Below are 48,633 nucleotides of genomic sequence, written 5' to 3' on the forward strand. Positions count from 1 at the left end.
CGGGTGGCGCAGGGTGCCGCCGATAAATCCAACGTGGCCGCCGTGTTCCGTTAGCTGATATTCAACGTTATCCGGCAACTCTTCCTGGGCGGGAATGGAGTGGTGATCCATAAAGGGATCGTCTTTCGCATGGATAATCAGCGTGGGCTTGGTGATTTTGCTCAAAGTAGGCATTGCGCTGCACTGACGATAATAGTCGATAGCATCGGCAAAACCGTGGATCTTCGAGGTAATGGAATCGTCGAACTCGCGGATCCGGCGCATACTTTTTAACTGGCGCAGATCCACCGGCAGTGAGCCGGGATAAGCCTTGAGCTTGCGTGCCGCGTTGCCTTTCAACAGGTTCAGCAGGTAGCGCTGATAAACCCGCGAGAAGCCTTTATCCATATGATAGCTACAGGCTTCGAGCATAAACGGTGCCGAGACAATCACCGCCGCGTCGATAGGCACATCATCGCCTTCTTTTGCCAGCAGGCAGGCCAGCATGTTGCCGCCGAGCGAATAACCGACCGCTGCCGTTGGCGCGTCACCAAATTCGCGCTTGAGCCACTGCAAAAACCAGGTGCCATCTTCCGTTTCACCGGAGTGATAAATGCGGTTCAGACGGTTTGGTTCGCCGCTACAGCCGCGAAAATGCATCACCACGCCCAGCCAGCCCCGCTGTTTTGCGGCATTAATCAGGCCGTGCGCATAGGGACTGTGCAAACTGCCTTCCAGACCATGAAACACCACCAGGCGCGGTTTATGGCGCGCAGCTTGCGGATCTTCACTCCAGGCGAGATCAACAAAATCACCGTCCGGCAGCTCAAGGCGCTGCCAGCATGGCGTGAATTGCAGCTTGCGACGGATAAGACGCGGCAGCATCGTTTGTAAATGACGATTGCTCACGCCGCGCATCGGCACGAAATCCGCGCTGCTTGAAGTGTCGATACTGAGATCGTGATGGGTTGTTTCAGTCATAACTCGGCGATGTTTACAAAAATCTGGCGCCTACTATACCGCCACTTTGCCATCGTGTTTATGAAAATGAGGTATCGGTAGCCCTTTTTATCCCTTTCGGATCTGATCCTAATCACAAATTGTTACTTCAATTATTACCCTCAAGCTAATGATTAACGCCTACGCTTAATTGATGACTTTCTCACCAGGGTGCACACTCTTTCCAGTGTTAAGCAATCAAAATGATTCGCTGAATCAGGAGGTTAATAATGTTATCTGGGCAAACACCAGCACGAGTCTGGAACACCCGCCGCACAGAAAAACAGCGGCGTCTGGCTTCCGTTCCGGTGCAGGGTAAGGTACTGCCGACCGCAGATCTGACCGCGATGCTGGAACTACTGATCGCGCCGGGTGACCGCGTGGTATTAGAAGGGAATAACCAGAAGCAGGCAGATTTCTTATCTCGCATGCTGGCTGAAGTTAACCCGCAAAAAGTGCACGACCTGCACATGATTATGCCAAGCGTAGGGCGCAGCGAGCATCTGGATATCTTCGAAAAAGGTATCGCTCGTAAACTGGATTTCTCTTTCTCCGGTACCCAAAGCCTGCGTATCTCGCAGCTACTGGAAGATGGCCAGCTGGAAATCGGCGCCATCCACACCTACATCGAACTTTACTCCCGTTTATACGTTGACCTGTCGCCGAACGTGGCGCTGATTGCCGGTTTTAAAGCTGACCGCAAAGGTAACCTTTACACCGGGGCGAGTACCGAAGATACCCCGGCGCTGGTTGAAGCTGCCGCGTTCCATGACGGTATCGTCATCGCGCAGGTTAACGAACTGGTCGACGATGAATGCGATCTGCCGCGCGTCGATATTCCTGGCTCGTGGATTGACTATGTGGTTGTCGCTGACAAGCCGTTCTTTATTGAACCGCTGTTCACCCGCGACCCGCGTCTGATTAAACAAGAACACATTCTGATGGCGATGATGGCGATTAAAGGCATCTACGCGGAACATCAGGTTCAATCGTTGAACCACGGTATCGGTTTTAATACCGCGGCAATCGAACTGCTGCTGCCAACCTACGGCGAACAGCTCGGTCTGAAGGGCAAAATCTGTAAACACTGGACGCTGAACCCGCATCCAACGCTTATCCCGGCAATTGAAAGCGGTTGGGTTGAAAGCGTGCACTGCTTCGGCGGCGAACTGGGTATGGAAGAGTACATCCGCGCTCGCCCTGACATCTTCTTTACCGGTGCCGATGGCTCAATGCGTTCTAACCGCGCCTTCTGCCAGCTGGCAGGTCAGTACGCGGTCGATATGTTTATCGGTTCCACTTTGCAGGTTGATGGCTATGCCAACTCCTCTACCGTGACCCGTGGACGCCTGTCCGGTTTCGGCGGCGCGCCAAACATGGGCCATGACCCGCACGGTCGTCGTCATGCAACGCCTGCCTGGCTGAACATGATTACCGAACCTGATCCAATGCAACGCGGTAAAAAACTGGTCGTGCAGATGGTTGAAACCTTCCAGGCCGGTGTTAAACCAACCTTCGTCGAAAAACTTGATGCCATTGAAGTTGCCAAAACGTCCGGGATGCCGCTGGCACCGGTCATGATCTACGGCGATGACGTGACCCACGTGCTGACCGAAGAAGGTATCGCTTACCTCTATCGCGCCAAAGATCTTGAAGAACGTCGTGCGATGGTGGCGGCGGTCGCGGGGATCACCGATATCGGCCTGGGCGTTGATGCGAAACGCGTTGCCGAGCTGCGTCAAAGCGGCAAGGTGGTTTATCCAGAAGATATGGGCATCCGTCGTACCGACGCCACCCGTTCTCTGCTGGCCGCGGGTAGCGTGTCTGACCTGGTTGAATGGTCCGGCGGTCTTTACAACCCACCTGCGAAATTCCGGAGCTGGTAATGAAACTTCTGCCCCAGATTCAGGTTGAAGGCGGTGCCGAATGGCTGGCGCGAACCGCCACGCAGTGTCTGATTGACGAAGCACGATTAAGCCCGAAACCCGGTCTGGTGGACAGTCGGGGGAACGGCGCGCACCACGATTTATCGTTGGCGCTGATGGAGCGCTCCGCGCGCAGCCTGACCCCCACGTTTCAGGCGCTGGCGCAGCAAAGCTGGCAGCGTCCAGCGGATATTGCGCTTAGACAAACCATAGGGCGACTCGGTCGCACAGGCGAGCAGCAGATGATGGCCGCCACCAACGGCGTGAATACCCACCGCGGCGCGATTTGGGCGCTGGGGCTGTTGGTGAGCGCCGTGGCGATGCACGGTGGTCGCGGTAATGCGCAGCAGGTAGCGGCTACAGCCGCGGAACTGGCGAAGCTGCCGGACGCCGCCGCACCCAAAGTGTTCAGCAAAGGGCTGCGTGCAACGCACCGTTATCGCGTACCGGGTGCTCGCGAAGAAGCTCAGCAGGCGTTTCCGCATGTGATGCAGCGTGCGCTGCCGCAACTGCGTTTAAGCCGGTTTAACGGCAGCAGCGAAACCCACGCGAGGCTCGATGCGCTGATGGCCATCATGACCTCGCTGACCGATACCTGCGTGCTGTCTCGCGCGGGGCTGGAGGGGCTTGATGCTATGCAGGACGGCGCCCGTGCGGTGCTGAATGCTGGCGGCAGCGCTCATCCGGCAGGTCAGGCGGCTTTAGCGAAGCTCGATAGCCAGATGCTGGCGCTCAACGCCTCACCGGGCGGTGCCGCTGACCTACTCGCCGCTACGCTGTTTCTCGATCGCATCGATTCGCCTTATTCAAAGCATTAAGAGGATGTTATGGAAAAAATCACATTAACCGTGCCAGCAAGCCGCACCTTAAGCGGCAAAGCGCTGGCAGGCGTTGTGGGCTCCGGGGATATGGAGGTGTTATTCACCGCCGACCAGAGCCAGACGTTAACCATTGATATCACCACTTCTGTCGATAACAGCCGTAGCCGCTGGGAAGCGCTGTTAAACCGTCTGCAAACGGTCAGCAGCCTGCCTGCGGGAAAACTGACGATCCACGATTTCGGCGCGACCCCAGGCGTGGCGCGTATTCGTATCGAACAGGTATTTGAAGAGGTGAGCCATGCGTGATGACAGCAGTTTTATCGAATTAAAAGCACGCCAACGTGCGCACGCGCTGCTTGATGAAGGCAGCTACCGCGAACTGCTCGACCCGTTTGACGGCGTGATGTCGCCGTGGCTGGGTGCTCAGGGCATTGTTCCGCAGTCTGATGACGGCATGGTCGTCGCGAAAGGCACCATCAACGGCAAACCGGCCGTGGTAGTGGCGATTGAAGGCGCATTCCAGGGCGGCAGCATGGGCGAAGTGTCCGGTGCCAAAATGGCAGCTGCGCTGGAGCTTGCGGCAGAAGATAACCGCAACGGCATCCCAACTCAGGCCGTTCTCAGCCTGGAAACCGGCGGCGTACGTTTGCAAGAGGCCAATCTCGGTCTGGCGGCGATTGCCGACATTCATGCGGCGATCGTTGACCTGCGTCGTTACACCCCGGTGGTCGGTATTGTTGCCGGTACCGTGGGCTGCTTCGGCGGGATGTCTATTGCCGCCGCGCTGTGTAGCTACCTGATTGTGACCCGTGAAGCGCGTCTGGGTCTGAACGGCCCGCAGGTTATCGAGCAGGAAGCGGGGATTGAAGAATACGACTCCCGTGACCGTCCGTTTATCTGGAGCATGACCGGTGGTGAAATTCGTTACCAAAGCGGTCTGGTGGACGCACTGGTCGGCGACGGTGTGAATGCCGTGAAAGCGGCGATGAACGAAGCGCTGGCGAAAGGCGTACCGGCAAAACACCGTACCGACAACTACGACTGGTATCTCGACCGTCTGACCCATTTCGACACCCGTAAACAGGCCGATACCGAACAGATTCATGCGCTTTTTGCCCGGGAGGTGAAATGATGAGTAACGCAATTAGCCGTGGCGAATTATGGCTGGAAACCCTCGCGCCAAACGCCAAACGCATTGCCGGGCTGTGCCCGTCCGTACAGGCCGCCGATGGTGAACTGAACGGTGAAACGGTGCGCTTTATCGCCGTTGTTCCCGATGCGAATAACCATTACCCGCGTGCCGCCGGCGGCGAAGTCGGTCTGCTGGAAGGCTGGACGCTGGCGAAAGTGGTGAGCGAAACCGTCGCCGCCGATGCCAATAACGCGGTGAAACGTCCGATTGTGGCGGTGATTGATGTGCCAAGCCAGGCGTACGGTCGTCGTGAAGAAGGCTTCGGTATTCACCAGGCGCTGGCCGGTGCAGCAGCGGCGTATGCCAATGCGCGTCTAGCAGGTCACCCGGTGATTGGGCTGATTGTTGGTAAAGCGATGTCCGGTGCTTTCCTGGCGCACGGCTACCAGGCTAACCGTCTGATTGCCTTCAACGACAAAGGCGTGTTGATTCACGCGATGGGTAAAGAGTCCGCCGCACGAATCACGCTGCGTACCGTTGAAGCGCTGGAAAAACTGGCGGCGACCATCCCACCAATGGCGTATGACATCAGTAACTACGCCACGTTGGGGCTGCTGGAAAATCTGCTGGATATCAGCAATCCCGATGCACCGTCTGCCGACGATCTGACGCAGGTGAAAAACACTCTGCAACAGGCCATCAACGACGCTCGTCAGGACCCAACGCTGAAAAGTCGTCTGGGCGCTGACAACCGCCACAGCTCTGCTCTGGTACGCGAACGTATGCGAGCAAGCTGGTAAGTAAAAAGAGACCTGCCTGATGTATGACTCCATGGGCGCGCCCTTGCGTCCATGAGGGTCTTTACATCTGAAAAATAATAATCATCGCGCCAGTGCTAACTTTTTTCATTACAGGTGAAATATGACTTACGTAATTGTTCATGCTCTTGCTCCGATTTTCGTCATCATGCTGCTGGGATTCTGGGCCGGGAAGGCCAAAATGGTCGACAACAAAAATGTCTCCCTGCTCAATATCTTCGTGATGGATTTTGCTCTGCCGGCTGCGCTGTTTAGTGCAACCGTACAAACGCCGTGGGCCGGTATTGTTGCGCAGTCACCGCTGATTGTGGTGCTGACCCTGGCGATGTGGATCACCTATGCCGCCATCTACTTCATGGCGACCAAAGTCTTTAAAAAATCACCGCAGGATGCTGCCGTGCTGACGCTGACCGTCGCGCTGCCAAACTATGCGGCGCTGGGCTTGCCGATTCTGGGCAGCGTATTGGGTGAAACCTCATCTACTTCGCTCTCAGTTGCGGTTTCCATTGCCTGTGGTTCCGTACTGATGACGCCGTTCTGCTTACTGATTCTGGAACGCGAAAAAGCGCGCGCAGAGGGTGGTAATTCGGGCTCGACGCTGTCCATGCTGCCGGTGCTGATGTGGCGCTCTATCAAGAAACCTATCGTGATGGGCCCACTGCTGGGGGTTATTCTTTCTGCCATTGGCATCAAAATGCCGGAACTGGTGCTGGCGGCCATTAAACCGCTCGGCCTGTCCGCAACCGCTGCCGCGCTGTTCCTGACCGGGGTTATCCTGTCTGCTCGTAAACTGCAGATCAATACCGTGGTTATTACCTCAACTATCGCTAAGCTGCTGATTCAGCCAGCGATTGCCTGGGGCATCGTGCTTATCTTCGGTCTGCATGGTTCCGTGGCGATTACCGCTATTTTGATGATTGCTCTGTCCGCCGGTTTCTTCGGCGTGGTATTCGGTAACCGCTTTGGCGTGCAGTCGCCAGATGCAGAAGCGGTGCTGCTGTTGAGCTCCGTCCTGTGTATCCTGTCGCTGCCGCTGTTTATCTCGCTGACTTCAGGAATCTAAATCATGACCTCAACATTACGTCCACACGACCTTATCTGGCTGAATGCGCGTGACGCGCTGGAGGAGGCCTCGGAATCCTGGGTGGATGAGGTTTGGCATACCGGTCTGCCGGTGGTTGTGCGGCGTGATGTTGATGAGGCGGGGCGTGTCCCCGTCGGTGTTCGCGGCATGAAACGCAGCCAGCGGGCGGCAGGATGGAGTCATCCGAATGCCATTACCCGCGTCTGCTCGCCGGAGTCGCTGGTCGACTCGCAGGCGCTGCTGCGTTCACCGTTTATCTCTCAGCCACCGGTTCAGGTGGCTTTGTTATTGTCTCAACAGACGTGGCCGTGGGTGTGGGGTATTACCGGCAGCACCGGCTACGCGCTGGCGACCGGGATCCCGGTGATTCATGCCAGTAGCGATCTGGATCTGCTGATCCGCGCCCCGCAGGCACTCTCACGCGAGTCGCTGGCAAAATGGCAGCGACAGCTCACGGGCGCCCTTTGCCGCGCTGACACTCAGGTGGAAACGCCATATGGCGCGTTTGCCCTGAACGAATGGCTGCGCGACGGCAAGACGCTGTTAAAAACATCGCAGGGGCCGCGGTTGGTAAGCGACCCGTGGAGCAGGGAGGAGTAAATGAAGATCCTGTTTACCTTTCCGGGACAAGGAACGCAGCATCCGCAGATGCTGCAAAACCTGCCGGGAACGGAATTAGCCCAGGCACGTGAGGTGCTGGGCGCAGAAGCGGATACGCTGGATTCCCCTGACGCATTAAAACATACCCGCGCGGTACAGTTAGCGCTGTTGATTGCGGGCGTTGCCTGGGCGCGTGAGCTTGAGCGCCGCGGTGTGACGCCGGATATTGTCAGCGGACTCTCGATTGGGGCGTATCCGGCGGCGGTCGTGGCCGGGGCGCTCGACTTTACCGACGCGCTCAAGCTGGTGGCGCTGCGCGGTGATTTGATGGAGCAAGCCTATCCGCATGGCTACGGCCTGACGGCGATTATGGGGCTGACGTTGCCGCAGGTGGAATCGCTGGTGGCGGGGAGTGGAACGTATATCGCCAACCTGAATGCCGAAACGCAGATTGTCATTGCCGGTACCGATGAGGCGATGGCCGATGTCGCTAAACGGGCGCTGGAGAAAGGGGCGAGCAAGGCTCATCGTCTGGCGGTCAGCGTACCGTCGCACTGCGAGTTGCTGGCAGAACCTGCGCAAAAACTGGTGTCGGCATTTAGCCAGGTGACGCTTTCGCGTCCACGCTACGCCTATCTCAGCGGTAGCACCGGTCGCGTATTGTGGCAGCCGGAGCGTATAGCTGACGATTTGGCGATGAATATGGCGCGCACCGTGCGCTGGCAAGAAGCGGTAGTGTCCGCCAATGAGCGTGAAGCCCGTCTGGCGATTGAAATGCCGCCCGGCGGCGTACTGACCTGTTTGACGCGCCAGGCCGCGTGGGAAGGGGAATCTATTTCGCTTGAACGTAGCGGAATGGACGTTGCCGTGCATCTGGCGAAACGGCTGCGCGCATAGGGGTATCGCCCGATGGCGCTGCGTGTAGTGTAGCCCGGCCGAGCAAAGCGACGCCGGGGCCGCTCGGTGCCAATCCCGGCGTCGCTTTGCTCGGCCGGGCTAACTTTTACATACGGCAATTAACTATCGTTGTTCAAACTCCGCGCATACATCCGCCCTTCGGCGGCTAACGCCAGCAAACTCGGATCGCGCTCGCGGTTGCGGGCAAAGACAATCGCGATAAGCTGCCGCATCTGGTAAGGATCGGCGAGCTTTTGCAGATGCACCTTATTCTCATACATCTTTTTCATTCGCCCCGGCATCAGGGTAAAGCCTACGCCTGCCTGCACAAGGCTGAGCATTGAGAAAATGTCGTTCACGCGGGTGACAATTTCTGGCTCAAATCCGGCGATGTGAAAGGCTTCCTGAAAACCGGCATAGGTGGCAAATCCCTCCGCCAGCGAAACAAACTTTTCATTGCGGTAATTGCGCAGATCCGCCGTTTTACTGGGATCTAACGCTGCGGTGATCGGCGCAGCAAGGTAGATGTCATCATGGAACAGCGGCAGAACTTCGAGACTGTTTCGGTCGATCTCACTTTCTGAGATAGAGATCAGGATCGCATCCAGCGTGCCGTCTTCCAGCATCGCCAACAGGGCTTCGTTCGATCCCATCGTCAGATCCATTTCCAGATCCGGGCGACGTAGCTTCATGCCCATAATCAGGTGCGGCACCGTTTCCAGGGTTAACGAGTAGAGCGTGCCGACGCGTAAACGGCCCTGACCGATGCCCGCAGTTTTACGGGTTTCTTCAAGCCCGCGCGCCATCAACTGGGAGACTTCCTGACAGTACTCCAGCAGCGTCCATGCCGCCGGTTGCGCTATCAGGTTACGGCCTTTGTGCGTGAACAACGGACAACGAACGTTCTCTTCCAGCGTATGCAGCGCCCGGTGGACGCTGACGCCGCTGATATCCAGCGCCTCGGCGGTACGGGCAATGTTACCTTTCTCCATAAAGGTCATGAAGATGGTCAGCTTGCGGAAGGTAATATCGTCGGTGATTGATAAGTTCATCGTCCGCCTTTGTGGGTTAGTCGTTTTGCATCATCTGCTCAAGCTGTTCCTGGGCGTCAAGCCACGCCATTTCGCACTCTTCCAGCCCGGATTTAGCGCTGGCCTGCAGTTGCAGACACTCGGTCATTTCCGCTTTGCGGCTAGGGTCGTACAGGCTGCTATCGCCAAGTTTCTCTTCCGCTTTGGCAAGCTGGGCGTTGAGCTTCTCCATCTCTTTTTCCAGACGGGTAATCTCTTTACGCAGCGGCTGCGTCAGGGTACGCAGTTCGGCTTCGCGACGCTTTTGGTCTTTACGCGACTGGGCGCTGTTGGCGTTGTCTTTCGCCGGTTCATCGCTCTGGTTTTCCTGCTTTTGCACGTCGCTCAGCCACTGCTGATAATCTTCCAGGTCACCGTCGAACGGCTCAACCTTTTTATCATGAACCAGATAGAGATCGTCGGTGGTGGAGCGGATCAGGTGACGGTCGTGCGATACCACCACCAGTGCGCCTTCAAAATCGATTAACGCTTCGGTCAGCGCTTGACGCATATCGAGGTCAAGGTGGTTAGTCGGTTCATCGAGCAGCAGCAGGTTAGGGCGCTGCCAGACGATCAGCGCCAGAACCAAACGCGCTTTCTCACCGCCGGAGAAGCGAGCGGTTTGCTCCGTCACTTTATCGCCCTGGAAGCCAAAGCCGCCGAGATAGTCGCGCAGCTTCTGCTCCAGCTCCTGCGGCGCCATGCGCGCCAGGTGCTGAATTGGGGATTCATCCGCGCGCAGGAATTCCAGCTGATGCTGGGCGAAGTAGCCAAGCTTAATGCCTTTTGCGAGACCGATTTCGCCGTGCAGCGGCGCCAGTTCACCGGCGAGCATTTTAATCAGCGTCGATTTCCCCGCGCCGTTGCGGCCCAGCAGGCCAATGCGCGAACCGGGCACCAGGTTCAGCTTGATGGACTCGAGGATGACGTTATCGCCATAGCCTGCGCTCACCTTTTCCATCTTCAGCAGCGGGTTCGGCAGACTTTCCGGCGCGCGGAAGCTGAAGCGGAATGGGTTATCAACGTGCGCCGGGGCAATCAGCTCCATGCGCTCCAGCATTTTGATGCGGCTCTGCGCCTGTTTTGCTTTGGTAGCCTGGGCACGGAAACGGTCGATGTAGCTTTGCAGGTGCGAAACGCGTTCCTGCTGGCTTTCATACAGCGCCTGCTGTTGTGCCAGTCGCGTGGCGCGCTGACGCTCGAACGAGCTGTAGTTACCGGTGTACTCGAACATGGTTTGCTGTTCGATGTGGATAATTTTGTCCACCACCGGATCGAGGAAGTCGCGGTCGTGGGAAATCAGGATCAGCGTGCCCTGATAACTCTTAAGCCATCTTTCCAGCCAGATCACCGCGTCGAGATCGAGGTGGTTAGTCGGTTCATCAAGCAGCAGCAGGTCAGAACGGCAAATCAGCGCCTGCGCCAGGTTTAAACGCATACGCCAGCCGCCCGAGAAGTCGCTGACCGGACGCTCAAGCTGTTCGTTGCTAAAGCCCAGACCGTGCAGCAGGCTGGCAGCACGGGAACGGATAGTCCACGCATCAATCGCATCGAGTTTACCGTGTACGGTGGCAATGGCGTGCCCGTCGTTGCGCTCGTTGGCGTCGTGTAACTGGGCTTCCAGTTGACGGAACTCGCGATCGCCGTCAATCACATAATCCAGCGCCGGTTCCGCTAATGCTGGTGTTTCCTGGTTAACCCAGGCCAGTTGCCAGTTGCCGGGAAAGGTCACGTTGCCGCCATCGGCGCCAATCTCGTTTTTCAGTAGAGCCAGCAGCGTGGATTTTCCGCAGCCGTTTTTCCCCACCAGGCCAATTTTTTGCCCAGGGTTGATGGTGGCCGTTGCGTTATCCAGCAGGACACGCACGCCACGACGAATTTGTAACGAGGAGAAAACAATCATAAGGCGCCGTATGTTCTGACTATGTTAAATTGTCATTGTGATAATGTAATGTGTGGGCAGTGTGCTCCACCGAGGCGCAATGGTAGCCTAAAACGCCAACAATAGACAAAAGACAAAACCGGGAGGGGAATGATGTCCCAGACAGCGAAAGTGTTGCTGCTGTATGCCCATCCGGAATCTCAGGGCTCGGTGGCTAACCGGGTTCTGCTTAGACCGGCTTCGCAGCTAAGTAATGTAACGGTGCACGATCTTTATGCACACTACCCTGATTTTTTTATCGATATACCACGAGAACAAGCATTGCTGCGTGAGCATGATGTGATTGTGTTCCAGCATCCACTTTATACCTACAGCTGTCCGGCGCTGCTTAAAGAGTGGCTCGACCGGGTGCTTAGCCGTGGTTTTGCCAGCGGAGTGGGGGGCAATGAACTGGCGGGAAAGTACTGGCGTAGCGTTATTACCACCGGTGAGCCAGAAAGTGCCTATCGTCATGATGGCCTGAACCGTTATCCGATGAGCGATATTTTGCGCCCGTTTGAACTGACGGCTGCCATGTGCCACATGCACTGGATGAGCCCAATTATCGTTTACTGGGCGCGTCGTCAGCCGCCTGACGAGCTGGCAAACCATGCAAAAGCCTATGCCGACTGGCTGGCTGCGCCGATTACGGCAGGGGGACGATGATGGAAGGTTCCGATTTATTACTGGCCGGTCTGCTGTTTCTGTTTGCCGCCGTCGTGGCGGTGCCCTTGGCTGCAAGGCTGGGGATTGGTGCGGTTCTTGGCTATTTGCTGGCGGGAATTGCCATCGGCCCCTGGGGATTAGGCTTTATCAGCGATGTGGATGAAATCCTTCACTTCTCCGAGCTAGGCGTCGTGTTCCTGATGTTCGTGATTGGGCTTGAGCTGAATCCAGCGAAGCTGTGGCAATTGCGGCGACCCATTTTTGGTATCGGCGCCGCGCAGGTCATTTTTAGTGCGGCAATCCTCGGTGGATTGCTGATGTTGACCGACTTCTCCTGGCAAGCGGCGGTGATTGGCGGCATTGGCCTGGCGATGTCGTCGACGGCAATGGCGTTGCAGTTAATGCGTGAAAAAGGCATGAGCCGCAACGAATCGGGGCAATTGGGTTTTTCGGTACTGCTGTTTCAGGATTTGGCGGTCATTCCGGCGCTGGCGCTGGTGCCTTTATTAGCCGGCGCGGGCGACGATCACTTTGATTGGCAGACCGTGGGCCTCAAGGTGTTGGCTTTTGCCGGGATGCTGGTTGGCGGTCGCTATCTGCTGCGTCCGGTCTTTCGCTTTATCGCCAGTTCCGGTGTGCGTGAAGTATTTACCGCCGCGACGCTGTTATTGGTTCTTGGCTCAGCGCTGTTTATGGATGCGCTGGGGCTGTCGATGGCGCTCGGCACGTTTATCGCCGGTGTTCTGCTGGCAGAAAGCGAATATCGTCATGAGCTGGAAATCGCCATCGAACCTTTTAAGGGTTTGCTATTAGGGCTGTTCTTTATTTCAGTTGGCATGTCTTTGAACCTCGGCGTGCTCTATAGCCATCTTTTGGTGGTGATTGGCTGCGTAGCGGGGCTGGTGGCGGTGAAAACGCTGGTGCTTTATCTGCTGGCGCGCCTGCATGGTTTACGCAGTTCAGAGCGGTTGCAGTTCGCGGGCGTACTGAGCCAGGGCGGAGAGTTTGCTTTCGTTTTGTTCTCGGCGGCGGCCTCATTCAAAGTGTTTAAAGGCGACCAGATGTCGTTGCTGCTGGTCACCGTGACGCTTTCTATGATGACCACACCGTTATTGATGAAGCTTATCGATCTCATCCTCTCCCGTCGATTTAACGCGCCGGAAGAGGAAGATGAAGCGCCGTGGGTTGAGGATGATAAGCCACAGGTTATCGTTGTTGGATTCGGTCGTTTTGGTCAGGTGATTGGCCGTTTGTTGATGGCCAATAAGCTGCGTATTACCGTGCTCGAGCGCGATATCAGCGCGGTTAACCTGATGCGTAAATACGGTTACAAGGTTTATTACGGCGATGCGACGCAGGTTGAGCTGCTGCGTTCCGCCGGTGCCGAGCAGGCAAAGTCGATAGTCATCACCTGTAACGAGCCGGAAGATACGATGAAGCTTGTGGAGATCTGCCAGCAGCATTTCCCGCATCTGAATATTATGGCCCGTGCGCGCGGACGTGTGGAGGCGCACGAACTGCTGCAGGCGGGCGTGGTACAGTTTTCTCGAGAGACATTTTCCAGTGCCCTGGAACTCGGGCGTAAGGCGCTCATCTCTACCGGCATGCATCCTCACCAGGCGCAGCGTGCGCAGCTGCACTTTAAGCGCCTGGATATGCGAATGCTGCGCGAATTGATGCCGGTGCACAGCGATACCCAACAAATCTCACGCGTGCGTGAAGCCCGGCGGGAGCTGGAGGAGATCTTCCAAAGGGAGATGCAACAAGAGCGGCGACAGCTGGATGGCTGGGACGAATTTGAATAGAAGGTGATGCATGACGGTACGTAAACGGTTTATTGCGGGCGCGAAATGCCCGTCTTGTCAGGCGCAGGACTCGATGGCGATGTGGCGCGAGAATAATATTGATGTGGTTGAATGCGTTAAGTGCGGGCATCAGATGCGGGAAGCCGATAAAGAGGCGCGCGATCATGTACGCAAAGACGAACAAGTTATCGGTATTTTCCATCCAGAGTAGCGATCCGTGCTGTCTTTTTTTAAGCTTATGGGTACACGGGTGTAGAATTCCGCTACAATCTGCGCCACGAAATATTCCCAAGCTCAGGAGATATCATGAAAGTAGCAAAAGACCTGGTGGTCAGCCTGGCCTATCAGGTACGTACAGAAGACGGTGTATTGGTTGATGAGTCTCCGGTAAGTGCACCGCTTGACTACCTGCATGGTCACGGTTCCCTGATCTCCGGCCTGGAAAATGCGCTGGAAGGTCACGAAGCTGGCGACAAGTTTGACGTTGCTGTTCAGGCTAACGACGCATACGGTCAGTACGACGAAAATCTGGTGCAGCGCGTTCCTAAAGACGTGTTCATGGGCGTTGATGAACTGCAGGTTGGCATGCGCTTCCTGGCAGAAACCGACCAGGGTCCAGTACCGGTTGAAATCACCGAAGTTGAAGACGACCATGTAGTGGTTGACGGCAACCACATGCTGGCTGGCCAGAATCTGAAATTCAACGTTGAAGTTGTCGCTATCCGCGAAGCAACCGAAGAAGAACTGGCTCACGGCCACGTTCACGGTGCAAACGGTCACGACCACGATCACGATCATGAAGGTTGCTGCGGTGGTCACGGCCACGATCACGACCATGGTCATGAGCACGGCGGCGAAGGCTGCTGCGGCGGTGGTGGTAAAGGTCACGGCGGCTGCGGTTGCCACTAAGCCGTATGCTAGTCTGATGGCGCTACGCTTATCAGGCCAACGGTAGTCCGGTTATCATCGGGCACAAAAAAAGCGGGTTTCCCCGCTTTTTTTTCGTCTCAATAATGAGGTGGTGGCGTCTCTTCAGACTGGGACGCGATGTTGGATGGCTGGCTGGCCTTTAGCTTGTCGGTCAGTAGACGCAGGTGTTCGCGCAGTTTCGCCATCTCCAGTTCATGGGCGGTGACCGTTTGGTTGAGGTCATCAATGGTTACCTCCTGGAAGGCCAGTCGGCTTTCAAGCTCAGCCAAACGCACTTCGATAGTTGTTTCCTTCATGATGTCTCTCTCTACTGTTATCGCCAAAAGCGTTTCTGACGCGCGGATTCTACTCAACTTTTTTAGCCTGTGCAGCACTCCTGTGCAAAGCGTGGAAACTAATTTAAACAAAAAGAGTCTGAAAAGAGTCGATATAAGCCGCGTTCATATGTAGATTTCCTCTACAACGTTCTATAGTACGCTTCTCAATTAGTTAACATTGGGGCGAGAGGCCCCGGTCCTGGAGAGATGGATGAAATCACTGTTTAAAGTAACGCTTCTGGCAACCACAATGGCCGTTGCACTGAATGCGCCACTGACTTTTGCTGCTGACACTGCGGCGAAAGCAGCTCCGGCAGCAGAAAGCAAAGCTGCATTCAAAAATGACGACCAGAAATCTGCCTATGCATTGGGCGCATCGCTGGGTCGTTACATGGAAAATTCTCTGAAAGAACAGGAAAAACTGGGCATCAAACTGGATAAAGACCAGTTGATCGCAGGCGTTCAGGACGCTTTTGCAGATAAGAGCAAACTGTCCGATCAGGAAATTGAACAAACTCTGCAGGCGTTTGAAACTCGCGTGAAGACCTCCGCTCAGGCGAAGATGGAAAAAGACGCTGCGGATAACGAAGCGAAAGGCAAAGCCTTCCGTGAGAAATTCGCAAAAGAAAAAGGCGTGAAAACCGCAAAATCTGGCCTGCTGTATAAGGTTGAGAAAGAAGGTACCGGCGATGCGCCGAAAGATACCGATACCGTTGTGGTTAACTACAAAGGTACGCTGACCGACGGTAAAGAGTTCGATAACTCTTACACCCGCGGTGAACCTCTCTCCTTCCGTCTGGACGGCGTTATCCCAGGCTGGACTGAAGGTCTGAAAAACATCAAGAAGGGCGGTAAAATTCAGCTGGTCATCCCACCAGATCTGGCTTACGGCAAAACCGGCGTTCCGGGTATCCCGGCTAACTCTACGCTGGTCTTTGATGTTGAACTGCTAGACATCAAACCAGCCCCGAAAGCGGATGCGCAGCCTGAAGCTGCACCGGCTGCAAAAGCCGCTGACGCGAGCAAAAAATAAGAGTGTGACAGCCGCCGCCCAATGGGCGGCGGCTTTTTATTACCTGCCGGATATAATTAATGCTGGAAAGCGCCTTATGCGCTGTATTACTTTAGATGCCCTATTAGTGATGAGCCTGCCCTGACAACATAACGACAGGCTCCTGAAAAGGAGTGCTTTTTTTCATGTCCAGGTCGCTTTTAACCAACGAAACCAGTGAACTTGATTTGCTGGATCAACGTCCTTTCGATCAAACCGATTTCGATATCCTTAAATCCTACGAAGCGGTGGTGGACGGGTTGGCGATGCTCATTGGTCCCCACTGTGAAATCGTGTTGCACTCCCTGCAAGATCTCAAATGTTCGGCAATACGCATTGCGAACGGCGAACATACTGGCCGAAAAATCGGTTCCCCGATTACCGATCTGGCGCTAAGGATGCTGCACGATATGACCGGGGCAGATAGCAGCGTTTCCAAATGCTATTTTACTCGCGCCAAAAGTGGCGTACTGATGAAATCCGAGACTATCGCTATCCGCAACCGTGACCACCGTGTCATTGGCTTGCTCTGTATTAATATGAATCTCGATGTGCCGTTCTCGCAGATTATGAGTACGTTCATTCCGCCAGAAACGCCGGAAGTGGGCTCAGCGGTTAACTTTGCTTCCTCGGTTGAGGATCTGGTTACCCAAACGCTGGAGTTCACCATTGAAGAGGTCAATGCCGATCGCAACGTTTCCAATAACGCCAAAAATCGTCAGATCGTGCTTAACCTTTATGAGAAAGGCATCTTCGATATTAAGGATGCGATTAACCAGGTTGCCGACCGCCTGAATATCTCCAAACATACGGTCTATCTCTACATTCGCCAGTTCAAGAGCGGCGATTTTGTGGGGCAGGATAAGTAATGCGTTTTGCCCTGATGGTGACCGGGCCGGCCTACGGCACACAGCATGCCAGCAGCGCGTTGCAGTTCGCGCAAGCGGTGCTGGCGGAAGGTCACGAACTCGCCTGCGTCTTCTTCTATCGGGAAGGGATTTATAACGCTAATCAATTCACCGCGCCCGCGAGTGATGAGTTCGATCTTGTCCGTGCCTGGCAGGCGTTACACGACGCGCATGGCGTGGCGCTGCATATTTGTGTGGCGGCTGCGCTTCGACGTGGCGTGACCGATGAGAAAGAAGCGGAGCAACTGGGGTTGCCTGGGTTCAATCTCCAGCCGGGATTTTCGTTAAGCGGATTAGGCGCACTGGCGGAAGCCGCGCTGACCTGCGATCGGATGGTACAGTTTTGATGAAACGCGTGGCCTTTATTTTTTCCAGCGCGCCTCATGGCAGCACGGCCGGCCGTGAAGGCCTGGATGCGTTGCTGGCGACGTCAGCTTTAAGTGAAGATCTCGGCGTCTTTTTTGTCGGCGATGGGGTATTTCAACTGCTGAGCCAGCAAAAACCCGGTGCGATTCTGGCGCGTGATTATATCGCCACCTTCAAATTGCTGTCGCTCTACGACATTGAGAACCGTTGGGTGTGCGCCGCCTCAATGCGCGAACGCGGCCTGACGGCAAGCACCTCATTTGTGACCGATGTGGAACCGCTAGAGCCCGATGCGCTGCGCCAGCAGCTTAATGACTACGATGTGATTCTTCGTTTCTGAGGCCACTATGCTATTTACGCTCAGCACTTCTCCCTGGCACGCGGATATCGCGGGGCTGCTTCGTTTAATGGACGAAGGTGATGATTTACTGCTTATGGCGGATGGTGTCCTCGCGGCGGTAGAACACAGCCATTTTGTTGAAATCCTGCGCGCCGCCCCCATATCCATCTACGTGTTAAATGAAGATGCGCAAGCGCGCGGTCTGTGTGCTCAAATTTCGAGCGATGTCAGCGTTGTCAGCTATACTGACTTCGTCAGGTTAACGGTAAAACACACGGCTCAAATCAGCTGGTAACGTTTGGCCGTTGTATATTTCTTGACACCCTATCGGCATAGCCCTAAAATTTCGCGTCCTCATATTGCATGAGGCGATTTATTACGTGTTTACGAAGCGAAAGCTACAACCAGGAGCTATTTAATGGCAACAGTTAACCAGCTGGTACGCAAACCACGCGCACGCAAAGTTGCAAAGAGCAACGTGCCTGCACTGGAAGCATGCCCGCAGAAACGTGGCGTATGTACTCGTGTATATACTACCACTCCTAAGAAACCAAACTCCGCACTGCGTAAAGTATGCCGTGTGCGTTTGACTAACGGTTTTGAAGTGACTTCCTACATCGGTGGTGAAGGTCACAACCTGCAGGAACACTCCGTGATCCTGATCCGTGGCGGTCGTGTAAAAGACCTTCCGGGTGTTCGTTACCACACCGTTCGTGGTGCGCTTGACTGCTCCGGCGTTAAAGACCGTAAGCAATCTCGCTCCAAGTATGGCGTGAAACGTCCTAAGGCTTAATGGTTCTCCGTTAAGTAAGGCCAAACGTTTTATATTAATGTCAAACTAAACTCTTAGAGTTTTGGACAATCCTGAATTAACAACGGAGTATTCCCATGCCACGTCGTCGCGTCATTGGTCAGCGTAAAATTCTGCCGGATCCTAAGTTCGGATCAGAGCTGCTGGCTAAATTTGTAAATATCCTGATGGTAGATGGTAAGAAATCTACCGCAGAAACCATCGTATACAGTGCCCTGGAGACCCTGGCTCAGCGCTCTGGTAAAGATGGCCTGGAAGCTTTTGAAGTAGCCCTCGAAAACGTGCGTCCGACTGTCGAAGTTAAGTCTCGCCGCGTTGGTGGTTCTACTTATCAGGTTCCAGTTGAAGTCCGTCCGGTTCGTCGTAATGCTCTGGCAATGCGTTGGATCGTTGAAGCCGCTCGTAAACGCGGTGATAAATCCATGGCTCTGCGCCTGGCGAACGAACTTTCTGATGCTGCAGACAACAAAGGTACTGCAGTTAAGAAACGTGAAGACGTTCACCGCATGGCAGATGCCAACAAGGCGTTCGCACACTACCGTTGGTAATCCCTTCGGAGTATTAGTCACCAGGCGGGCGCTTCAGAGAAGCTGCCCGCTTTGGGTTACTTAACTGAACGCCTAAAAAGATAAACGAGGAATCAAATGGCTCGTACAACACCCATCGCACGCTACCGTAACATCGGTATCAGTGCGCACATCGACGCCGGTAAAACCACTACTACCGAACGTATTCTGTTCTACACCGGTGTAAACCACAAAATCGGTGAAGTTCACGACGGCGCGGCTACCATGGACTGGATGGAGCAGGAGCAGGAACGTGGTATTACCATCACTTCCGCTGCGACTACTGCATTCTGGTCTGGTATGGCTAAGCAGTATGAACCACACCGTGTAAACATCATCGACACCCCGGGGCACGTTGACTTCACTATCGAAGTAGAACGTTCCATGCGTGTGCTTGATGGTGCGGTAATGGTTTACTGCGCAGTTGGTGGTGTTCAGCCACAGTCTGAAACCGTATGGCGTCAGGCAAACAAATATAAAGTTCCACGTATCGCGTTCGTTAACAAAATGGACCGTATGGGTGCGAACTTCCTGAAAGTTGTTGGTCAGATCAAATCCCGTCTGGGCGCGAACCCTGTTCCGCTGCAGCTGGCAATTGGTGCTGAAGAAGGTTTCACCGGTGTTGTTGACCTGGTGAAAATGAAAGCCATCAACTGGAACGAAGCAGATGCAGGCGTAACCTTCACTTATGAAGATATTCCAGCAGACATGCAGGACCTGGCTGACGAATGGCACCAGAACCTGATCGAGTCCGCTGCTGAAGCTTCAGAAGAGCTGATGGAGAAATACCTGGGTGGTGACGAACTGACTGAAGAAGAGATCAAAACTGCTCTGCGTCAGCGTGTTCTGAACAACGAAATCATCCTGGTAACCTGTGGTTCTGCGTTCAAGAACAAAGGTGTTCAGGCGATGCTGGATGCGGTAATTGATTACCTGCCATCCCCAATCGACGTACCTGCGATCAACGGTATTCTGGACGACGGTAAAGACACTCCGGCTGAGCGTCACGCAAGTGATGAAGAGCCGTTTGCTGCTCTGGCGTTTAAAATCGCAACCGACCCATTTGTGGGTAACCTGACGTTCTTCCGTGTGTACTCAGGTGTTGTTAACTCCGGTGATACTGTATACAACCCAGTTAAATCGGCTCGTGAACGTTTTGGTCGTATCGTACAGATGCACGCTAACAAGCGTGAAGAGATCAAAGAAGTTCGCGCAGGTGACATTGCTGCGGCAATCGGCCTGAAAGACGTGACAACTGGTGACACCATTTGTGATCCAGACCACGTGATCATTCTTGAGCGTATGGAATTCCCTGAACCGGTAATCTCCATCGCAGTTGAACCGAAAACCAAAGCTGACCAGGAAAAAATGGGTCTGGCTCTGGGCCGTCTGGCTAAAGAAGACCCATCATTCCGCGTATGGACTGATGAAGAATCTAACCAGACCATTATCGCCGGTATGGGTGAACTGCACCTCGACATCATCGTTGACCGCATGAAGCGTGAATTCAACGTTGAAGCGAACGTCGGTAAACCTCAGGTTGCTTACCGTGAAGCGATTCGCGCGAAAGTTACCGATATCGAAGGTAAACACGCTAAGCAGTCTGGTGGTCGCGGTCAGTATGGTCATGTTGTTATCGACATGTACCCACTGGAGCCGGGTTCAAACCCGAAAGGCTACGAGTTCATCAACGACATCAAAGGTGGTGTAATTCCTGGCGAATACATCCCTGCCGTTGATAAAGGCATCCAGGAACAGCTGAAATCTGGCCCACTGGCTGGTTACCCGGTTGTTGATCTGGGCGTGCGTCTGCACTTCGGTTCTTACCACGACGTTGACTCCTCTGAGCTGGCGTTTAAACTGGCAGCTTCTATCGCCTTCAAAGATGGCTTTAAGAAAGCAAAACCAGTTCTGCTTGAGCCTATCATGAAGGTTGAAGTAGAAACTCCAGAAGAGAACACTGGTGACGTTATCGGTGACCTTAGCCGTCGTCGTGGTCAGCTGAAAGGTCAGGAATCTAACGCTACTGGTGTTCAGATTCATGCTGAAGTTCCGCTGTCTGAAATGTTTGGTTATGCAACTCAACTGCGTTCACTGACCAAAGGTCGTGCTTCTTACTCCATGGAGTTCCTGAAGTATGATGATGCGCCGAACAACGTTGCTCAGGCCGTAATTGAAGCCCGTGGTAAATAAGCCACAGGATTAAAACCCAAATCCCGTGCTCTCTCCAAAGGGGAGAGCACTATAGTAAGGAATATAGCCGTGTCTAAAGAAAAATTTGAACGTACAAAACCGCACGTCAACGTCGGCACCATCGGCCACGTTGACCACGGTAAAACTACTCTGACTGCTGCAATCACCACCGTTCTGGCTAAAACCTACGGCGGCGCTGCTCGTGCTTTCGACCAGATCGATAACGCACCAGAAGAAAAAGCTCGTGGTATCACCATCAACACTTCCCACGTTGAATATGACACCCCGACTCGCCACTACGCACACGTAGACTGCCCAGGCCACGCCGACTATGTTAAAAACATGATCACCGGTGCTGCGCAGATGGACGGCGCGATCCTGGTTGTTGCTGCAACTGATGGCCCTATGCCACAGACTCGTGAGCACATCCTGCTGGGTCGTCAGGTAGGCGTTCCTTACATCATCGTGTTCCTGAACAAATGTGACATGGTTGATGACGAAGAGCTGCTGGAACTGGTAGAAATGGAAGTTCGTGAACTTCTGTCTCAGTACGATTTCCCAGGCGACGACACTCCTATCGTTCGTGGTTCAGCGCTGAAAGCACTGGAAGGCGAAGCAGAGTGGGAAGCAAAAATCATCGAACTGGCTGGCTTCCTGGATTCTTACATCCCAGAACCAGAGCGTGCGATTGACAAGCCGTTCCTGCTGCCTATCGAAGACGTATTCTCTATCTCCGGTCGTGGTACTGTTGTTACCGGTCGTGTAGAGCGCGGTATCATCAAAGTTGGTGAAGAAGTTGAAATCGTTGGTATCAAAGATACTGCGAAATCTACCTGTACCGGCGTTGAAATGTTCCGTAAGCTGCTGGACGAAGGTCGTGCAGGCGAGAACTGCGGCGTTCTGCTGCGTGGTATCAAGCGTGAAGAAATCCAGCGTGGCCAGGTTCTGGCTAAGCCGGGTTCAATCAAGCCACACACCAAGTTCGAATCTGAAGTGTACATCCTGTCCAAAGACGAAGGCGGCCGTCATACTCCGTTCTTCAAAGGCTACCGTCCACAGTTCTACTTCCGTACTACTGACGTGACTGGTACCATCGAACTGCCAGAAGGCGTTGAGATGGTAATGCCGGGCGACAACATCAAAATGGTTGTTACCCTGATCCACCCAATCGCGATGGATGACGGTCTGCGTTTCGCAATCCGTGAAGGCGGCCGTACTGTAGGTGCGGGCGTTGTTGCTAAAGTAATGAGCTAATTATTTAATAATTAGTTTTGAGCTTAAAAAGGGTGCTTCGGCACCCTTTTTGCTTTTTTAAACATTATTATCTGTACATATTCCGCACTATTTGTTCTCTTAATTCACCCAATCCTTAGTAGTTGTCTATTGTAATCATAATTATTCTCAATTACACTTTGTTCAGAAATTGAACGGGAGTGGTTATGTACGTTTGTTTATGTAATGGCGTCAGCGATAAAAAAATTCGCCAGGCGGTACGCCAGTTTCATCCGCAGTCTTTCCAGCAATTACGAAAATGCATTCCTATTGGAAATCAATGTGGTAAGTGCGTTCGTGCGGCGCGAGAAGTCATGGAAGATGAATTAATGCAAATGCCAGAGTTCAAAGAGATCGCCTGACCGCAATTTCTTTTTTTGACATCCCGGTAGCCCGATCTACGCTTCAATAAGTGGAAGCGGAGGGTCTATATAATGAAAGGTGATGTTAAGATTATAAATTATCTCAATAAATTATTGGGAAATGAGCTTGTCGCAATAAACCAATACTTTCTCCACGCGAGAATGTTCAAAAACTGGGGCCTTATGCGCCTCAATGATATCGAGTATCACGAATCCATTGATGAAATGAAGCACGCCGATTTGTACATCGAGCGAATTCTTTTCCTTGAAGGGATCCCTAATCTACAAGACCTGGGTAAATTACACATCGGCGAAGATGTTGAAGAGATGCTGCAATCTGACCTCAGGTTGGAATTAGACGGGGCTAAAGATCTGCGGGAAGCCATCGCTTATGCCGACAGCGTTCACGACTACGTGAGCCGCGATATGCTGATAACGATCCTCACCGAGGAAGAGCATCATATTGACTGGCTGGAAACGGAACTCGAACTCATTGGCAAAATTGGTCTGCAGAACTACCTGCAATCCCAGATTAAAGTCGCAGACTAACAACCGAGAAGCCTGCCAATATAAAACCCGCTGCTCCCATAAATGGACCAAATGGCAGTGGGTTTTTTATCTCCGTCATCGATCGTCGAGACAACGCTTTACCCATCAGAAAAGCCCACGCTAGCACGCTTGCCATCAGCAGTAATAGCGGGAGCTGCTGCCAGCCATGCCATGCTCCAAGAGCCGCCAGGTACTTCACGTCTCCATATCCTAATCCTTCGTAGCCCCGAATCAGTCGATAACCCCAATAGAGAAACGCCAGAATGGAGTAACCAGCAATAGCGCCCCAGAGTGCATCACTGATGTGGGTCGGATTAAGGCACAGCTGATATAGCAGGCCAAGCCACAGCAATGGGCAGGTTAACCGGTCTGGCAATAACCCGGTTCGCGCGTCATGCCTGCATAAGGCTGCGCTTAGCGATGTATAAAGGATAAAGAAGGGGAGCGCACTCAATATCATTGTCATGTTACCTGTCAATTCACTGGATATCAGTTTGTCGACAGGCAGGGGAGGGGGCAAAGGCCGAGAATACCCTTTGCGAGGCGGCTTCCAGGAAATGACATCTCGTTGCACTAAATTTTGAGCCGCACGCGTGAAAGTGCACACTGTCGTGTGGGTAATTTATAAACACGGCTTGCTTCATGTGGCTATTTGTGTATAATGCGCGGGCTTGTCTAATATTGACAGCGGTTCGATATGAGCCACCGGTCCTGCGAAAGCGGTACCAGACAATGTTCCCAATCGGGGAACTCTGTAAGAACGGTTACACTCTCCCATCAATCGTAATGGGTTTGAGGAGTAACTATTTCGTCTATAAAATAATTGGAGCTCTGGTCTCATGCAGAACCAAAGAATCCGTATCCGTTTGAAAGCGTTTGATCATCGTCTGATCGATCAATCAACCGCGGAAATCGTCGAGACTGCTAAGCGCACTGGTGCGCAAGTCCGTGGTCCGATCCCGCTGCCGACCCGCAAAGAGCGTTTCACCGTTCTGATCTCTCCGCACGTCAACAAAGACGCGCGTGATCAGTACGAGATCCGTACTCACAAGCGTCTGGTTGACATCGTTGAGCCAACTGAAAAAACCGTTGATGCTCTGATGCGTCTGGACCTGGCTGCCGGTGTAGACGTGCAGATCAGCCTGGGTTAATCAGGTCATCGAGCGATTGAGAGGTTGATACAATGATTGGTTTAGTCGGTAAAAAAGTGGGTATGACCCGCATCTTCACTGAAGATGGCGTATCTATCCCAGTAACCGTAATCGAAGTCGAAGCAAACCGTGTTACTCAGATCAAAGATCTGGCTAACGATGGATACCGCGCTGTTCAGGTGACCACTGGGGCTAAAAAAGCTAACCGTGTAACCAAGCCGGAAGCTGGCCACTTTGCTAAAGCTGGCGTAGAAGCTGGTCGCGGCCTGTGGGAGTTCCGTCTGGCAGATGGTGAAGAATACACCGTTGGTCAGAACATTAGCGTTGAACTGTTTGCTGACGTTAAAAAAGTTGACGTAACCGGTACCTCTAAAGGTAAAGGTTTCGCTGGTACCGTTAAGCGCTGGAACTTCCGTACCCAGGACGCTACTCACGGTAACTCCTTGTCTCACCGCGTTCCGGGTTCTATCGGTCAGAACCAGACTCCGGGCAAAGTGTTCAAAGGCAAGAAAATGGCAGGTCAGCTGGGCAACGAACGTGTCACTGTTCAGAGCCTGGACGTAGTACGCGTTGACGCTGAGCGCAACCTGCTGCTGGTTAAAGGTGGTGTTCCGGGTGCAACCGGTTGCGACCTGATCGTTAAACCAGCTGTGAAGGCGTAAGGGGATAGCAATGGAATTAGTATTGAAAGACGCGCAGAGCGCGCTGACTGTTTCCGAAACTACCTTCGGTCGTGATTTCAACGAAGCGCTGGTTCACCAGGTTGTTGTTGCTTATGCAGCTGGTGCTCGTCAGGGTACTCGTGCTCAGAAGACTCGTGCTGAAGTAACTGGTTCTGGTAAAAAACCATGGCGTCAGAAAGGTACCGGCCGTGCGCGTTCAGGTTCTATTAAGAGCCCGATCTGGCGTTCAGGTGGCGTAACCTTCGCTGCTCGTCCACAGGACCACAGTCAAAAAGTTAACAAAAAGATGTACCGCGGCGCGCTGAAAAGCATCCTGTCCGAACTGGTACGTCAGGATCGTCTGATCGTTGTCGAATCATTCTCTGTAGAAGCGCCTAAAACTAAGCTGCTGGCACAGAAACTGAAAGACATGGCTCTGGAAGATGTGTTGATCATCACCGGTGAGCTGGACGAAAACCTGTTCCTGGCTGCGCGCAACCTGCACAAGGTTGACGTACGCGATGTTACTGGTATCGACCCGGTTAGCCTGATCGCCTTCGACAAAGTCGTAATGACTGCTGAAGCTGTTAAGCAAGTTGAGGAGATGCTGGCATGATTCGTGAAGAACGTCTGCTGAAGGTGCTGCGTGCACCGCACGTTTCTGAAAAAGCGTCTGCTGCGATGGAAAAAACAAACACCATCGTTCTCAAAGTTGCTAAAGACGCGACCAAAGCAGAAATCAAAGCTGCTGTGCAGAAACTGTTTGAAGTCGAAGTCGAAGTCGTTAACACCCTGTTAGTTAAAGGGAAAGTTAAACGTCACGGACAGCGTATCGGTCGTCGTAGCGACTGGAAAAAAGCTTACGTCACCCTGAAGGAAGGCCAGAATCTGGACTTCGTCGGCGGCGCTGAGTAAGTCGGAGGAGTAATACAATGGCAGTTGTTAAATGTAAACCGACATCTCCGGGTCGTCGCCACGTTGTTAAAGTGGTCAACCCAGAGCTGCACAAGGGCAAACCTTTTGCTCCGCTGGTTGAAAAAAACAGCAAATCCGGCGGTCGTAACAACAATGGCCGTATCACCACTCGTCACATTGGTGGTGGTCACAAGCAGGCTTACCGTATTGTTGACTTCAAACGCAACAAAGATGGTATCCCAGCAATTGTTGAGCGTCTTGAGTACGATCCGAACCGTTCCGCGAACATCGCGCTGGTTCTGTACAAAGATGGCGAACGTCGTTACATTCTGGCCCCTAAAGGCCTGAAAGCTGGCGACCAGATTCAGTCTGGCGTTGATGCTGCAATCAAAGCAGGTAACACCCTGCCGATGCGCAATATCCCGGTTGGTTCTACCGTTCATAACGTAGAAATGAAACCAGGTAAAGGCGGTCAGCTGGCACGTTCCGCTGGTACTTACGTTCAGATCGTTGCTCGTGATGGTGCTTATGTCACCCTGCGTCTGCGTTCTGGTGAAATGCGTAAAGTCGAAGCAGACTGCCGTGCAACCATGGGCGAAGTTGGCAATGCTGAGCATATGCTGCGCGTTCTGGGTAAAGCAGGTGCTGCACGCTGGCGTGGTGTTCGTCCTACCGTTCGCGGTACTGCGATGAACCCAGTCGATCACCCACATGGTGGTGGTGAAGGTCGTAACTTTGGTAAGCACCCTGTTTCACCATGGGGCGTTCAGACCAAAGGTAAGAAGACCCGCAGCAACAAGCGTACTGATAAATTCATCGTACGTCGCCGTAGCAAATAATTTTAGAGGATAAGCCATGCCACGTTCTCTCAAGAAAGGTCCTTTTATTGACCTGCACTTGCTGAAGAAGGTAGAGAAAGCGGTGGAAAGCGGAGACAAGAAGCCCCTGCGCACTTGGTCCCGTCGTTCAACGATCTTTCCTAACATGATCGGTTTGACCATCGCTGTCCATAATGGTCGTCAGCACGTTCCAGTATTTGTTTCCGACGAAATGGTTGGTCACAAACTGGGTGAATTCGCACCGACTCGTACTTATCGCGGCCACGCTGCTGATAAAAAAGCGAAGAAGAAATAAGGTAGGAGGAAGAGATGGAAACTTTAGCTCAACATCGCCATGCTCGTTCTTCTGCTCAGAAGGTTCGCCTTGTAGCTGACCTGATTCGCGGTAAGAAAGTGTCGCAGGCCCTGGATATTCTGACCTACACCGACAAAAAAGCGGCTGTACTGGTCAAGAAGGTACTGGAATCTGCCATTGCTAACGCTGAACACAACGATGGCGCTGACATTGATGATCTGAAAGTTGCGAAAATTTTCGTAGACGAAGGCCCTAGCATGAAGCGCATTATGCCGCGTGCTAAAGGTCGTGCAGATCGCATCCTGAAGCGCACCAGCCACATTACTGTGGTTGTGTCCGATCGCTGAGACTCTGGAGACTAGCAATGGGTCAGAAAGTACATCCTAATGGTATTCGCCTGGGTATTGTCAAACCATGGAACTCTACCTGGTTCGCGAACACCAAAGAATTCGCTGACAACCTGGACAGCGATTTTAAAGTACGTCAGTACCTGACTAAGGAACTGGCGAAGGCGTCTGTATCTCGTATCGTTATCGAGCGTCCAGCTAAGAGCATCCGTGTGACTATCCACACCGCTCGTCCTGGTATCGTTATCGGTAAGAAAGGCGAAGACGTAGAAAAACTGCGCAAAGTCGTAGCTGATATTGCTGGCGTTCCTGCCCAGATCAATATCGCCGAAGTGCGTAAGCCTGAACTGGACGCAAAATTGGTTGCTGACAGCATCACTTCACAGCTGGAACGTCGCGTTATGTTCCGTCGTGCTATGAAGCGTGCTGTACAGAACGCAATGCGTCTGGGCGCTAAAGGTATCAAAGTTGAAGTTAGCGGCCGTCTGGGCGGCGCGGAAATCGCACGTACTGAATGGTACCGCGAAGGTCGCGTACCGTTGCACACTCTGCGTGCTGACATCGACTACAACACCTCTGAAGCGCACACCACTTACGGTGTAATCGGCGTTAAGGTATGGATCTTCAAAGGCGAGATCCTGGGTGGTATGGCTGCTGTTGAACAACCGGAAAAACCGGCTGCTCAACCTAAAAAGCAGCAGCGTAAAGGCCGGAAATAAGGAGCGTCGCTGATGTTACAACCAAAGCGTACAAAATTCCGTAAAGTGCATAAAGGCCGCAACCGTGGTCTGGCGCAGGGTACGGATGTTAGCTTCGGCAGCTTCGGTCTGAAAGCTGTTGGCCGTGGTCGTCTGACTGCCCGTCAGATCGAAGCAGCACGTCGTGCAATGACCCGTGCAGTTAAGCGTCAAGGTAAGATTTGGATCCGTGTATTCCCGGACAAACCAATCACCGAGAAACCGCTGGCAGTGCGTATGGGTAAAGGTAAAGGTAACGTGGAGTATTGGGTTGCCTTGATTCAGCCGGGTAAAGTCCTGTACGAAATGGACGGTGTTCCGGAAGAGCTGGCCCGTGAAGCATTCGGCCTCGCTGCAGCGAAACTGCCGATCAAAACCACCTTTGTAACTAAGACGGTGATGTAATGAAAGCAAAAGAGCTGCGTGAAAAAAGCGTTGAAGAACTGAACGCTGAGCTGCTGAACTTACTGCGTGAGCAGTTCAACCTGCGTATGCAGGCGGCAAGCGGCCAACTGCAACAGACTCACCTGCTGAAGCAGGTTCGTCGCGATGTTGCACGCGTTAAGACTTTACTGACTCAGAAGGCGGGTGCGTAATGACCGATAAAATCCGTACTCTGCAAGGTCGCGTAGTTAGTGACAAAATGGAGAAATCCATTGTTGTTGCTATCGAACGTATGGTGAAACACCCGGTATACGGCAAATTCATCAAGCGTACGACCAAACTGCACGTACACGACGAGAACAATGAATGCGGTATCGGCGATAAAGTTGAGATCCGTGAATGTCGTCCACTGTCTAAGACTAAGTCCTGGACTCTGGTTCGCATTGTAGATAAAGCGATTCTGTAATACAGTAGTCGTTCTCGATACGAATAGACGGCTCAGTAATGGGCCGTCTATTTTTTCTACCCATATCGTTTAAGCGGTGTTATAATGCCGCGCCCTCGATATGGGGCTTTATAATGACCTGATTTCGGGTCTCAGTAGTAGTTGACATTAGCGGAGCACTAAAATGATCCAAGAACAGACTATGCTGAACGTCGCCGACAACTCCGGTGCACGTCGCGTAATGTGTATCAAGGTTCTGGGTGGCTCGCACCGTCGCTACGCAGGCGTAGGCGACATCATCAAGATCACCATCAAGGAAGCAATTCCACGTGGTAAGGTCAAAAAAGGTGATGTGCTGAAGGCGGTAGTGGTGCGCACCAAGAAGGGTGTTCGTCGCCCGGACGGTTCTGTCATTCGCTTCGATGGTAATGCATGCGTTATTTTAAACAATAACAGTGAGCAACCTATCGGTACGCGTATTTTTGGGCCGGTAACTCGTGAACTTCGTAACGAGAAGTTCATGAAAATTATCTCTCTGGCACCAGAAGTACTCTAAGGAGCGAATCATGGCAGCGAAGATCCGTCGTGATGACGAAGTTATCGTGTTAACCGGTAAAGATAAAGGTAAACGCGGTAAAGTAAAAAATGTCCTGTCTTCCGGCAAGGTCATTGTTGAAGGTATCAACCTGGTTAAGAAACACCAGAAGCCGGTTCCGGCTCTGAACCAACCAGGTGGCATCGTAGAGAAAGAAGCAGCTATTCAAATCTCTAACCTTGCACTCTTCAACGCGGCAACCGGCAAGGCTGACCGTGTAGGCTTTAGATTCGAAGACGGCAAAAAAGTCCGTTTCTTCAAATCTAATAGCGAAACTATCAAGTAATTTGGAGTAGTACGATGGCGAAACTGCATGATTACTACAAAGACGAAGTAGTCGCTAAGCTCATGACTGAGTTTAACTACAATTCTGTCATGCAAGTCCCTCGGGTCGAGAAGATCACCCTGAATATGGGTGTTGGTGAAGCGATCGCTGACAAGAAACTGCTGGATAACGCAGCAGCTGATCTGACAGCAATCTCCGGTCAAAAGCCGTTGATCACCAAAGCACGCAAATCTGTTGCAGGCTTCAAAATCCGTCAGGGCTATCCGATCGGCTGTAAAGTAACTCTGCGTGGCGAACGCATGTGGGAGTTCCTTGAGCGCCTGATCACTATTGCTGTTCCACGTATCCGTGACTTCCGTGGCTTGTCCGCTAAGTCTTTCGACGGTCGTGGTAACTACAGCATGGGTGTCCGTGAGCAGATCATCTTCCCAGAAATCGACTACGATAAAGTCGACCGCGTGCGTGGTTTGGATATTACCATTACCACTACTGCGAAATCTGATGAAGAAGGCCGTGCTCTGCTGGCTGCCTTTGACTTCCCGTTCCGCAAGTAAGGTAGGGTTACTGAATGGCTAAGCAATCAATGAAAGCACGCGAAGTTAAGCGCGTAGCTTTAGCTGATAAGTACTTCGCAAAACGCGCTGAACTGAAAGCTATCATCTCTGATGTGAACGCGACCGACGAAGATCGTTGGAACGCAGTTCTGAAGCTGCAGTCTCTGCCGCGTGATTCCAGCCCGTCCCGTCAGCGTAACCGCTGCCGTCAAACAGGCCGACCACATGGTTATGTGGGCAAGTTCGGGTTGAGCCGTATTAAGCTTCGTGAAGCCGCCATGCGCGGTGAAGTACCAGGCTTGAAAAAGGCTAGCTGGTAATTACCAATTGAATCACGGGAGTAAAGACAGATGAGCATGCAAGATCCGATCGCGGATATGCTGACCCGTATCCGTAACGGTCAGGCCGCGAATAAAGCTGCGGTCACCATGCCTTCCTCCAAGCTGAAAGTGGCAATTGCCAACGTGCTGAAGGAAGAAGGTTTTATTGAAGATTTTAAAGTTGAAGGCGACACCAAGCCGGAACTGGAACTTACTCTTAAGTATTTCCAGGGTAAAGCTGTTGTAGAAAGCATTCAGCGTGTCAGTCGCCCAGGTCTGCGCATTTATAAGCGTAAAGACGAGCTGCCAAAAGTTATGGCTGGCATGGGTATCGCAGTTGTTTCTACCTCTAAAGGTGTTATGACTGATCGTGCAGCGCGCCAAGCTGGTCTTGGTGGCGAAATTATCTGCTACGTAGCCTAATCGGAGGAAAAAATGTCTCGTGTTGCTAAAGCACCGGTCGTTGTTCCTGCCGGCGTTGATGTAAAAATCAACGGTCAGGTTATTACGATCAAAGGTAAAAACGGCGAGCTGACTCGTACTCTCAACGATGCTGTTGAAGTTAATCATGCAGACAATGCACTGACCTTCGGTCCACGTGATGGTTACGTAGACGGATGGGCTCAGGCTGGTACCGCGCGTGCCCTGCTGAACTCAATGGTTATCGGTGTTACCGAAGGCTTCACCAAGAAGCTACAGCTGGTTGGTGTAGGTTATCGTGCAGCGGTTAAAGGGAACTCTGTGAGCTTAGCTTTAGGCTTCTCACACCCAGTTGACCATCAGCTGCCTGCGGGTGTTACTGCAGAATGTCCGACTCAAACTGAAATCGTGCTGAAAGGCGCTGATAAGCAGGTGATCGGTCAGGTTGCAGCAGACCTGCGTGCCTACCGTCGTCCTGAGCCTTATAAAGGCAAGGGTGTTCGTTACGCCGACGAAGTCGTGCGTACCAAAGAGGCTAAGAAGAAGTAAGGTAACACTATGGATAAGAAATCTGCTCGTATCCGTCGTGCGACCCGCGCACGCCGCAAGCTCCAGGAGCTGGGTGCAACTCGCCTGGTGGTACATCGTACCCCGCGTCATATTTACGCACAGGTAATTGCACCGAACGGTTCTGAAGTTCTGGTAGCTGCTTCTACTGTAGAAAAAGCTATCACTGAACAATTGAAGTATACCGGTAACAAAGACGCCGCTGCAGCTGTGGGTAAAGCTGTCGCAGAACGCGCTCTGGAAAAAGGCATTAAAGTTGTGTCCTTTGACCGTTCCGGGTTCCAATATCATGGTCGCGTCCAGGCACTGGCAGATGCTGCTCGTGAAGCTGGCCTTCAGTTCTAAGGTAGAGGTGTAAGATGTCTCACATCGAAAAACAAGCTGGCGAACTGCAGGAAAAGCTGATCGCGGTAAACCGCGTATCTAAAACCGTAAAAGGTGGTCGTATTTTCTCCTTCACAGCTTTGACTGTAGTTGGTGATGGTAACGGTCGCGTTGGTTTTGGTTACGGTAAAGCGCGTGAAGTTCCAGCAGCGATCCAGAAAGCGATGGAAAAAGCTCGTCGCAATATGATTAACGTCGCGCTGAATACCGGCACCCTGCAGCACCCAGTTAAGGGTACTCACACAGGTTCTCGTGTATTCATGCAGCCGGCTTCCGAAGGTACCGGTATCATCGCCGGTGGTGCAATGCGCGCCGTTCTGGAAGTCGCTGGAGTTCGTAACGTTCTGGCTAAAGCGTATGGTTCTACTAACCCAATTAACGTGGTTCGTGCAACTATCGATGGTCTGGAAAATATGAAATCTCCGGAAATGGTCGCTGCCAAGCGTGGTAAATCCGTTGAAGAAATTCTGGGGAAATAAACCATGGCAAAGACTATTAAAATTACTCAAACCCGCAGTGCAATCGGTCGTCTGCCGAAACACAAGGCAACGCTGCTTGGCCTGGGTCTGCGTCGTATTGGTCACACCGTAGAACGCGAGGATACTCCTGCTGTTCGTGGTATGGTCAACGCGGTTTACTTCATGGTTAAAGTTGAGGAGTAAGAGATGCGTTTAAATACTCTGTCTCCGGCCGAAGGCTCTAAAAAGGCGGGTCGCCGCCTGGGTCGTGGTATCGGTTCTGGCCTCGGTAAAACCGGCGGTCGTGGTCACAAAGGTCAGAAGTCTCGTTCTGGCGGTGGCGTACGTCGTGGTTTCGAGGGCGGCCAGATGCCTCTGTACCGTCGTCTGCCGAAATTCGGCTTCACTTCTCGCAAAGCAGCGATTACAGCGGAAATCCGTCTGTCTGACCTGGCGAAAGTGGAAGGCGGTATTGTTGACCTGAGCACGCTGAAAGCAGCTAACATTATCGGTGTCCAGATCGAGTTCGCGAAAGTGATCCTGGCTGGTGAAGTTTCTACTCCGGTAACTGTTCGTGGCCTGCGCGTGTCGAAAGGCGCTCGTGCTGCTATCGAAGCTGCTGGCGGTAAAATCGAGGAATAAGTAGCAGATGGCTAAACAACCGGGATTAGATTTTCAAAGTGCCAAAGGTGGCTTAGGCGAGCTGAAACGCAGACTGTTGTTTGTAATCGGTGCGCTTATTGTGTTCCGTATTGGCTCTTTCATTCCGATCCCTGGTATTGATGCCGCTGTACTTGCCAAACTGCTTGAGCAACAGCGAGGCACCATCATTGAAATGTTCAACATGTTCTCTGGTGGTGCTCTCAGCCGTGCTTCAATCTTTGCCCTGGGTATCATGCCGTATATTTCGGCATCGATTATTATCCAGCTGTTAACGGTGGTTCATCCAACGTTAGCTGAAATCAAGAAAGAAGGGGAGTCTGGTCGTCGTAAGATCAGCCAGTACACCCGTTACGGCACTCTGGTGCTGGCAATATTCCAGTCGATCGGTATTGCTACCGGTCTACCGAATATGCCTGGTATGCAAGGTCTGGTATTAAACCCAGGCTTTGCATTCTATTTCACCGCTGTTGTGAGTCTGGTTACAGGGACTATGTTCCTGATGTGGCTCGGCGAACAGATTACTGAGCGTGGTATCGGCAACGGTATCTCAATCATTATCTTCGCTGGTATCGTTGCGGGACTCCCGCCAGCCATTGCCCATACTATCGAGCAAGCGCGTCAAGGCGACCTGCACTTCCTCCTGTTGCTGTTGGTTGCAGTATTAGTGTTTGCAGTGACGTTCTTTGTTGTATTCGTTGAACGTGGTCAACGCCGCATTGTGGTAAACTACGCAAAACGTCAGCAAGGTCGTCGTGTCTATGCTGCACAGAGCACACATTTACCGCTGAAAGTGAATATGGCAGGGGTTATCCCAGCAATCTTCGCTTCCAGTATTATTCTGTTCCCGGCGACCATCGCGTCATGGTTCGGGGGCGGTACCGGTTGGAACTGGCTGACAACAATTTCGCTGTATTTGCAGCCTGGGCAACCGCTTTATGTGTTACTCTATGCGTCTGCAATCATCTTCTTCTGTTTCTTCTACACGGCGTTGGTCTTCAACCCGCGTGAAACAGCAGATAACCTGAAGAAGTCCGGTGCATTTGTACCAGGAATTCGTCCGGGAGAGCAAACGGCGAAGTATATCGATAAAGTAATGACTCGTCTGACCCTGGTTGGTGCGTTGTATATTACCTTTATCTGCCTGATCCCGGAGTTCATGCGTGATGCAATGAAAGTGCCGTTCTACTTCGGTGGGACCTCGCTACTGATCGTTGTGGTCGTGATTATGGACTTTATGGCTCAAGTGCAAACTCTGATGATGTCAAGTCAGTACGAGTCTGCATTGAAGAAGGCGAACCTCAAAGGCTATAGCCGCTAAAAGGTCGCTCGAGAAGTTACGGAGAGTAAAAATGAAAGTTCGTGCTTCCGTCAAGAAATTATGCCGTAACTGCAAAATCGTTAAGCGTGATGGTGTCATCCGTGTGATTTGCAGTGCCGAACCAAAGCATAAACAGCGCCAAGGCTGATTTATTCGCATATTTTTCTTGCAAAGTTGGGTTGAGCTGGCTAGATTAGCCAGCCAATCTTTTGTATGTCTGTGCGTTACCATTTGAGTATCCTGAAAACGGGCTTTTCGGTATGGTGCGTACATATTAAATAGTAGGAGTGCATAGTGGCCCGTATAGCAGGCATTAACATTCCTGATCAGAAACATGCTGTGATCGCATTAACTTCGATCTATGGCGTCGGTAAGACCCGTTCTAAAGCCATTCTGGCTGCAGCGGGTATCGCTGAAAATGTTAAGATCAGTGAGCTGTCTGAAGGACAAATCGACACGCTGCGTGACGAAGTTGCCAAATTTGTCGTTGAAGGTGATCTGCGCCGTGAAGTTAGCATGAGCATCAAGCGTCTTATGGATCTTGGTTGCTATCGCGGTTTGCGTCATCGTCGTGGTCTCCCGGTTCGCGGCCAGCGTACCAAGACCAACGCACGTACCCGTAAGGGTCCGCGCAAACCGATCAAGAAATAATCGGGGTGATTGAATAATGGCAAAGGCACCAGTTCGTGCACGTAAGCGTGTAAGAAAACAAGTCTCTGATGGCGTGGCTCATATCCATGCTTCTTTTAACAACACCATCGTTACTATTACCGATCGTCAGGGTAATGCGCTGGGTTGGGCAACAGCCGGTGGTTCCGGTTTCCGTGGTTCGCGCAAATCTACTCCGTTCGCAGCTCAGGTTGCAGCAGAGCGTTGTGCTGATTCCGTAAAAGAATACGGCATCAAGAATCTGGAAGTTATGGTTAAAGGTCCGGGTCCAGGCCGCGAATCAACTATTCGTGCTCTGAACGCCGCTGGTTTCCGCATCACTAACATTACTGATGTGACTCCGATCCCTCATAACGGTTGTCGTCCACCGAAAAAACGTCGCGTATAACGCCTCGTTTCTAGGATTGTTGGAGAAAGAAAATGGCAAGATATTTGGGTCCTAAGCTCAAGCTTAGCCGTCGCGAGGGCACCGACTTATTCCTTAAGTCTGGCGTTCGTGCGATCGATACCAAGTGTAAAATTGAACAAGCTCCTGGCCAGCACGGTGCGCGTAAACCGCGTCTGTCTGACTATGGTGTTCAGTTGCGTGAAAAGCAGAAAGTTCGTCGTACTTACGGCGTGCTGGAGCGTCAGTTCCGTAACTATTATCAAGAAGCAGCGCGTCTGAAAGGCAACACCGGTGAAAACCTGTTGACTCTGCTGGAAGGTCGTCTGGACAACGTAGTATACCGTATGGGCTTTGGCGCAACTCGTGCCGAGTCACGCCAGTTGGTTAGCCACAAAGCAATCATGGTAAACGGTCGTGTTGTTAACATCGCTTCTTATCAGGTTAAAGCGAATGACGTTGTTAGCATTCGTGAGAAAGCGAAAAAGCAATCTCGCGTTAAAGCCGCTCTGGAGCTGGCTGAACAGCGTGAAAAGCCAACCTGGCTGGAAGTTGATGCTGCTAAGATGGAAGGTACGTTCAAGCGTCAGCCTGAGCGTTCTGATCTGTCTGCGGACATTAACGAACACCTGATCGTCGAGCTTTACTCCAAGTAAAGCTTAGTACCAAAGAGAGGACACAATGCAGGGTTCTGTGACAGAGTTTCTAAAACCGCGCCTGGTAGATATCGAGCAAGTGAGTTCGACGCACGCCAAGGTGACCCTTGAGCCTTTAGAGCGTGGCTTTGGCCATACTCTGGGTAACGCACTGCGCCGTATTCTGCTCTCATCGATGCCGGGTTGCGCGGTGACCGAGGTTGAGATTGATGGTGTACTTCATGAGTACAGCACCAAAGAAGGCGTTCAGGAAGATATCCTTGAAATCCTGCTCAACCTGAAAGGGCTGGCGGTGAGAGTTCAGGGTAAAGATGAAGTTATTCTTACCTTGAATAAATCTGGCATTGGCCCTGTGACCGCAGCCGATATCACCCATGATGGGGATGTCGAAATCGTCAAGCCTCAGCACGTGATCTGCCACCTGACCGATGAGAATGCAGCTATTAGCATGCGTATCAAAGTTCAGCGCGGTCGTGGTTATGTGCCGGCGTCTGCCCGAATTCATTCGGAAGAAGATGAGCGCCCGATCGGCCGTCTGTTGGTCGACGCCTGCTACAGCCCTGTAGAGCGTATTGCCTACAATGTTGAAGCAGCGCGTGTAGAACAGCGTACCGACCTGGACAAGCTGGTCATCGAGATGGAAACCAACGGCACAATCGATCCTGAAGAGGCGATTCGTCGTGCGGCAACCATTCTGGCTGAACAACTGGAAGCTTTCGTTGACTTACGTGATGTACGTCAGCCGGAAGTTAAAGAAGAGAAACCAGAGTTCGATCCGATCCTGCTGCGCCCTGTTGACGATCTGGAATTGACTGTCCGCTCTGCTAACTGCCTCAAGGCAGAAGCTATCCACTATATCGGTGATCTGGTACAGCGTACCGAGGTTGAGTTGCTGAAAACGCCGAACCTGGGTAAAAAATCTCTTACCGAGATTAAAGACGTGCTGGCTTCACGTGGTTTGTCTCTGGGCATGCGCCTGGAAAACTGGCCACCGGCAAGCATTGCTGACGAGTAACCGGATCACAGGTTAAGGTTTTACTGAGAAGGATAAGGTCATGCGCCATCGTAAGAGTGGTCGTCAACTGAACCGCAACAGCAGCCATCGCCAGGCTATGTTCCGTAACATGGCTGGTTCGCTGGTTCGTCATGAGATCATCAAGACGACCCTGCCGAAAGCGAAAGAACTGCGTCGCGTAGTTGAACCGCTGATTACTCTTGCCAAGACTGATAGCGTTGCTAATCGTCGTCTGGCATTCGCCCGTACTCGTGATAACGAGATCGTGGCAAAACTGTTTAACGAGCTGGGCCCGCGTTTCGCGAGCCGCGCCGGTGGTTACACTCGCATTCTGAAGTGTGGCTTCCGTGCAGGCGACAATGCGCCGATGGCATACATCGAGCTGGTTGATCGCTCTGAGTCGAAAGCAGAAGCAGCTGCAGAGTAATCTGTAGTAAAGTAAAAAAACCCGCCTCGGCGGGTTTTTTTATATCCCCTCCACCACCATGATCCTACAATATTCCTGTTCTTTCTTGTCTTTCAGAGGAAGTTATGTGGCTACTTGATCAATGGGCGGAGCGTCATATTATTGATGCACAGCGCAAGGGTGAATTTGATAACCTTCCCGGTCAGGGCGAGCCCCTCACTCTGGATGATGACTCCTGCGTTCCAGAAGAACTCCGTGTCGGTTTCAGGCTACTTAAAAATGCGGGTTGTCTGCCCCCGGAAATTGAGCTGCGTAAAGACGCTATCGCCTTATCTGATTTACTTAAAGGTATTCGCGAGGATGATGAGCGCTATCAAGAGCTCAGCCGTCGATTAGTTTTGCTGGAAATGAAATTGCAACAAGCCGGGCTGAATACGGATTTTTTGCACGGGGATTACGCGTACAAATTGCTGCACAAAATTGAGGAGGAGTCTGATGTTCAAAATTGGCGAGCTGGCGAAACTGGCGGGGGTAACCCCTGATACTGTCCGCTATTATGAAAAGCAGCAGATGATGAGCCACGATATCAGAACTGAAGGGGGCTTTCGTCTCTATACAGCTGACGATCTTCAGCGCCTTAAGTTTATCCGACATGCCCGGCAATTAGGCTTTACGTTAGAATCGATCCGTGAACTATTGTCGATCCGCGTGGATCCAGAACACCATACCTGCCAGGAGTCAAAAGGCATCGTTCAGGCCCGCCTGAGCGAGGTTGAATCACGTATTGCAGAGCTGCAAGCAATGCAACAGGCGCTGAGCAAGCTCAATGACGCTTGTTGTGGCACATCACACAGCAGTGAGTTTTGCTCTATTCTTGGCATACTTGAGCAAGGGGCCGAGGCGAGCACAAATGGTTAATGGTTGTTGAGTGTTGGGGTATTTAGAATTACACTCAGCGCGTATTTAATATCCAATCTGGAGAAGTTATGAGCCGCTATCAACATACGAAGGGGCAAATAAATGACAATGCCCTGGAAGCGTTACTGCACGATCCACTATTTCGTCAGCGCGTTGAAAAGAATAAGAAGGGAAAAGGAAGTTATTTACGTAAGGAAAAACACGGTAAACAGTATGGTCGGGAGGCCAGTGGCAAACAAGCGATGCGCTTTTTTACCACTGGCTTTCTGCTTTCTGTGATTAGATTAAGAACGGTTGTTCTGTTCTTTCAGCAGGTCGCGAATTTCCGATAACAGCACTTCTTCTTTTGTTGGAGCAGGAGCGGCAGCCGGCTCTTCTTTCTTACGATTTAACTTATTGATTAGCTTAATCGCCATGAAGATGGCAAAAGCGACAATGATAAAATCAAAAATGTTCTGAATAAACACGCCATAGTGCATAACGACTGCTGGCACGTCGCCCTGCGCATCACGCAGCGTGACGGCGAACTGTTTAAAATCAATCCCACCAATTAAAAGCCCCAGTGGCGGCATGATGATATCCGCAACTAAAGACGATACGATCTTACCAAATGCGGCACCAATAATGACACCCACCGCCAAATCAACAACATTCCCGCGCATCGCGAATTCGCGAAACTCTTTAATCATGCTCATTTTATTCTCCCTTGGGCAACTGACGCTTATAAGTTTAACAAATGTTTATCTATTTTCCATTGGTGATAATAAATATGAGTATATTAATTAACCCTCTGATTTGAGTGGGTTAATAAAAAGGCGCTCATTGAGCGCCGGATAAAAATTAAAGGAAGAAGGGACTTGGCTGGAAGAGTCTTTCCACATCGGATATATATTTTTTATCCGTCAGGAACATGATGACGTGATCGCCTTGTTCAATTCGCAGATTATCATTGGCAATCATAACGTCGTTTCCACGAACGACCGCGCCGATAATGGTACCCGGCGGCAGCTTGATTTCATCAATAACCCGGCCCACCACGCGTGATGTGCTTTCATCACCGTGTGCGACGGCTTCGATGGCTTCAGCGACACCACGGCGCAGCGAGGAAACGCCGACAATGTCCGCTTTACGCACGTGGCTGAGTAAGGCGGAGATCGTTGCCTGCTGTGGTGAGATCGCAATATCAATCACGCTACCCTGCACGAGATCGACATACGCTTTACGCTGGATAAGCACCATGACTTTTTTGGCCCCCATCCGTTTAGCCAGCATGGCAGACATGATATTGGCTTCATCATCGTTGGTCACAGCAATAAACAGATCAACTTGATCGATATGCTCTTCTGCCAGAAGTTCTTGATCCGATGCGTCGCCAAAGAAGACGATCGTATTTTGCAGTTTTTCCGCAAGCTCCGCCGCGCGCTGCTGATTACGTTCAATCAGTTTCACGCTGTAATCTTTTTCCAGCTGATGTGCGAGTCCTGCGCCAATGTTGCCACCGCCAACCAGCATAATTCGCTTGTAGGGTTTCTCCAGACGCTGTAGCTCACTCATCACCGCTCGAATATGCTGTGATGCGGCGATAAAGAAGACTTCATCCCCGGCTTCAACAATGGTTGAGCCCTGTGGTCTGATGGGACGATCGTGGCGGAAAATGGCGGCCACTCGGGTATCAATGTGCGGCATATGGTCGCGCATAGTCGAGAGCGCATTACCCACCAGAGGCCCGCCGTAGTAGGCTTTCACCACTGCCAGGCTGACCTTGCCTTCAGCGAAGTTCACCACCTGCAGTGCACCCGGGTACTCAATTAAGCGATAGATATTGTCGATAACCAGCTGCTCCGGCGCAATCAGGTGATCAATCGGCACGGCATCGCTTTGGAACAGCTTATCGGCATCACGGACATAATCAGGTGAGCGAATACGTGCGATACGATTTGGCGTATTGAATAACGAATAGGCAACCTGGCAGGCCACCATATTCGTTTCATCCGAACTGGTTACGGCAACCAGCATATCGGCATCATCGGCGCCCGCTTCGCGTAAAACGCGAGGATGGGAAGCGTGGCCCTGAACAACGCGTAGATCGAATTTATCCTGCAGGCTGCGAAGTCGCTCGCCGTTAGTATCGATAATCGTGATGTCGTTATTTTCCCCGACCAGGTTTTCCGCAAGCGTCCCGCCGACTTGCCCGGCGCCCAGAATGATAATTTTCATCAGTTACGACCCGTTATCTCATCATTTCTTGATTAGCTTAGCGTAGAAGAAGCCGTCTCCTTCCTCCGCACCCGGTAAATTCTGACGTCCAGGCTGCTCCGGCGTACCGGTCTCGCTCAGTACGGCCTCCGGTGTTCTTGCCAGGAACGCGGCGATTTGCTGCTGATTTTCTTCCGGCAGGATTGAACAGGTTGCATAAACCAGCGTGCCACCGGTCTTGAGGTGCTTCCAGGTCGCATCAAGGATCTCGGCCTGAAGCTGTGCAAGCTCGGCGATATCACGATCGCGGCGGAGCCATTTAATATCCGGGTGACGGCGAATTACGCCGGTTGCCGAGCAAGGCGCATCCAGCAAAATTCGATCAAACTGCTGCTCGCCACACCATTGTTCTGGATAACGGCCATCACCTTGTTTAACCGTTGCCTTCATGCCTAGACGTTTCAGGTTATCGTAGACGCGAGAAAGGCGCTTTTCATCAACGTCGACGGCCATAACATCCGCTTGTGGAGCAACTTCAAGTATATGGGTTGTCTTGCCGCCAGGCGCACAGCACAGATCAAGGATCTGTTCGCCATTTTGCGGCTGTAAATAGTTAACGCATCCCTGGGCCGAGGCATCCTGAACGGTCACCCAACCCTGCTCAAAACCGGGAAGTGCCAATACTGAGGTTGGGGTTTCCAGACGCACGGCATCAGGATAATCCGGGTGAGGGAATCCGCTAAGACCCGTTTCTGCCAGTAGAGCTAACCATGCGTCGCGAGAGTGATGATTACGGTTAACGCGAAGCCACATAGGTGGTCGCTGATTATTGGCTTCAAGAATACTTTGCCACTGTTGCGGGTAGGCGTCCCTGATACGCTTCACTAGCCATGATGGATGTAAGAAACGTAGTTCAGTTTGCGCAAACTCATTCAGCAGTTCTTCCTGTCGACGCTGGAACTGACGGAGTACGCCGTTAATCAATCCTTTCAACTGTTGACGCTTAATGACTACAGCGCCTTCAACGGTCTCGGCAAGCGCGGCGTGAGGAGGTATACGGGTATAGAGCAGCTGATAAAAGCCCACCATGATCAAATAGTGAACCGTTCGCTGTTTGCCCGTCATCGGGCGCTCCATCAGCTGTTTAATCATCCATTCCAGCTGGGAGAGCGAGCGCAGCACGCCAAAGCAGAGCTCCTGAAGCAATGCTTTATCTTTATCGCCGACTTTTTGCTGTAGTGCGGGGAGTACGTTGCTTAACGACTGCCCTTTTTCCACGACCTGCTCAACGGCCTGGGCCGCCATACTGCGTAAATTCAGTTGTTTTTTCATAACCGTAAAAATAAAAATGCCCGGAGACTCCGGGCTTTAAAAGGGATGAACCGTTAGAGAAGGCGGTTTCCGGGTACAAACCACTCCCGGCGCGAATTCAGTAGATCCTGCGCACTCATGGCTTTTTTACCTGCCGGTTGCAGGGAGATAAGATTCAAAATCCCGTCCCCCGTTGCGACCTGGATACCCTGGCGGGTGGCTTCCAGAATTGTGCCCGGTACAGCATTTGCCGGTTTATCGATTACCGTCGCTTGCCAGATCTTGATTGGCTGATCGTCAATCACGATATAGCTCATCGGCCATGGATTAAAGGCGCGAATACAGCGCTCCAGTTGAGCGGCGCTTAGCGTCCAGTCAACTCGGGCTTCTTCTTTGCTGAGTTTCTCTGCGTAGCTAACCTGCGCTTCATCCTGAACTTCTGGTTTTGCCGTACCGGACGCCAACAGACTCAGCGTATCCAGGAGACCCTGTGGGCCAAGCTCTGCCAGCTTGTCGTAGAGGCTGGCGCTAGTGTCGTCAGCGGTAATGGGACAGGAAAGCTTATGCAGCATATCGCCCGTGTCTAACCCAACGTCCATCTGCATGATGGTCACGCCGGTTTCGGTATCGCCAGCCCACAGCGAGCGCTGAATGGGGGCCGCGCCGCGCCAGCGAGGCAGCAGAGAACCATGGACGTTAATGCATCCAAGACGCGGCATTGCCAGTACGGCTTTCGGCAGTATCAGCCCATAGGCTACAACGACCATCACGTCAGCGTGTAATTCGGCGACCAGCTTCTGGTTTTCTTCAGGACGCAATGAGACCGGCTGGAAAACGGGGATACCTTTCTCTTCAGCCAATACTTTTACCGGGCTTGGCATCAGCTTCTTACCGCGACCCGCAGGGCGATCCGGCTGGGTAAAGACGCCGACTACCTGGTGCTCAGACGACAACAGCGCGTCGAGATGACGCGCTGCAAAATCAGGGGTGCCCGCAAAAATAATACGTAATGAATCTGACACGTTAATCTTTATCCTTACGGACGCGCGTTCAGGCGATCCAGTTTTTCAACTTTCTGACGAATACGTTGCTGTTTGAGCGGAGACAGATAATCGATAAACAGCTTACCGACTAAATGATCCATTTCATGCTGAATGCAGATAGCGAGCAGCTCATCAGCTTCCAGTTCAAATGGCTGACCATTCCGGTCGAGGGCGCGGATTTTCACACGCTCAGCGCGAGGAACTAACGCCCGCTGTTCAGGAATAGACAAGCAGCCTTCTTCAATGCCCGTCTCACCGTCTTTTTCCAGCAGTTCTGGGTTAATCAGCACCAGTTGCTGGTCGCGATTTTCGGAAACATCAATCACGATGATACGTTTGTGGATATCGACCTGAGTTGCGGCCAGACCAATACCTTCCTCTGCGTACATCGTTTCGAACATGTCGTCGACGATACGCTGGATTTCATCATTCACTTCTTTGACCGGCTCAGCGACTTTGCGAAGACGCTCGTCCGGGATATGTAACACTTGCAAAACTGCCATAAATATCCAGAGTTCTGTTCAGGAGTAGGAAAGATTATTACCTCTATTCTAGACAAAACCCCCTCTAATTGACAGCATCAGTGACCAATCGCAAGGATTGCTGATGCCGCATATGGCAAGGGAGAAAAGGATGTCACCAGAAGAGGTCGCCTTCCGCCTGTTGAAGGTCAATAATTTATATGGTGATGAAATGCTTAACACGTTACGCATTTTGTCCCGGCAGGTCGATATCACTCGCCAGACGCTGTCAACGCTGGGTTTTAGTGTCAAACAGATTGAGCGCTTTTTCTCTTTTACCGCTGCGGAAATGGATGCGGCCAACCGCTGGCTGTCAGATCCTGATAACACGCTGTTGTTTGCTGACGCGCCAGATTATCCAGAAGCTTTACGCGCTATTCGTGATTATCCGGCGGTACTGTGCGTGCGCGGTAATGTGCAAATTTTAAGTTCATTGCAATTAGCAGTGGTGGGAAGCCGTCAGCATTCACTGTACGGTGAGCGATGGGGGCGCTACTTCTGTGAGACGCTCGCACAGCAGGGGCTGACGATTACCAGCGGTCTGGCGCTGGGGATCGACGGCGTTGCCCATCGCGGCGCCTTACAGGCGGGAGGAAAAACGGTAGCGGTACTGGGGAGTGGTCTACAGCATATTTATCCCCATCGTCATCGGGCGCTGGCCGAAAATATCGTGGCTTGCGGTGGCGCTCTTATCTCGGAATTTCCGCTTGCCGCTACCCCAACGCCTTATAATTTTCCTCGCCGGAACCGAATTATTAGCGGATTAAGTCGTGGCGTTCTGGTGGTGGAGGCGGCGCAGCGTAGCGGTTCTCTTGTTACCGCCCGTTGTGCGCTGGAGCAAGGGCGTGACGTTTTTGCTATTCCTGGTCCGCTAGGGCATCCGGGCATGGAAGGCCCGCATTGGCTTATTAAGCAAGGGGCGGTGCTGGTTACTGAACCTGACGATATTCTGGCATTTTTCCCGGTTCCCGACCGCCATTTGCCCAATGGGTCTGAAATGACAAATTATTGTGCAGATAAGGAATCTGTAGCATTGCCATTTCCTGAGCTCCTGGCTAACGTAGGAGATGAGGCAACACCTGTTGACGTCGTCGCTGAACGTGCCGGCCAACCTGTGTCAGTGACTGTGGCTCAGCTACTTGAACTGGAGTTAGCAGGATGGATCGCAGCTGTACCCGGCGGCTATGTCCGATTAAGGAGGGCAGGCCATGTTCGACGTACTAATGTATTTGTTTGAGACCTACATCCATAACGAAACAGAGATGCGCGTAGATCAGGACAGACTTACTCGGGATCTTACCGATGCGGGGTTTGAACGCGAAGATATCTTCAACGCATTAATGTGGCTGGAAAAACTCGCCGACTACCAGGAAGGCCTCGTAGAACCGATGCAGCTTGCGTCCGACCCTCTCTCCGTGCGTATTTTTACGCAAGAAGAGAGTCAACGGCTTGATGCTAGCTGCCGTGGATTCCTGTTATTCCTTGAGCAGATTCAGGTGCTAAACCTCGAAACGCGGGAAATGGTAATTGAGCGCGTGATGGCTCTGGACACCGCGGAGTTTGAACTGGAAGAGCTGAAATGGGTTATTTTGATGGTGCTTTTCAATCTTCCGGGCAGTGAAAACGCGTATGAACAAATGGAAGAATTACTCTTCGAAACGAATGAAGGTATGCTGCACTAATCATTTTTGCGGCATCAAGAGTTGTTATGGTCAAATCAGCACTATTTACGGTGCCTAAAAACGAGCCCTGTCCACAGTGTGGGGCTGAACTGGTCATACGGTCCGGTAAACACGGGCCGTTTCTCGGCTGTTCCCATTATCCGGAATGCGATTATGTCCGTCCCCTGAAAAATCAGGCGGATGGACATATCGTCAAAGTTCTGGAGGGGCAGTCGTGTCCTCTGTGTGGCGCCAACCTGGTGTTGCGCCAGGGGCGTTTTGGCATGTTCATCGGATGTAGCCAGTATCCTGAATGTGAACACACTGAAGTTATCGATAAACCCGATGAAACGGCAATCACTTGCCCCGCGTGTCTGCAAGGACATCTGGTGCAACGCCGTTCCCGCTTTGGTAAAAACTTCTATTCCTGCGATCGCTACCCGGAATGTCAGTTTGTCATTAACTTCACACCGGTTGCGGGGGAATGCCCTGAGTGTCATTACCCGCTGCTTATCGAAAAGAAAACGGCGCAGGGCGTAAAACGTTTTTGTGCCAGTAAACAATGTGGAAAGCCGGTTCCGGCGAAACAAATCAGTGAATAAAAACCTGCCATCAGAGGCCGTACAGCGTGCGGTAGTTGCTCTGAATAATAAAGAAGTTATTGCTTACCCCACTGAGGCCGTGTTCGGCGTGGGTTGTGATCCTGACAGTGAAGAAGCCGTCCAAAAACTGCTTACGTTGAAACAGCGTCCGGTGGATAAGGGCCTCATCTTGATCGCTGCCAGTTTTGAACAGCTTCAACCTTATATAGATGACAGTATGCTAAGCGATGAGCAGCGTGCAACCGTTTTTGCTCGCTGGCCAGGACCGGTGACGTTTGTGTTCCCGGCAAAAGCAACGACGCCGGGTTGGCTGACGGGACGTTTTAGCTCACTGGCCGTCCGCGTAACCGATCATCCGGTAGTTATTGAACTGTGCCGGGCTTACGGCAAGCCGTTGGTTTCAACCAGCGCTAATCTGAGCGGTCAGCCACCATGTCGCACGACGGCTGAAGTTCGCGCGCAGTTTGGCGATGATTTCCCAGTGGTGGATGCGCAAACGGGTGGACGGTTGAATCCATCGGAAATTCTTGATGCCCTGACGGGTGAACGTTTTCGCCAGGGATAATGTATGGAAAGCTATGTCGTTTTTGGCAACCCGATAGCCCACAGTAAATCACCGTTCATTCATGAGCAATTTGCGCAGCAGCTGCAAATTTGCCATCCGTATGGACGTATGCTGGCGCCACTTGATCAGTTTACCGCGACACTGGACGCTTTTTTTGAGCAAGGTGGAAAGGGAGCCAACGTTACCGTTCCCTTTAAAGAAGAGGCGTTTGCCAGAGCGGATGAGCTGACGGAACGTGCGGCGCTGGCAGGCGCGGTCAATACGCTTAAAAGACTTGATGATGGTCGTATCCTGGGTGATAACACCGATGGTATCGGCCTTCTGAGCGATCTTGAGCGGTTGAAGTTAATCAAGCCCGGTTATCGCGTGCTGCTCGTTGGCGCTGGTGGCGCGGCGCGCGGCGTATTGTTGCCATTACTTTCCCTCGACTGTAGCGTGACCGTGACCAACCGCACTTATGCTCGAGCGCAGACCTTAGCTGAACTGTTCAGCCATACGGGGAGCGTCAGCGCGTTGCCCATGTCTGAGCTGGAAGGCCACAAGTTCGAGCTCATCATTAATGCGACCTCCAGCGGGATTGCCGGTGAAATGCTGCCGCTCCCCGCGTCATTAGTGAATGCCCATGTGTGCTGCTATGACATGTTCTATCAAAAAGGGAACACTGCATTTTTAGCGTGGTGCGCAAAGCAGGGGGCTAAACATTATGCTGATGGCTTGGGCATGCTGGTGGGGCAGGCGGCACACGCCGTCTTATTGTGGCATGGTGTTTTGCCCGATGTTGAGCCTGTGATCGAATCACTCAAACGCGAGTTGGGCATATGAACCAGGCCATCCAGTTTCCAGACCGAGAAGAGTGGCGCGCGGATCTCCACGCAGTCTGCTTCCCGGTACTGGTCAGCGGCATGCAGCTCACCTGCGCAATACGCGCTGAAGTGATAGCGCGTCGCTTTGGCGGCGAAGAACCGCAGCAGTGGCTTTTGCGATTTAGCGAAAATCGCTGGGATCTAGAAGAAGAGGCCAGCGATCTTATTCGGGATGGGCAAGAGGACAATCAGGGCTGGGTTTGGCTTTCCTGATTCAGATAATCGTCTTTCCACTTCACGTAGTTATTGGCCGAATAGCGTAATCCTTCGAGTTCGGCCTCTTTCAAAGGCCTGATTTGCTTAACTGGGCTCCCCAGATAAAGATAACCACTCTCCAGCCGCTTATGCTGTGGCACCAGACTACCTGCACCAATCATCACGTCATCTTCAACAATTACACCATCCAGTAATATAGAACCCATACCAACAAGAACTCTATTTCCAATTGTGCAGCCGTGGAGCATGACTTTATGCCCGACGGTGACATCCTCGCCTACGATGAGAGGATTCCCTTGCGGATTTTTAGCTGATTTATGCGTCACGTGCAGTACGCTGCCATCCTGGATATTACTGCGAGCGCCAATCTGGATATAGTTGACGTCACCGCGTGCGGCCACCAATGGCCAGATGCTGACATCATCAGCCAATCGAACGTCACCGACGATCACACTGGAGGCATCGATCATCACGCGATCGCCAATGACGGGGAATAAATCTTTATAGCGGCGTAAAACGGCAGACATATTGACCTCTTTAAAACGCTGTCATTCTTGGGGTTCTTCTCATTATCGGCCCAAATTGTGGGATTAACATCTCAAAAATTAAGCAAATCGCACACTTACAGCGCAAAAAGAGTGAAAAAACGACACTTAGAAAAAAATGTGAGAAAAGGGGTTGTGCTAAAAACAAAGTTCCCTATAATGCGCACCCACTGAGACGGCAAACGTGAATCACTTCACATTAACTAGCCGCTTCGGTTGAAGAGAAAAACCTGAAAATAAACGGTTGACTCTGAAAGAGGAAAGCGTAATATACGCCACCTCGCAACAGTGAGCGAAAGCCGTGTTGCACTGCTCTTTAACAATTTATCAGACAATCTG

The 48,633-nt window shown here is 52.3% G+C and carries 71 protein-coding genes (1 of these 71 cut by a window edge); 60 read left to right on the forward strand and 11 right to left on the reverse strand.

The features are described 5' to 3' along the window. Positions 1–960, reverse strand: the 5' portion of a protein-coding gene (locus ACIPDS_RS20020; protein WP_400739617.1) for a hydrolase. Its footprint begins 63 nt before the window's first position; only the first 960 of its 1,023 coding nucleotides appear in the window; the start codon lies at positions 958–960; the stop codon falls past the left edge of the window. A gap of 248 nt (positions 961–1,208) precedes the next feature. On the opposite strand from ACIPDS_RS20020, the gene mdcA reads away from it, so the two are divergent. The 8 genes from mdcA to mdcH all read left to right on the forward strand — a co-directional run bounded on the left by mdcA (position 1,209) and on the right by mdcH (position 8,255). Then, entirely contained in the window at positions 1,209–2,864 is a 1,656-nt protein-coding gene (gene mdcA / locus ACIPDS_RS20025) for a malonate decarboxylase subunit alpha (RefSeq protein ID WP_166515478.1), read from the forward strand. Next, positions 2,864–3,721 carry a triphosphoribosyl-dephospho-CoA synthase gene (locus ACIPDS_RS20030; RefSeq protein WP_400739620.1) on the forward strand — a complete coding sequence of 286 codons (858 nt, stop codon included), beginning with the start codon at positions 2,864–2,866 and terminating at the stop codon, positions 3,719–3,721. Before mdcA ends, ACIPDS_RS20030 begins: the two co-directional genes overlap by 1 nt. Before the next feature lie 9 nt (positions 3,722–3,730). After that, positions 3,731–4,030, forward strand: coding sequence for a malonate decarboxylase acyl carrier protein (gene mdcC, locus ACIPDS_RS20035; protein ID WP_166515480.1), 300 nt, complete (start codon positions 3,731–3,733; stop codon positions 4,028–4,030). Continuing rightward, positions 4,023–4,856 carry a biotin-independent malonate decarboxylase subunit beta gene (locus ACIPDS_RS20040; RefSeq protein WP_166515481.1) on the forward strand — a complete coding sequence of 278 codons (834 nt, stop codon included), beginning with the start codon at positions 4,023–4,025 and terminating at the stop codon, positions 4,854–4,856. Before mdcC ends, ACIPDS_RS20040 begins: the two co-directional genes overlap by 8 nt. Next, a complete protein-coding gene (gene mdcE / locus ACIPDS_RS20045; RefSeq protein WP_400739827.1) occupies positions 4,856–5,656 on the forward strand; it encodes a biotin-independent malonate decarboxylase subunit gamma in 801 nt (266 codons plus the stop codon). Before ACIPDS_RS20040 ends, mdcE begins: the two co-directional genes overlap by 1 nt. 121 nt (positions 5,657–5,777) lie before the next feature. Then, the gene (locus tag ACIPDS_RS20050; protein WP_079225899.1) at positions 5,778–6,737 is read left to right on the forward strand and encodes an AEC family transporter; all 960 of its coding nucleotides are present in this window, start codon (positions 5,778–5,780) and stop codon (positions 6,735–6,737) included. A gap of 3 nt (positions 6,738–6,740) precedes the next feature. Then, positions 6,741–7,358 (forward strand): malonate decarboxylase holo-ACP synthase, encoded by a 618-nt coding sequence (locus ACIPDS_RS20055; protein WP_400739625.1) that lies wholly within the window; start codon positions 6,741–6,743, stop codon positions 7,356–7,358. After that, the gene (gene mdcH / locus ACIPDS_RS20060) at positions 7,359–8,255 is read left to right on the forward strand and encodes a malonate decarboxylase subunit epsilon (RefSeq protein ID WP_400739628.1); all 897 of its coding nucleotides are present in this window, start codon (positions 7,359–7,361) and stop codon (positions 8,253–8,255) included. It begins immediately after the preceding gene. 119 nt (positions 8,256–8,374) lie between these two features. Here the strand turns inward: mdcH and ACIPDS_RS20065 are convergent, their stop codons facing one another. Then, a complete protein-coding gene (locus tag ACIPDS_RS20065; RefSeq protein ID WP_400739631.1) occupies positions 8,375–9,307 on the reverse strand; it encodes a LysR family transcriptional regulator in 933 nt (310 codons plus the stop codon). A 16-nt stretch (positions 9,308–9,323) separates the two neighbouring features. Continuing rightward, positions 9,324–11,228, reverse strand: a complete 1,905-nt coding sequence (locus ACIPDS_RS20070) for an ABC transporter ATP-binding protein (protein ID WP_400739634.1) — start codon at positions 11,226–11,228, stop codon at positions 9,324–9,326. Positions 11,229–11,357: 129 nt separating this feature from the next. On the opposite strand from ACIPDS_RS20070, the gene kefG reads away from it, so the two are divergent. The 4 genes from kefG (at position 11,358) to slyD (ending at position 14,626) form a co-directional block, all read left to right on the forward strand. Continuing rightward, entirely contained in the window at positions 11,358–11,912 is a 555-nt protein-coding gene (gene kefG, locus ACIPDS_RS20075) for a glutathione-regulated potassium-efflux system ancillary protein KefG (protein WP_166515486.1), read from the forward strand. Then, on the forward strand, positions 11,912–13,717 hold the full coding sequence (gene kefB, locus ACIPDS_RS20080) for a glutathione-regulated potassium-efflux system protein KefB (protein ID WP_166515512.1): 1,806 nt from the start codon (positions 11,912–11,914) through the stop codon (positions 13,715–13,717). The genes kefG and kefB overlap by 1 nt, the downstream gene beginning before the upstream one ends. 10 nt (positions 13,718–13,727) lie before the next feature. Continuing rightward, positions 13,728–13,928: a putative zinc ribbon protein YheV gene (locus tag ACIPDS_RS20085; protein ID WP_400739638.1), complete on the forward strand. Its 201-nt coding sequence runs from the start codon at positions 13,728–13,730 to the stop codon at positions 13,926–13,928. A 95-nt stretch (positions 13,929–14,023) separates the two neighbouring features. Then, positions 14,024–14,626: a peptidylprolyl isomerase gene (gene slyD, locus ACIPDS_RS20090; protein ID WP_166515487.1), complete on the forward strand. Its 603-nt coding sequence runs from the start codon at positions 14,024–14,026 to the stop codon at positions 14,624–14,626. A 98-nt stretch (positions 14,627–14,724) separates the two neighbouring features. Here slyD and ACIPDS_RS20095 read toward each other — a convergent pair whose 3' ends face one another. Further along, complete coding sequence (locus ACIPDS_RS20095; RefSeq protein WP_061282479.1) at positions 14,725–14,943, reverse strand: protein SlyX; 219 nt, start codon at positions 14,941–14,943, stop codon at positions 14,725–14,727. 232 nt (positions 14,944–15,175) lie between these two features. On the opposite strand from ACIPDS_RS20095, the gene fkpA reads away from it, so the two are divergent. The 11 genes from fkpA (at position 15,176) to bfr (ending at position 23,382) form a co-directional block, all read left to right on the forward strand. Further along, a complete protein-coding gene (fkpA, locus tag ACIPDS_RS20100; RefSeq protein ID WP_166515488.1) occupies positions 15,176–15,997 on the forward strand; it encodes an FKBP-type peptidyl-prolyl cis-trans isomerase in 822 nt (273 codons plus the stop codon). Between the two features lie 164 nt (positions 15,998–16,161). Then, positions 16,162–16,884, forward strand: coding sequence for a transcriptional regulator (locus ACIPDS_RS20105; protein ID WP_400739643.1), 723 nt, complete (start codon positions 16,162–16,164; stop codon positions 16,882–16,884). Continuing rightward, positions 16,884–17,270 (forward strand): sulfurtransferase complex subunit TusD, encoded by a 387-nt coding sequence (tusD, locus tag ACIPDS_RS20110; protein ID WP_166515490.1) that lies wholly within the window; start codon positions 16,884–16,886, stop codon positions 17,268–17,270. Before ACIPDS_RS20105 ends, tusD begins: the two co-directional genes overlap by 1 nt. Then, positions 17,270–17,629 (forward strand): sulfurtransferase complex subunit TusC, encoded by a 360-nt coding sequence (gene tusC / locus ACIPDS_RS20115; RefSeq protein ID WP_400739648.1) that lies wholly within the window; start codon positions 17,270–17,272, stop codon positions 17,627–17,629. The genes tusD and tusC overlap by 1 nt, the downstream gene beginning before the upstream one ends. A gap of 7 nt (positions 17,630–17,636) precedes the next feature. Beyond that, positions 17,637–17,924 (forward strand): sulfurtransferase complex subunit TusB, encoded by a 288-nt coding sequence (gene tusB / locus ACIPDS_RS20120; protein WP_400739651.1) that lies wholly within the window; start codon positions 17,637–17,639, stop codon positions 17,922–17,924. A gap of 123 nt (positions 17,925–18,047) precedes the next feature. Then, positions 18,048–18,422: a 30S ribosomal protein S12 gene (rpsL, locus tag ACIPDS_RS20125; protein WP_003023654.1), complete on the forward strand. Its 375-nt coding sequence runs from the start codon at positions 18,048–18,050 to the stop codon at positions 18,420–18,422. A 95-nt stretch (positions 18,423–18,517) separates the two neighbouring features. Beyond that, a complete protein-coding gene (gene rpsG, locus ACIPDS_RS20130) occupies positions 18,518–18,988 on the forward strand; it encodes a 30S ribosomal protein S7 (protein WP_052282782.1) in 471 nt (156 codons plus the stop codon). A 96-nt stretch (positions 18,989–19,084) separates the two neighbouring features. Continuing rightward, on the forward strand, positions 19,085–21,199 hold the full coding sequence (gene fusA / locus ACIPDS_RS20135; protein ID WP_166515493.1) for an elongation factor G: 2,115 nt from the start codon (positions 19,085–19,087) through the stop codon (positions 21,197–21,199). Between the two features lie 69 nt (positions 21,200–21,268). After that, on the forward strand, positions 21,269–22,453 hold the full coding sequence (tuf, locus tag ACIPDS_RS20140) for an elongation factor Tu (protein WP_400739658.1): 1,185 nt from the start codon (positions 21,269–21,271) through the stop codon (positions 22,451–22,453). 185 nt (positions 22,454–22,638) lie between these two features. After that, positions 22,639–22,833, forward strand: coding sequence for a bacterioferritin-associated ferredoxin (gene bfd / locus ACIPDS_RS20145; RefSeq protein ID WP_035894970.1), 195 nt, complete (start codon positions 22,639–22,641; stop codon positions 22,831–22,833). Between the two features lie 72 nt (positions 22,834–22,905). Then, the gene (gene bfr, locus ACIPDS_RS20150) at positions 22,906–23,382 is read left to right on the forward strand and encodes a bacterioferritin (RefSeq protein ID WP_166517303.1); all 477 of its coding nucleotides are present in this window, start codon (positions 22,906–22,908) and stop codon (positions 23,380–23,382) included. Here the strand turns inward: bfr and ACIPDS_RS20155 are convergent. Next, the gene (locus tag ACIPDS_RS20155; protein ID WP_400739829.1) at positions 23,366–23,839 is read right to left on the reverse strand and encodes a prepilin peptidase; all 474 of its coding nucleotides are present in this window, start codon (positions 23,837–23,839) and stop codon (positions 23,366–23,368) included. The genes bfr and ACIPDS_RS20155 overlap by 17 nt on opposite strands. Positions 23,840–24,221: 382 nt before the next feature. On the opposite strand from ACIPDS_RS20155, the gene rpsJ reads away from it, so the two are divergent. The 31 genes from rpsJ (at position 24,222) to ACIPDS_RS20310 (ending at position 39,103) form a co-directional block, all read left to right on the forward strand. Beyond that, a complete protein-coding gene (gene rpsJ, locus ACIPDS_RS20160; RefSeq protein ID WP_001181005.1) occupies positions 24,222–24,533 on the forward strand; it encodes a 30S ribosomal protein S10 in 312 nt (103 codons plus the stop codon). 32 nt (positions 24,534–24,565) lie between these two features. After that, complete coding sequence (rplC, locus tag ACIPDS_RS20165; protein WP_052284882.1) at positions 24,566–25,195, forward strand: 50S ribosomal protein L3; 630 nt, start codon at positions 24,566–24,568, stop codon at positions 25,193–25,195. 10 nt (positions 25,196–25,205) lie between these two features. Beyond that, positions 25,206–25,811, forward strand: a complete 606-nt coding sequence (rplD, locus tag ACIPDS_RS20170; RefSeq protein WP_166517304.1) for a 50S ribosomal protein L4 — start codon at positions 25,206–25,208, stop codon at positions 25,809–25,811. Continuing rightward, positions 25,808–26,110 (forward strand): 50S ribosomal protein L23, encoded by a 303-nt coding sequence (gene rplW, locus ACIPDS_RS20175; protein WP_400739687.1) that lies wholly within the window; start codon positions 25,808–25,810, stop codon positions 26,108–26,110. Before rplD ends, rplW begins: the two co-directional genes overlap by 4 nt. A 17-nt stretch (positions 26,111–26,127) precedes the next feature. Beyond that, positions 26,128–26,949 (forward strand): 50S ribosomal protein L2, encoded by an 822-nt coding sequence (rplB, locus tag ACIPDS_RS20180; protein WP_062779445.1) that lies wholly within the window; start codon positions 26,128–26,130, stop codon positions 26,947–26,949. Between the two features lie 16 nt (positions 26,950–26,965). Then, positions 26,966–27,244 carry a 30S ribosomal protein S19 gene (rpsS, locus tag ACIPDS_RS20185; RefSeq protein WP_001138115.1) on the forward strand — a complete coding sequence of 93 codons (279 nt, stop codon included), beginning with the start codon at positions 26,966–26,968 and terminating at the stop codon, positions 27,242–27,244. A 14-nt stretch (positions 27,245–27,258) separates the two neighbouring features. Next, a complete protein-coding gene (gene rplV / locus ACIPDS_RS20190; RefSeq protein ID WP_052284885.1) occupies positions 27,259–27,591 on the forward strand; it encodes a 50S ribosomal protein L22 in 333 nt (110 codons plus the stop codon). 17 nt (positions 27,592–27,608) lie between these two features. Next, positions 27,609–28,310: a 30S ribosomal protein S3 gene (gene rpsC / locus ACIPDS_RS20195; protein WP_000529945.1), complete on the forward strand. Its 702-nt coding sequence runs from the start codon at positions 27,609–27,611 to the stop codon at positions 28,308–28,310. A gap of 12 nt (positions 28,311–28,322) precedes the next feature. After that, entirely contained in the window at positions 28,323–28,733 is a 411-nt protein-coding gene (rplP, locus tag ACIPDS_RS20200; RefSeq protein ID WP_035894979.1) for a 50S ribosomal protein L16, read from the forward strand. Next, a complete protein-coding gene (gene rpmC / locus ACIPDS_RS20205) occupies positions 28,733–28,924 on the forward strand; it encodes a 50S ribosomal protein L29 (protein WP_002919754.1) in 192 nt (63 codons plus the stop codon). The genes rplP and rpmC overlap by 1 nt, the downstream gene beginning before the upstream one ends. After that, positions 28,924–29,178 carry a 30S ribosomal protein S17 gene (gene rpsQ, locus ACIPDS_RS20210; RefSeq protein ID WP_062779438.1) on the forward strand — a complete coding sequence of 85 codons (255 nt, stop codon included), beginning with the start codon at positions 28,924–28,926 and terminating at the stop codon, positions 29,176–29,178. The genes rpmC and rpsQ overlap by 1 nt, the downstream gene beginning before the upstream one ends. A gap of 163 nt (positions 29,179–29,341) precedes the next feature. Beyond that, positions 29,342–29,713 carry a 50S ribosomal protein L14 gene (gene rplN / locus ACIPDS_RS20215; RefSeq protein WP_000613954.1) on the forward strand — a complete coding sequence of 124 codons (372 nt, stop codon included), beginning with the start codon at positions 29,342–29,344 and terminating at the stop codon, positions 29,711–29,713. A gap of 10 nt (positions 29,714–29,723) precedes the next feature. Beyond that, the gene (rplX, locus tag ACIPDS_RS20220; RefSeq protein ID WP_166517305.1) at positions 29,724–30,038 is read left to right on the forward strand and encodes a 50S ribosomal protein L24; all 315 of its coding nucleotides are present in this window, start codon (positions 29,724–29,726) and stop codon (positions 30,036–30,038) included. A 14-nt stretch (positions 30,039–30,052) separates the two neighbouring features. Further along, positions 30,053–30,592 (forward strand): 50S ribosomal protein L5, encoded by a 540-nt coding sequence (gene rplE, locus ACIPDS_RS20225; RefSeq protein ID WP_061285037.1) that lies wholly within the window; start codon positions 30,053–30,055, stop codon positions 30,590–30,592. Positions 30,593–30,606: 14 nt separating this feature from the next. Further along, positions 30,607–30,912: a 30S ribosomal protein S14 gene (gene rpsN / locus ACIPDS_RS20230; RefSeq protein WP_003031125.1), complete on the forward strand. Its 306-nt coding sequence runs from the start codon at positions 30,607–30,609 to the stop codon at positions 30,910–30,912. Between the two features lie 30 nt (positions 30,913–30,942). Then, a complete protein-coding gene (gene rpsH, locus ACIPDS_RS20235; protein ID WP_003031127.1) occupies positions 30,943–31,335 on the forward strand; it encodes a 30S ribosomal protein S8 in 393 nt (130 codons plus the stop codon). A 12-nt stretch (positions 31,336–31,347) separates the two neighbouring features. Continuing rightward, a complete protein-coding gene (gene rplF / locus ACIPDS_RS20240; RefSeq protein ID WP_166517306.1) occupies positions 31,348–31,881 on the forward strand; it encodes a 50S ribosomal protein L6 in 534 nt (177 codons plus the stop codon). 9 nt (positions 31,882–31,890) lie between these two features. Further along, on the forward strand, positions 31,891–32,244 hold the full coding sequence (gene rplR / locus ACIPDS_RS20245) for a 50S ribosomal protein L18 (protein WP_052284889.1): 354 nt from the start codon (positions 31,891–31,893) through the stop codon (positions 32,242–32,244). Positions 32,245–32,258: 14 nt separating this feature from the next. Continuing rightward, a complete protein-coding gene (gene rpsE / locus ACIPDS_RS20250) occupies positions 32,259–32,762 on the forward strand; it encodes a 30S ribosomal protein S5 (RefSeq protein ID WP_052284890.1) in 504 nt (167 codons plus the stop codon). Positions 32,763–32,765: 3 nt separating this feature from the next. Next, on the forward strand, positions 32,766–32,945 hold the full coding sequence (rpmD, locus tag ACIPDS_RS20255; RefSeq protein ID WP_003863301.1) for a 50S ribosomal protein L30: 180 nt from the start codon (positions 32,766–32,768) through the stop codon (positions 32,943–32,945). 3 nt (positions 32,946–32,948) lie between these two features. Further along, the gene (gene rplO, locus ACIPDS_RS20260; protein WP_052284891.1) at positions 32,949–33,383 is read left to right on the forward strand and encodes a 50S ribosomal protein L15; all 435 of its coding nucleotides are present in this window, start codon (positions 32,949–32,951) and stop codon (positions 33,381–33,383) included. Positions 33,384–33,390: 7 nt separating this feature from the next. Continuing rightward, entirely contained in the window at positions 33,391–34,722 is a 1,332-nt protein-coding gene (gene secY, locus ACIPDS_RS20265) for a preprotein translocase subunit SecY (RefSeq protein WP_062779428.1), read from the forward strand. 31 nt (positions 34,723–34,753) lie between these two features. After that, entirely contained in the window at positions 34,754–34,870 is a 117-nt protein-coding gene (gene rpmJ / locus ACIPDS_RS20270) for a 50S ribosomal protein L36 (RefSeq protein WP_000868187.1), read from the forward strand. A 146-nt stretch (positions 34,871–35,016) separates the two neighbouring features. Continuing rightward, positions 35,017–35,373, forward strand: a complete 357-nt coding sequence (gene rpsM, locus ACIPDS_RS20275; protein WP_052284892.1) for a 30S ribosomal protein S13 — start codon at positions 35,017–35,019, stop codon at positions 35,371–35,373. 16 nt (positions 35,374–35,389) lie between these two features. Continuing rightward, on the forward strand, positions 35,390–35,779 hold the full coding sequence (gene rpsK, locus ACIPDS_RS20280; protein WP_062779424.1) for a 30S ribosomal protein S11: 390 nt from the start codon (positions 35,390–35,392) through the stop codon (positions 35,777–35,779). Between the two features lie 32 nt (positions 35,780–35,811). Next, positions 35,812–36,432 carry a 30S ribosomal protein S4 gene (gene rpsD, locus ACIPDS_RS20285; protein WP_062779422.1) on the forward strand — a complete coding sequence of 207 codons (621 nt, stop codon included), beginning with the start codon at positions 35,812–35,814 and terminating at the stop codon, positions 36,430–36,432. Between the two features lie 25 nt (positions 36,433–36,457). After that, positions 36,458–37,447, forward strand: a complete 990-nt coding sequence (locus ACIPDS_RS20290; protein WP_002919219.1) for a DNA-directed RNA polymerase subunit alpha — start codon at positions 36,458–36,460, stop codon at positions 37,445–37,447. A gap of 40 nt (positions 37,448–37,487) precedes the next feature. Continuing rightward, positions 37,488–37,874, forward strand: a complete 387-nt coding sequence (rplQ, locus tag ACIPDS_RS20295; protein ID WP_001216372.1) for a 50S ribosomal protein L17 — start codon at positions 37,488–37,490, stop codon at positions 37,872–37,874. A 104-nt stretch (positions 37,875–37,978) separates the two neighbouring features. Beyond that, entirely contained in the window at positions 37,979–38,395 is a 417-nt protein-coding gene (locus ACIPDS_RS20300; protein ID WP_400739794.1) for a DUF1992 domain-containing protein, read from the forward strand. Continuing rightward, entirely contained in the window at positions 38,349–38,771 is a 423-nt protein-coding gene (zntR, locus tag ACIPDS_RS20305) for a Zn(2+)-responsive transcriptional regulator (protein WP_400739797.1), read from the forward strand. Before ACIPDS_RS20300 ends, zntR begins: the two co-directional genes overlap by 47 nt. A gap of 68 nt (positions 38,772–38,839) precedes the next feature. Further along, the gene (locus tag ACIPDS_RS20310) at positions 38,840–39,103 is read left to right on the forward strand and encodes an alternative ribosome-rescue factor A (protein ID WP_400739800.1); all 264 of its coding nucleotides are present in this window, start codon (positions 38,840–38,842) and stop codon (positions 39,101–39,103) included. Here the strand turns inward: ACIPDS_RS20310 and mscL are convergent. The 5 genes from mscL to def all read right to left on the reverse strand — a co-directional run bounded on the left by mscL (position 39,056) and on the right by def (position 43,824). After that, a complete protein-coding gene (gene mscL, locus ACIPDS_RS20315) occupies positions 39,056–39,466 on the reverse strand; it encodes a large-conductance mechanosensitive channel protein MscL (RefSeq protein ID WP_062779415.1) in 411 nt (136 codons plus the stop codon). The two genes, ACIPDS_RS20310 and mscL, sit on opposite strands and share 48 nt — an antisense overlap. A gap of 145 nt (positions 39,467–39,611) precedes the next feature. Continuing rightward, positions 39,612–40,988, reverse strand: a complete 1,377-nt coding sequence (gene trkA, locus ACIPDS_RS20320) for a Trk system potassium transporter TrkA (RefSeq protein ID WP_166517309.1) — start codon at positions 40,986–40,988, stop codon at positions 39,612–39,614. Positions 40,989–41,009: 21 nt separating this feature from the next. Further along, complete coding sequence (rsmB, locus tag ACIPDS_RS20325; RefSeq protein ID WP_400739805.1) at positions 41,010–42,299, reverse strand: 16S rRNA (cytosine(967)-C(5))-methyltransferase RsmB; 1,290 nt, start codon at positions 42,297–42,299, stop codon at positions 41,010–41,012. A gap of 53 nt (positions 42,300–42,352) precedes the next feature. Next, positions 42,353–43,300 carry a methionyl-tRNA formyltransferase gene (gene fmt / locus ACIPDS_RS20330; protein ID WP_400739807.1) on the reverse strand — a complete coding sequence of 316 codons (948 nt, stop codon included), beginning with the start codon at positions 43,298–43,300 and terminating at the stop codon, positions 42,353–42,355. A gap of 14 nt (positions 43,301–43,314) precedes the next feature. Continuing rightward, complete coding sequence (gene def / locus ACIPDS_RS20335) at positions 43,315–43,824, reverse strand: peptide deformylase (protein WP_166517312.1); 510 nt, start codon at positions 43,822–43,824, stop codon at positions 43,315–43,317. A 130-nt stretch (positions 43,825–43,954) separates the two neighbouring features. On the opposite strand from def, the gene dprA reads away from it, so the two are divergent. From dprA to ACIPDS_RS20365, 6 genes are read left to right on the forward strand one after another with little or no spacing between them, the layout of a single operon-like run. Further along, positions 43,955–45,079: a DNA-protecting protein DprA gene (dprA, locus tag ACIPDS_RS20340; RefSeq protein WP_400739811.1), complete on the forward strand. Its 1,125-nt coding sequence runs from the start codon at positions 43,955–43,957 to the stop codon at positions 45,077–45,079. Then, the gene (gene smg, locus ACIPDS_RS20345) at positions 45,051–45,524 is read left to right on the forward strand and encodes a DUF494 family protein Smg (protein WP_166517314.1); all 474 of its coding nucleotides are present in this window, start codon (positions 45,051–45,053) and stop codon (positions 45,522–45,524) included. The genes dprA and smg overlap by 29 nt, the downstream gene beginning before the upstream one ends. Before the next feature lie 26 nt (positions 45,525–45,550). Further along, the gene (locus ACIPDS_RS20350; RefSeq protein WP_400739816.1) at positions 45,551–46,105 is read left to right on the forward strand and encodes a type I DNA topoisomerase; all 555 of its coding nucleotides are present in this window, start codon (positions 45,551–45,553) and stop codon (positions 46,103–46,105) included. Next, complete coding sequence (gene tsaC / locus ACIPDS_RS20355) at positions 46,098–46,670, forward strand: L-threonylcarbamoyladenylate synthase type 1 TsaC (RefSeq protein ID WP_400739819.1); 573 nt, start codon at positions 46,098–46,100, stop codon at positions 46,668–46,670. Before ACIPDS_RS20350 ends, tsaC begins: the two co-directional genes overlap by 8 nt. Positions 46,671–46,673: 3 nt before the next feature. Beyond that, entirely contained in the window at positions 46,674–47,492 is an 819-nt protein-coding gene (aroE, locus tag ACIPDS_RS20360) for a shikimate dehydrogenase (RefSeq protein WP_400739821.1), read from the forward strand. Then, positions 47,489–47,746, forward strand: a complete 258-nt coding sequence (locus ACIPDS_RS20365) for a DUF1488 domain-containing protein (RefSeq protein WP_400739823.1) — start codon at positions 47,489–47,491, stop codon at positions 47,744–47,746. Before aroE ends, ACIPDS_RS20365 begins: the two co-directional genes overlap by 4 nt. On the opposite strand, the gene ACIPDS_RS20370 is transcribed toward ACIPDS_RS20365, so the two are convergent. Beyond that, the gene (locus tag ACIPDS_RS20370) at positions 47,722–48,276 is read right to left on the reverse strand and encodes a gamma carbonic anhydrase family protein (RefSeq protein WP_166517319.1); all 555 of its coding nucleotides are present in this window, start codon (positions 48,274–48,276) and stop codon (positions 47,722–47,724) included. The two genes, ACIPDS_RS20365 and ACIPDS_RS20370, sit on opposite strands and share 25 nt — an antisense overlap. Positions 48,277–48,633 lie beyond the last annotated feature (357 nt).

This window comes from Kluyvera sp. NPDC087067 (assembly GCF_044745165.1).
Lineage (GTDB): Bacteria > Pseudomonadota > Gammaproteobacteria > Enterobacterales > Enterobacteriaceae > Kluyvera.

Coding starts and splice junctions, on each gene's coding strand:
- mdcA (WP_166515478.1), top strand. CDS start 1,209: ATGTTATCTGGGCAAACACCAGCACGAGTCTGGAACACCCGCCGCACA.
- ACIPDS_RS20030 (WP_400739620.1), top strand. CDS start 2,864: ATGAAACTTCTGCCCCAGATTCAGGTTGAAGGCGGTGCCGAATGGCTG.
- mdcC (WP_166515480.1), top strand. CDS start 3,731: ATGGAAAAAATCACATTAACCGTGCCAGCAAGCCGCACCTTAAGCGGC.
- ACIPDS_RS20040 (WP_166515481.1), top strand. CDS start 4,023: ATGCGTGATGACAGCAGTTTTATCGAATTAAAAGCACGCCAACGTGCG.
- mdcE (WP_400739827.1), top strand. CDS start 4,856: ATGAGTAACGCAATTAGCCGTGGCGAATTATGGCTGGAAACCCTCGCG.
- ACIPDS_RS20050 (WP_079225899.1), top strand. CDS start 5,778: ATGACTTACGTAATTGTTCATGCTCTTGCTCCGATTTTCGTCATCATG.
- ACIPDS_RS20055 (WP_400739625.1), top strand. CDS start 6,741: ATGACCTCAACATTACGTCCACACGACCTTATCTGGCTGAATGCGCGT.
- mdcH (WP_400739628.1), top strand. CDS start 7,359: ATGAAGATCCTGTTTACCTTTCCGGGACAAGGAACGCAGCATCCGCAG.
- ACIPDS_RS20065 (WP_400739631.1), bottom strand. CDS start 9,307: ATGAACTTATCAATCACCGACGATATTACCTTCCGCAAGCTGACCATC.
- ACIPDS_RS20070 (WP_400739634.1), bottom strand. CDS start 11,228: ATGATTGTTTTCTCCTCGTTACAAATTCGTCGTGGCGTGCGTGTCCTG.
- kefG (WP_166515486.1), top strand. CDS start 11,358: ATGATGTCCCAGACAGCGAAAGTGTTGCTGCTGTATGCCCATCCGGAA.
- kefB (WP_166515512.1), top strand. CDS start 11,912: ATGGAAGGTTCCGATTTATTACTGGCCGGTCTGCTGTTTCTGTTTGCC.
- ACIPDS_RS20085 (WP_400739638.1), top strand. CDS start 13,728: ATGACGGTACGTAAACGGTTTATTGCGGGCGCGAAATGCCCGTCTTGT.
- slyD (WP_166515487.1), top strand. CDS start 14,024: ATGAAAGTAGCAAAAGACCTGGTGGTCAGCCTGGCCTATCAGGTACGT.
- ACIPDS_RS20095 (WP_061282479.1), bottom strand. CDS start 14,943: ATGAAGGAAACAACTATCGAAGTGCGTTTGGCTGAGCTTGAAAGCCGA.
- fkpA (WP_166515488.1), top strand. CDS start 15,176: ATGAAATCACTGTTTAAAGTAACGCTTCTGGCAACCACAATGGCCGTT.
- ACIPDS_RS20105 (WP_400739643.1), top strand. CDS start 16,162: ATGTCCAGGTCGCTTTTAACCAACGAAACCAGTGAACTTGATTTGCTG.
- tusD (WP_166515490.1), top strand. CDS start 16,884: ATGCGTTTTGCCCTGATGGTGACCGGGCCGGCCTACGGCACACAGCAT.
- tusC (WP_400739648.1), top strand. CDS start 17,270: ATGAAACGCGTGGCCTTTATTTTTTCCAGCGCGCCTCATGGCAGCACG.
- tusB (WP_400739651.1), top strand. CDS start 17,637: ATGCTATTTACGCTCAGCACTTCTCCCTGGCACGCGGATATCGCGGGG.
- rpsL (WP_003023654.1), top strand. CDS start 18,048: ATGGCAACAGTTAACCAGCTGGTACGCAAACCACGCGCACGCAAAGTT.
- rpsG (WP_052282782.1), top strand. CDS start 18,518: ATGCCACGTCGTCGCGTCATTGGTCAGCGTAAAATTCTGCCGGATCCT.
- fusA (WP_166515493.1), top strand. CDS start 19,085: ATGGCTCGTACAACACCCATCGCACGCTACCGTAACATCGGTATCAGT.
- bfd (WP_035894970.1), top strand. CDS start 22,639: ATGTACGTTTGTTTATGTAATGGCGTCAGCGATAAAAAAATTCGCCAG.
- bfr (WP_166517303.1), top strand. CDS start 22,906: ATGAAAGGTGATGTTAAGATTATAAATTATCTCAATAAATTATTGGGA.
- rpsJ (WP_001181005.1), top strand. CDS start 24,222: ATGCAGAACCAAAGAATCCGTATCCGTTTGAAAGCGTTTGATCATCGT.
- rplC (WP_052284882.1), top strand. CDS start 24,566: ATGATTGGTTTAGTCGGTAAAAAAGTGGGTATGACCCGCATCTTCACT.
- rplD (WP_166517304.1), top strand. CDS start 25,206: ATGGAATTAGTATTGAAAGACGCGCAGAGCGCGCTGACTGTTTCCGAA.
- rplW (WP_400739687.1), top strand. CDS start 25,808: ATGATTCGTGAAGAACGTCTGCTGAAGGTGCTGCGTGCACCGCACGTT.
- rplB (WP_062779445.1), top strand. CDS start 26,128: ATGGCAGTTGTTAAATGTAAACCGACATCTCCGGGTCGTCGCCACGTT.
- rpsS (WP_001138115.1), top strand. CDS start 26,966: ATGCCACGTTCTCTCAAGAAAGGTCCTTTTATTGACCTGCACTTGCTG.
- rplV (WP_052284885.1), top strand. CDS start 27,259: ATGGAAACTTTAGCTCAACATCGCCATGCTCGTTCTTCTGCTCAGAAG.
- rpsC (WP_000529945.1), top strand. CDS start 27,609: ATGGGTCAGAAAGTACATCCTAATGGTATTCGCCTGGGTATTGTCAAA.
- rplP (WP_035894979.1), top strand. CDS start 28,323: ATGTTACAACCAAAGCGTACAAAATTCCGTAAAGTGCATAAAGGCCGC.
- rpmC (WP_002919754.1), top strand. CDS start 28,733: ATGAAAGCAAAAGAGCTGCGTGAAAAAAGCGTTGAAGAACTGAACGCT.
- rpsQ (WP_062779438.1), top strand. CDS start 28,924: ATGACCGATAAAATCCGTACTCTGCAAGGTCGCGTAGTTAGTGACAAA.
- rplN (WP_000613954.1), top strand. CDS start 29,342: ATGATCCAAGAACAGACTATGCTGAACGTCGCCGACAACTCCGGTGCA.
- rplX (WP_166517305.1), top strand. CDS start 29,724: ATGGCAGCGAAGATCCGTCGTGATGACGAAGTTATCGTGTTAACCGGT.
- rplE (WP_061285037.1), top strand. CDS start 30,053: ATGGCGAAACTGCATGATTACTACAAAGACGAAGTAGTCGCTAAGCTC.
- rpsN (WP_003031125.1), top strand. CDS start 30,607: ATGGCTAAGCAATCAATGAAAGCACGCGAAGTTAAGCGCGTAGCTTTA.
- rpsH (WP_003031127.1), top strand. CDS start 30,943: ATGAGCATGCAAGATCCGATCGCGGATATGCTGACCCGTATCCGTAAC.
- rplF (WP_166517306.1), top strand. CDS start 31,348: ATGTCTCGTGTTGCTAAAGCACCGGTCGTTGTTCCTGCCGGCGTTGAT.
- rplR (WP_052284889.1), top strand. CDS start 31,891: ATGGATAAGAAATCTGCTCGTATCCGTCGTGCGACCCGCGCACGCCGC.
- rpsE (WP_052284890.1), top strand. CDS start 32,259: ATGTCTCACATCGAAAAACAAGCTGGCGAACTGCAGGAAAAGCTGATC.
- rpmD (WP_003863301.1), top strand. CDS start 32,766: ATGGCAAAGACTATTAAAATTACTCAAACCCGCAGTGCAATCGGTCGT.
- rplO (WP_052284891.1), top strand. CDS start 32,949: ATGCGTTTAAATACTCTGTCTCCGGCCGAAGGCTCTAAAAAGGCGGGT.
- secY (WP_062779428.1), top strand. CDS start 33,391: ATGGCTAAACAACCGGGATTAGATTTTCAAAGTGCCAAAGGTGGCTTA.
- rpmJ (WP_000868187.1), top strand. CDS start 34,754: ATGAAAGTTCGTGCTTCCGTCAAGAAATTATGCCGTAACTGCAAAATC.
- rpsK (WP_062779424.1), top strand. CDS start 35,390: ATGGCAAAGGCACCAGTTCGTGCACGTAAGCGTGTAAGAAAACAAGTC.
- rpsD (WP_062779422.1), top strand. CDS start 35,812: ATGGCAAGATATTTGGGTCCTAAGCTCAAGCTTAGCCGTCGCGAGGGC.
- ACIPDS_RS20290 (WP_002919219.1), top strand. CDS start 36,458: ATGCAGGGTTCTGTGACAGAGTTTCTAAAACCGCGCCTGGTAGATATC.
- rplQ (WP_001216372.1), top strand. CDS start 37,488: ATGCGCCATCGTAAGAGTGGTCGTCAACTGAACCGCAACAGCAGCCAT.
- ACIPDS_RS20300 (WP_400739794.1), top strand. CDS start 37,979: ATGTGGCTACTTGATCAATGGGCGGAGCGTCATATTATTGATGCACAG.
- zntR (WP_400739797.1), top strand. CDS start 38,349: ATGTTCAAAATTGGCGAGCTGGCGAAACTGGCGGGGGTAACCCCTGAT.
- ACIPDS_RS20310 (WP_400739800.1), top strand. CDS start 38,840: ATGAGCCGCTATCAACATACGAAGGGGCAAATAAATGACAATGCCCTG.
- mscL (WP_062779415.1), bottom strand. CDS start 39,466: ATGAGCATGATTAAAGAGTTTCGCGAATTCGCGATGCGCGGGAATGTT.
- trkA (WP_166517309.1), bottom strand. CDS start 40,988: ATGAAAATTATCATTCTGGGCGCCGGGCAAGTCGGCGGGACGCTTGCG.
- rsmB (WP_400739805.1), bottom strand. CDS start 42,299: ATGAAAAAACAACTGAATTTACGCAGTATGGCGGCCCAGGCCGTTGAG.
- def (WP_166517312.1), bottom strand. CDS start 43,824: ATGGCAGTTTTGCAAGTGTTACATATCCCGGACGAGCGTCTTCGCAAA.
- dprA (WP_400739811.1), top strand. CDS start 43,955: ATGTCACCAGAAGAGGTCGCCTTCCGCCTGTTGAAGGTCAATAATTTA.
- smg (WP_166517314.1), top strand. CDS start 45,051: ATGTTCGACGTACTAATGTATTTGTTTGAGACCTACATCCATAACGAA.
- ACIPDS_RS20350 (WP_400739816.1), top strand. CDS start 45,551: ATGGTCAAATCAGCACTATTTACGGTGCCTAAAAACGAGCCCTGTCCA.
- aroE (WP_400739821.1), top strand. CDS start 46,674: ATGGAAAGCTATGTCGTTTTTGGCAACCCGATAGCCCACAGTAAATCA.
- ACIPDS_RS20365 (WP_400739823.1), top strand. CDS start 47,489: ATGAACCAGGCCATCCAGTTTCCAGACCGAGAAGAGTGGCGCGCGGAT.
- ACIPDS_RS20370 (WP_166517319.1), bottom strand. CDS start 48,276: ATGTCTGCCGTTTTACGCCGCTATAAAGATTTATTCCCCGTCATTGGC.